Here is a 57671-nt window from a genome sequence, read left to right on the forward strand (position 1 = left end):
CCGCCCGGTGCTTACCAGGCCGCCACCGGGGCCGGGGGGGAGGCCGGCGGGGCGGCAAAGGCGGCCGCCACCGCGAAGGTCGCGCGCGACGCCGCCGCCGACGCCCAGCGCGCCGCGGACGCCGTCGACCACGCGGTCACCGCGGTGATCAATGCGGTGGACGCGGCCAAGTCCGCCGCCAGCGCGGGGGCGAACGCGGCCGCGGCCGCCGATGCCGCCGCCCAGGCCGGCGGGTACTCGCAGGCCGCCGGCGCCCAGGCCGAGCGTGCGAAGGCCGCTGCGGCCAAGGCACGTGCGGCGGCCGCCACCGCGACCAGCGCCGCCAACTCCGCCGAGGCCCTCGCCAGGCGCGCGGCCACTGCCGCGCAACAGGCCAAGGCAGCGGCCCAGGACGCCGCCCGCCACGCCAACAACGCCGCTCAAGCGGCCGAGGAGGCCGCGGCGCACGCCGGTCAGGCGGCCGGCGACGCCAATCAGGCCACCCTCCACGCCCAGGCCGCGGTGGCCGCGGCGAACACCGCGTCCGACGCCGCGGCCGCGGCCCGCCAGGTCGAGGAGACCGCGCGCGCCGCGGAGGCCGCTCAGCTGGCGGCGGAGAAGGACAAGAAGATCCAGCAGGCCCAGGAGGTGAAGAAGCAGTACGACGAGCGCGGGGCCCAGGACCGCGAGGACCGGGCCGAGGCGGCGCGCGTCGATGCCGAGACCAAGAAGCTGCTGACCGATGCCGTGGCCCCCGGCACCGACCCGGCCACCGCCGTGCGGATGGGCCGTCAGGCCGCCGTCAGCCTCTTCTCCGACGGTGGCCCCTGGACCAGCCAGGCCGCCAAGGACGCGCTCACCGGCTCCGACGGCGACGTGCTGGAGTGGCTCAAGCAGCGCCGGGCCCTCGCCGCCGAGCACGACGACCTGTCCCGTGTCGCCCACCTCGCCGAGTCCACCAACCCACGGCTGCGCACCGCGGCCCTCGCCGCGGTGAACGGGTCGCCGCAGGACATCCAGGCCTTCCTCAACGGAGGCCAGGACGCAGCAATGGCCGAGGACTACCGGGTCGAGATCCTGCGGATCATCAGCCAGGGCGGCCGGGCCGTCAAGGAGGCCGGCAGCAGGGCCGTCGACGCCAACACGCCCGCGGCGTTCCACCAGTTCCTCGACACCGACCAGTACCGCGCCCGGGAGGAGGACGACCGGGTGACGGCGCTCACGCTGACCGCGGGCGGCGGTCCCCAGCTGACGGCCTCCGCCCAGGTCGCTCTGGCCGGCGCGCCCACGCAGTTGCGCAACTTCGTCGCCGTGGCCCAGTACCGAGCCGCCGAGCAGGACCAGCAGAGCGCCGTCCACGCCGCCGACATCCAGCGGATCGTGGCCGACGCCTCGAACACCGCCGCCATCGCCCAGGAGACGGCGGCGACCGCGACCGCGGCGGCGCTGACGGCCCAGGGCGCTGCCGCCGAGGCCCAGAAGTACGCCGACCAGGCCCGCCGGTCCGCCGACGAGGCGAACGGCTACGCGGACCAGGCCCGGCAGTCCTCGGACCGGGCGGACAAGTCGGCCAAGCAGGCCGCGACATCCGCGCAGCAGGCGAAGAGCGCCGAGAAGTCGGCCCGCGCCGATGCCTCGGCCGCGACCAAGTCGGCGGCCTGGGCGTCCTACTCCGCCTCCAAGGCGGCCTCGTACGCGAGCTCCGCCTACGGGTCCGCGACGCAGGCCCGGAACTCGGCGCTGGCCGCGGGCCGTAGCGCCGAGGAGGCGGCGCAGGCCGGCACCGAGGCGATGCGCACCGCGGCCGACAAGATCGCCGCCGAGGAGCGTGCCCGCGCCGCCCAGCAGAGTCAGCCGCCGTCGACGCCGCCCCCGCCGGGCACGGTCTCCGTCGGTGACGCGGACGGTCACGACTACACCAGTGACGAGGACGACCCGAAGAAGCACCCGCCGTTCCACGAGCCGAGCGGCTGGGAGAAGTTCTGGCGCAACCTCGGCAGTCAGGGGCAGCCGGACCCGATGCTGACGATCGTCGGCGGCGCGGAGCTGTGGGCCTGCCACGCCGGGTCGATGTCCTGCGAGCTGTTCAGGTACTGGGAGAAGAAGTCGGGCAAGCCGTTCAACTTCTCGGCGGACCAGATGCGGGACCTCTACACCAACCCGACCATGCAGACCGATCTGAACGAGCGGGCCGCCAAGTACGCGCAGTCCGCGGCGGAGAAGTGCAGCGGCGGGGTCGGTACCACGTGCACGGTGAAGCTCGACTCCAACTGGCTCGGGTTCACCTACAAGTACCCCGGCTCCAAGGACCACATCTTCGCCCTGCACTCCATCCAGTACCGCGTCAGCGGGGACGTGACGGCGACGGTCGTCAGCCCGGGCAAGGTGCGGCTCTCCGGGGACTACCGGTTCGACGTGAAGAAGGAATACAACTTCGACATGGACAAGCCGCCGATCGACGTGTGGGGGATCCCGGTCGACGTGAAGATGCTGGCCCTGGCGCCGAGCCAGGGGTACGCCCGAGACTTCACCGTCCAGGGGAGCTCGACCGGGCACGTCGACACCACCACTGGTTGATCGGCGGATTCGGATCGGGTACCGTCCCGCGAGGCCTTCCTCGCGGGACGGTCCCCGCCCGGGAAAGGACAGTCATGCGAGTACGAAGCGCAGTCGGACCGCACGGTCCCGGACGGCTGGGGCGCGCGGCGGCGGTGGCCGTGAACGTGGTCGTCGCCGTCACCCTCGCGTCCGGCTGCACGGCTGCGGACCCGGATCCGAGGGCGTACCCGGGCACCCCGAAGGGGCAGACCCTCGAAGGGGTCGCGAAGGCGTTCGGGCTGGACCTGCCCGCGTGCGACCTGCAGGGGGTCGGGTTCTCGGGGAGCTCGAAGTACCCCGATCAGAACCTGAACCTGAGTTTCCGGGCGCCGAAGGACTGCGTGGGCCGCTTCCTCTCCGCCCACTCCGTCGACGTCGCCCGGCCCGTCCACTGGACCCCCGGGCAGGGGAACAAGACCGGGTTCGACTCCGAGACCGAGACCCGGAGCTTCGGCTGGTCCTTCGACAAGGCCGTGACCTACGACCTCTTCGTCGACTTCAGGACCTCCACCGGGAGCCGCTTCAGCGTGCTGGCGGACCAGGGGCAGACGGAGCAGACGGTGTACATGGAGTCCCGCTACCTCGGCGGCTCCTGACCGGGGGTCGACCAGCGACTCCTGACCGGGGCCCGTCACCGGGACGCCGCGCGTCCCGGTGACGGGCCCCTGAGCCGCTGAGCAGCTGGTCGCCGAGCCGTGCCCGGCGGTGCCCGGCGCCGGACGTCGGCGGGCCCGACTTCTTCCCGGCCGGGGAGGGGCGCCGGTGCGGCCGCCCGGTCAGAGGCCGCTCCGGCCGGATTCGCCGACGGACCGGGAAGTCCCGTCGGCCCCGGCATTCCCGGCATTCCCGGCATTCCCGGCGGCCTGGGCGGTCTCGATGGCCTCGGCGGCCTGGGCGGCGAGGCCCCTGGCGGCGCGCAGGAGAGTCGCGAAGGACGGCAGCCGTGGCTCGACGTGCGGGCCCACCGCCGCCAGCGCCGCCGCCGCGTGCCGGGCGGCCAGGGCCGGGTCGTCGGCCAGGACGGCCATTCCGCTGCGGATCCGGAGGGTGGCGACGGCGTGCCGTCCGATCAGCGCGGTCTCGGAGCGCGGGCCGAAGACCCGCTCCTGCAGGGGGAGCAGCAGTTCGGCGAGCTTGAGGGCCTGCCGGGTCCGGCCCGCCTCGGCGTAGGCGTTGATCAGGTTGGCGGCGGAGGCCAGCGTGTCCGGATGGTCCCGCCCGAGCACGCGGGCGCGGGCGGTCAGGACCGGTTCGCCGACCTCGATGGCCTCGTCGTTGCGGCCGGCCCGCCGGTAGGAGACCGCCAGGTTGGCCCGGCCGGTGAGGGTCACGGGGTGGTCGGCGCCGAGCACTCGTACCAGGTCGGGCACGGTCCGCTCCTCGATGGCGGTGCCCTCCTCGGCCCGGCCGACGTGCGCGTACGAGGCGGCGAGTTGCATGCGGGACCAGAGCGTGTCCGGGTGTTCGGTGCCCAGCACGCGTTCGCGGGCGGCCAGGACCTCCTGCTGGATGGGGATCGCCTCCGCCGCGCGGCCGGTCTCCCGGTAGGTGTCGGCGAGGTTGGCGCGGGCCGTGAGCGCGTCCGGATGATGGGGGTCGCCGCCGGCGCGGTCCGAGCCGTCGACGCGTTGGATCTCGGTGACGACCCGTTCCTCCAGCGCGAGGGACTCGTCCGTCCGCCCCACCGCGTTGTACGAGACGGCGAGGCCGGCCCGGGCGCTGACGGTGTCCGGATGGCGCGGTCCGAGGGCCCGTTCCCGGCCGGCCAGCACGCGCTCCTTGAGCGCGACGGCGTCATCGTGCAGACCCGCCTGGGCGTACGCGGTGGCGAGCCCGGCGAGGACGGTCAGGGTGTCGGGGTCCTCCGGCCCGCGCAGGACCTGCTGCGCGACCGCGACCTGCTTGAGGAGTCGGGCGGCGTCCACCGCCCGGCCGGCCTCGCGGTAGGCGGCGGCCAGGTTCGTCCGGGCGGTGAGGGCGCGCTGGTCGGCGGTGCCCCGCGTGCGGACGGCCACCCGGACCTCCTCCTCCCAGTGCGCGACGGCGGCCTCGCCCAGTCCGGCGTGGAGGAGGCTCAATCCGGCCTTCTCGCGCAGCAGGTGGCCGGGGAAGTGGTGCAGGTCGTCGCCGACGACACCGTGCAGCACGGCGGTGTTGGCGCGCAGGCTCGCGGCGAGCCGGTGGTCGGCGTGCTCCTGCTCCGGCCACAGCTCGTGGAGCGCCCAGATCACCGCGAGCTGTGGCCACTGCGGTTCGGCGGTGGTGTCGCGGGCGGCGCGGGCGGTCAGCGCGTGGATGGTGATCTCCCGGTGGGCGGGGCGGTGGGTCGGCCCGGACCCCGGGTGGGGGAGGGGGACGCCGGCCGGGAGGTTGGCGATCAGGTTGTAGTTGTGCAGGACGGCGAGCACGGTCAGCGCCTCGTCGGCGCCGACCGGGGCTGGGGCGGGCGGGTCCGGGGCGGTCCCGCCGCGCCGGAACCGGGCGGACCACCGTCCCGAGCGCCGCCCCTTGTGCGGCGGCGGTGCCTCGACGGGGGCCGGTGGGTTCGGCGCGTCCGGGCTCCCGGCCGCGGGCGCGGCCCGCCGCTCGGCCAGGTACTCGGTCGCGGCGCGCGTGGTCCACAGCTCCCGGGGGTGTCCGGCCGGGTCCAGCAGGGCCGCCAGCTGGATCGCCGGGACGGCGAGGCCCTCGGGCTCGGTCCGCTGAGCCGCCTCCAGGGAGATCAGCAGCGCGGTGGCGACCGGCCGCCCGTACAGCTCGGTGTCCGCGTCGGGCGGCAGCATCGCCTCCAGCGTCCGCGTGCGTTCGCGGAACAGGTCCAGGTAGGCGGCGCAGGTGCGGCCCTGGTTGACCATGAACGCGGCGGCGTGCGCGAGGGCGAGCGGCAGCCTTCCGAGGGCCTCGGCGAGCTCCTCGGCCCGGTCGTCGAGCAGGTACGGGAACCCGGCCGAGGCGAGGCGCTCGCCCAGGTAGGCGGCCGCCTCCTCGGGGCTGTAGACGTCCACCGGGACGAGCGCGCGGCCGCCGCCGGAGGCGTGGGCGCCGCGCTGCCGGGTGGTGGCCAGGACCCGGCCGTTGCCCCGGCGCGAGCTTCCCGGCCACAGCGGACCGGTCGCGGTGAAGTCGGTGACGTCGTCGAGCACGACCAGCCAGCTGCGGTCGGTGCTGCTCAGCCAGTTGAGGAAGCGGCGGGCGTTCTGTTCGGCCTCGGCCGGTGCGTCGGTGGCACCGGGTACCTGGACCGCGATCGCCGCGTCGGCGTACGTGGTGAGCACGCCGAGCGGGTCGGCGGCCGCTGCCCAGACGATCAGATCGACGCCTTCGCGCAGCGCCCGGTGGGCGTAGGAGGCGGCGAGCTGGCTCTTGCCCACCCCGCCGCCCCCGGCGAGGACCTGCGTCAGCACCACGGTCTCGTGCCCGGCCCGCGCCTCGTCGACCTTCGCGCGGACGGCGGCCCGCGGCTGGAAGGCACTCGCCAGGATCGGCAGGGCGCCGATCAGCACCGGCCACTGGGGTTCGGGCGGCGGGGCCTCCTGGTGGATGTACGTCCCGGCCTGGATGACGGAGCCGTTCACGGTCGAGTCGATGATCTTGTTGACGACGGCCGAGTGGACGGCGCCAAAACCGTCCGGTTCCGGGCCGGCACCGTCCGGTTCCGTACCGTCGCCCGGGTGTTCCGGCGGTGGCGCCGATTCGATCATGATCTGATCCTCCGTCAATCATTCGACGGGGTCATGATTCCGTGTGGGAGCGCCCTGCGGGAGGAGTTCGGCGGAAGCGGGGGGCGGACCCGCGGGGCGGCACGTACTGGCCGCATCACGGGCCGATCGGCAACGTGTTCCACGAGCCGACGCGGGCGCGTGTCGATGGTCGGCCCGGCCGGTGTGGCCGGCGCGCTGGGGGAAAGCCCGGCCGTTCGTGGCCGGCCCCGCTTCCGTCACGTCGCCCCCTCCACGTGCATCGGCATAACGGCCAAGCCGTGCAAGCCTGTTGGATATGGTGAAGGAACCACTGCGGGACACGGGGGCCTGTCATGTCGCATGGGGACGGAGTCGCACCGTCGGATTGGACGGTGACGGCCTTCTTGCTGATGGAGCGGTTCCGGCGGACCGGCGACCGGCGTGACCTGGACCGGGCGGTCGAGGGGTACCGGACGGCGCTGCGAGAGACGTCGGGCAAGCGGGACGACCGGATCGCAGCGGCGAATCTCCGGGCATGTTTGTGGACCAGATGGTCGTCCTTCGGTGACGACCGCGACCGGGACGATCTGATCGCCTTGTACGACGAGGCGCGGCCCGGTGCGGAAACGGAGCAGGACGCGCTCTTCCTCGGGGTCGCGTTGAGCGACCGCTTTGACAACGAGCATCGACGCGACGACCTGGACGGCGCGATCGGGGCTCTGCGGCGGGCGGTGGAGGCCCCGCTGGAGCCGAGCCGGAACCGGGCGTTCGCGCTGCTGATGCTCGGCACGGGGTTCCGCCGACGGTACGAGGAGGCCGGGGACCAGCAGGACTTGGCGGAGGCGGTGAGCGCGGGGCGCGGAGCGCTGAGCCATGCGGGGCCTGGCGATCCGCTACGACCACGGGTCATGACCGAACTCGCGCTCACCCGCGAGTGCTCCTTCCAACTGACGGGTGACCTCGATCCGTTGAACGAGGCGCTCGTGCTGTTGCGCGCGGCGTTGGTGGACTGCCCGCGCGGGGCGCGCCGTCGTGCGACCGTGCTGGACCACCTCGCACGGATACTGATCACGTGGATCGCGGCCGCACCCGGAGTGCCGGAGTTCGAAGAACTGCTCCGGGTCACCAGGACCGCGCTGGCGGAGGCCCCGGAGAGCGTGGACCATCCGGCTCGGTTGAGGGCGCTGGCCAGGCTGGGCGTGGCGCTGCGGCTGGCCGAAGAACACGGTGGCGGCACGGCGATGCTGCGGGAGGCCGTGGGCCTGTTGCGCGAGGCCGTTCGGCACACCCGGCCGTCGAGCCCGGACCGGGTGGAAAGGCTGAACAGTCTGGGCAATGTCCTGCACCGGCTCGGTCAGCGGACCGGCGACGCGGAACTGCTGGACGAGGCCGTCGAGGTACTGCGGGAGGCGGTGGCCGGGTGTCTGCCCGAGCGGCCCTGGTGCATGCCGAACCTCGCGGTCGCGCTGCGCGAGCGCTATCACCAGACCGGTGACCTGGCCTCGCTGCGTGAGGCCGCCGAGCTGGCTCGGAGATCGGTCGAACTCTTCGAGGCCGGGCGGGAGTCCACCGCCCACCTGGACAACCTGGGGGTGATCCTGCAGACCTGGTACGACCGCACCGGAGAGGAGTGGGCGGCGGCCGAGGCCGTCAAGGTCGCCCGACTGGTGCTGATCCGAACCCCGGAGACCAGCCCGGAATGGAGCGAGCGGGTGAACCACCTCGCCAACGCCCTGGGCAGTCGCCGCGAGGAGCCCGTCGGCCGGGCCGATCTCGACGAGGCGATCCGGCTGCTGACCCGGGCCGCCGAGGCCTTGCCGTACGGTGACCCGGGACTTCCCCGGGTGCTGCACAACCTCAGCACGATGCTCGCGGCCAAGGCGCAGGCCACCGAGGACCGGGCATTGCTGGAGCAGGCGGTCACCACGGCCGGCCGGGCGGTGTGGGCGCCCTCCGAGGGCGAAGCGGCGGACGCGGGTCACCTGTGGACCTACGCGCGCTCCCTGCGGAGCCTGTACGACGTCGCCGGTGATCCGGGCGTGCTGCGGGCGGCCGAGGACGTCTACCGGCAGGTCGCGGAGAACGAGACGGTTCCAGCCGTCCGGCGGATCCGGGCGGCCCGCGACTGGGGCGCCGCCGCCGCGGAGGGACGGCGTTGGTCGGAGGCGACGCGGGCGTTCCGGCTCGCGGTGGATCTGCTCCCGTTCGGCATCACCCAGCGACTGGGGCTCGGTGACCGGGAACACGGCCTCGCGCGGGTCCAGGGGCTGGCCGCCGACGCGGCGGCGTGCGCCGTCAACGCGGGCGACCCGGAGCTCGCCGTTCTGTTGCTGGAGCAGGGCCGGGGCGTACTGCTCTGGCAGGCGATCGCACCGCGCGAGGGGTGGCAGCGCTTGCTCGCCGTGCAGCCGCGACTCGCCGCGCGCTTCCTCCGGTTGCGGGACGAGGTCGAGGCTCTCGACGTTGAGGAGCGGTCGCACACGACCGATGACCGGCATCGGCTGGCTGTCGAGTGGGAACGGCTCGTCGCGCGGATCCGGGCCTTGCCCGGCTTCGCGGACTTCCTGGCAGCGCCGACCCTCTCCAGCCTCCTCTCGTGTGCCGATCGGGGACCGGTGGTGCTCGCGTACTGCAGTTCGTACCGCAGCGACGCGTTGATCCTGCGACCGGAGGGCGTGCTGGTGGTACCGCTGCCGGAAGCCGGTCCGGGAGTGGTCGAACACCAGGTGGCGCGGCTGGAAGGCGCCCTCGCGGCGGCGACCGATCCGGCCGGGGAGCGGAACGCCCAGCAGACCGTCCGGGCTGTGCTGGCCTGGGCGTGGGACCACGTCGCCGGGCCGGTCCTCGCCCGGCTCGGGCTGCTCGACGAGCCACCGGGGGATGACTGGCCCCGGCTGTGGTGGTCGCCGGGCGGTGCGCTCGCCGCGCTGCCGTTGCACGCGGCCGGCCACCACGACGGACGTCGCGCGGTCGTCGACCGGGTGATCTCCTCCTACACGCCGACCGTTCGGGCGCTGGCCTACGCCCGGGCGCGGGCGGCCGATCCGTCGCCGCCGGGCCGCCTGCTGGTGGTGACGCAGCCCGAGACACCCGGAGCCCGCCCGCTGCACGGTGCCCGGCGGGAGGTTGCGAAGCTCGTGAACCTCCTGCCGTTCGATCTGATCACCGGCGAGGACGCGACGACGCTCCGGATCCTGCGGGAGCTGCCCGAGTTCTCGTACGTTCACTTCGCCTGCCACGGAGTGAGTGATCCGGACGATCCGTCGCACGCCCAGCTGTTGGTCCACGACCACCAGCGGCATCCGCTGACGGCCCACCGGGTCTCCCGGCTGGACCTGCCCAGGGCGCGGCTCGCGGTGCTGTCCGCCTGTGTGACCGCGAGGGCTTCCAAACGCCTGGCGGACGAATTCGTGCACATCACCTCGGCGTTCCAGGTGGCCGGTTATCCGCATGTCATCGGAACGCTCTGGCAGGTGCACGACGCGGTGTCCGTGCGGGTGACCGGCAGCTTCTACCGCTTCCTGCGCCGCGGGCGGCCGTCGGAGTTGCCGGGCCTCGATGCGGAACGAAGCGCCGCCGCCCTGCACCACGCCGTCCGTGAGTGCCGCGAGGCCTTCCACGATGTGCCCAGCCTGTGGGCGGCCTACGTGCACTCCGGAGCCTGACGAGGAGCCCGCCTCCGACGGGAGAGAGGAACCGACCCGATATGGCCCGATGGTGGCGAGGCCGCCCGAGGACCTCCGACGAGCCGGCCGGACCGGTGCCCGAGCCGGGGCACGAAGCCGCCGCCGACGCCGAGGCCCATGCCGATGCCGACGCCGAGGCCGATGCCGGGCTTGCGCCGGCAGGCGAGTGGATCCTCACGGTGATCGGACCGGGCGGAACGGAGGAGGAGATCTCCCGGATTCCCGTGTCTCCCGCCCTCTACTACGGGCTGAAGCTCAACGCCGCGCTGCAGCAGCTGGGGCCCGATCACCTGGAGACGCAGGCGGCGCTCCGCGAGTACGCCGTGGTGCTCAGCCACATGGAGGGAGGCCGGGAGGAGGCCCGCGAGCGCCTGATGGACCTGGTGCGGTTGCAAACGCGGACGCTGGGCTACGAGCACGCGGAGACCCTCACCACTGCGGCCACCCTGGCCAGGGTGATCCGGGAGCTCGGAGAGCTGGGGATGGCGGAGGAGGTGTGGAGGAGCGTCTGGACCACCCGGGCCTCGCTCCTCGGCCGTGATCATCCGGACACGCTCGACAGCGCGGCCCACGTGGCCGGCGTCCTGGAGGACCTGCACCGCGTGCCGGAAGCCGCCGCGCTGCGCCGGGACGTGCTGGAGCGCCGCAGACACTCCCTCGGGCCGGACCATCCCGACACCCTGAAGGACGCGAACGAGTACACGGCGTCGCTGTCGAAGGCGGGCCGGTGGGAGGAGGGCGAGAGGGAACTGCGCGATCTGATCGATCGTCTTGAACGGCAGGCGGAGGGTGACCACGACGCCCTTCGCACCGCGCGTGCCAATCTTGGTGCGGTCCTGTGCCGGCTCGGCCGCCTCGACGAGGCGGAGCGGGTGCTGAGCGCGGTTCTGGCGTCGTACGAGGGCACCGGCGGGCTGGGCGACGACGAAACGCTCTCCATCCGCAACAACCTCGCAGCCGTGCTCCACGCGAGGCGCCGCTACGAGGAAGCCGCCGTCGTCCTGCGTGAGGTGGAGGTCAGTACCGTCCGCCGGCACGGCGAAGGTCACCTGAGCACCCTCCAGGCCCGCCACAACCTTGCCAACGTCCTGATCGACGTGGGCAGTCGCCAGGAAGCGGCGGGGCTCCTGAGGACGTGCCTCTCCGGCTACCGGCGGATCCTCGGCCAGGACCACCCACTCGTCCGATCCATCGTCGGACAGCTCGACTGGCTGATCGACGAACTCGCCTGATGCCGGCGACGCGAGTCCACGTCGAGTGGGCCCGCGCGCCGGGACGATGACGCCGGTGTCGCCGGCGTGGGGCTTCCCGCAGCCACCGGGCGACGCCGGCGGCCGGGGGCGGGGGCTGCCCGGCAGTCGGGTTCCGGCGGTCCTTCCGGGCAGGCCGAGCAGGCCGGTTCTACGGCAGGGGTTGCCGAGCAGTGGTGCGGGCGGATTCCATTGCGGTCGCACCACTGCTCGCGCAGGCGATCGAGAGGAACTCCCATGACGCAGGACCGACCGGTCGTCCCGGACGGGGCGGCGCGCATCACGCTGCCCGCACCGCGGACGCCCTCCCCCCGCGAGGCCCCGGCGCTGAACTGGGGCGTCATGGCCCCCGGCGGGATCGCGGCCGCTTTCGTTGAGGCGCTGCAGACGCACACCGGGCAGCGGGTCGCGGCCGTCGGCTCACGCGACGCCGGGCGTGCCCGTGCGTTCGCCGACCGGTTCGGCATCCCCAGGGCCTACGGGAGTTGTGCCGAACTCGTCCAGGACGACGAGGTGGACATCGTCTATGTCGCGTCACCGCACTCGGGTCACTTCGAGCAGGCGATGCGGGCGGTCGAGGCGGGCCGGCACGTCCTCGTGGAGAAGGCGTTCACGCGCAATGCCCGTGAGGCCGAGGAGTTGATCGAAGCGGCCCGCAAGCGCGGGGTGTTCCTCATGGAGGCGATGTGGACGCGCTTCCTGCCCCACATCGACGTGGTCCGCCAGGTGCTCGCTGCCGGCCTGCTCGGGGAGGTGCACACCGTCTTCGCCGACCACGGGCAGTCGATGGAGCCCGACCCGGCGCACCGCCTCTTCGCTCCGGAGCTCGCGGGCGGGGCGCTGCTGGATCTCGGTGTCTACCCGGTCTCCTTCGCCTCCATGGTGCTCGGGCCGTTCGCCTCGGTCACCGCGGTGGGCACGAAGGCCTTCACCGGGGTCGACGGCCAGGCATCGATCGTCGTCACCGGCGGCTCCGGAGCGCACGGTGTGCTGAACACGTCGCTCTTCGCCGTTACCCCGACCACGGCGTCGATCTCGGGGACGCGGGGTCGTCTGGAGATCGACGGGCCGTTCTACGGGTCCGCCCGGGTGCGTCTCATCGGCCGGGACAACACGCCGATCGACACGTTCGTCCCCGTGCAACGCCACGGGGGCCTGAGCTACCAGGCCGCCGAAGCGGCCCGGTGCATCGGCGCCGGCCGGCTGGAGTCCGACCTGATGCCGCTCTCCGAGACGCTGGACATCATGCGTGTCCTGGACGGTGTCCGCCGCGACCTGGGTGTTGTCTTCCCCGGGGAGTGACCCGGCCCGGCGGGGGCGTCCCGCTCATCTCGGACACGGGCTACCCGGCGCGTCCTCGCGCCGGCCGCCCGAATCCGGCACGGCAACCGGATCGGAGCACCGGTCACCCGCTCAGTGATCGCATTCGATCACTGAGCACATCAGACTCATCCAGCCGGGCCGAAGGAGTGGTGATCCGTCCAGGTGCCCCGCAGGTCAGGGCACCGGCATCGACATGTAGACCGCACGCCGCCCGTAGGACGCGGGGACGGCCACCTCCCGGTGCGCGCGGTAGCCGATGAGCCGCAGCAGGATGTCCGCCCCGCGTACCGCGACCATCGAGATCCGCTCGAAGCCCAGCTCCACCGCCCGGGCCTGGAAGTACCGCATGAACCCCAGGGCGACCTCCCGGCCGCGCAGGTCCTCGGCGATCACCAGGTCGTGCACGTGCAGGTTGCCCGAATCGAACACGGCGTCCTCCGCCCGGGCGAGGTCCGGGCAGCGCAGCGGCGGGTACGGCAGGCTCAGCAGGTAGCCGCGGACCGTGCCGCGCTGCTCCAGCACGAAGCAGGTCTCCGGCGAGCCGAGGGCGCGGGACTGCAGCGCCTCCCGGCCCTCCGACAGGCCGTCGGCGGCGTAGGCGTCGTGTTCCAGCGCGACCACGGCGTCCCAGTCGTCGTCGGTCAGCTGCCGTATCAGGATGTCCTCGCTCACCCGGCCGCCCCGTCCACGCCGGGGCGCAGCCCCTCCGCGCGGGCGGCGGCCGCCATCCCCGCCCAGGCGTCGATCAGCACCGCCCAGCGCTCGGCGTCCTCCTTGGCCTCGTCCAGGAGCTGCTGCCGCCGCCCGGCCACCACGTCCGCGAGCTCGGCGTACTTGCCGCCCAGCTTGCGGTAGGAGCGGTCCAGGACGTCCAGGCAGTGCTCGTTCCCGGCCCGGTCCCAGTCGACGCTGCCCCGCACCAGGTCGAGGATCGGCTCGACCTTCAGCCCGTGCCGCTCGTCCAGCAGCCCGCGGCCGAGGTCGATCATCCCGCCGTAGACCGGGTACAGGTACAGCATCGAGAGCAGGAACTTGACGAACCGCAGCTGGTAGGAGACGAAGCCGGCGCCGATGCGGCGCTCGGGCGTGTAGTAGTTGACGATGTGGCGGTTGTGGACGACGCCGGGCAGCCGGGCGTGGACCAGGGCGTGCAGCAGGGCGTAGTCGCTGCCGATGGTCTCGGTCGAGGGCAGCAGCGGCAGCACCTCGTAGGCCCGGTGGTCCAGGGCGACGTTGCACATGTAGACGTCCCAGATGTCGGGCACGCCGAGGACGGAGTCGTCGGTGCCGAACGTCTCGGAGCCGGCGCCCTTGAAGGAGACGTCCACCATCGCGTCCTTCTCCTCCTCCGACCACACCGGCGGGGCCCACAGGCGCACCACCTCGCGGTAGACGGCCGGGTCCAGCTCGTGGATCTCGCCGATGTCCACGTTGAGTTCGCCGATGAAGGAGCCGCTGACCAGCATCACCGGCTTGTCCGCGTCGGCCGGGTCGAGTTCGGAGCGGGACACGCCGGCCACCGCCTCGCCGGCCGGCCGGCCGATCGAGAGCAGCTCCTGGTGGATCGGGAACATCTTCCGACCGTCGACGACCTGGAAGTCGAAGTCGTCGTTGCGCAGGTGCGCCGAGGTGCAGCCCAGGGCGGCCGCGCCCAGGAAGAGCCGGTTGACGCAGGAACCGTACGCGACGGCCTGCGGGAGCATCAGGTCGAGCAGCAGCTCGGGGTCGGGAGCGCCGGAGCGCACGGCCACCCGGTGCAGGAACTCCCGCTGCTGCGTGTTGCCGAGGTGGTGGACGAACACGCCGGGAGTGGGGGCGAGCGAGGCCACGGCGTCCGCGTTCTTCGCGAAACCGGCGGCGTCGGTGGTGTCGAGGACGAGGAGGTGCACCTCGACCCCGAAGGTCGCGACGGCGTAGGCCGCCTCCTCGGCGAGGTCCACGATGGTGTCGGGGCAGGGACGCATGGTGGGCAGGGCGAGGCAGACTCGTTGCATGGGGTGGGATTCTCCGTCTGATCGTCAGATTCGTTACGGCAGTTGCCAGTTGAGTGAAGTGGAGGTGTCCTGGACGGCGACTCCGACCGGCCCGTCGCGCCACCATGGACCAGACCACTCGCGATGTCAAAGAGCTGCGGCGGGGCTGGGTGGAGGTGGAACGCACTTCCTCCGAAGGGAAGTTGATGCCGCCGTCCATCGACGCGACACCGCCGATCGTCCGGGCCGTCTCGACCGGAGGTCCCGGATCGGGATCGGGTGGGCGCATTCTTCGGCGCCGGCCCGGGCTTCGTCGAGTCGGCGGACGTTCTGCGCCCGGTCGCCGCCGGCGCCGCGCTCGACGCGTTCGGCGGTCGTCTCGACGCTTACGCGCTGAAGTCCGTGGAGGAGCTCCCCGCCGGCCTCGGCCTGGTCGGTGAAGGTGGTGTCGTCCGTGGGGTCCAGGATCAGGAGGCGGACCTCCACACCGAAGTTCCCCGCCGCGTGCGCGGCCTCCTTGTCAATGGCCGCGATCGTCGCGGGACGGACCCGGCCGGCCGGCAGAGCCCAACAGGTTCTGCGCATGCGGGCGTCTCCAATCGATCGTCAGATCCATCTGCCCGTCCGAGGGCCAAGGCGCGGCAATGTCGCAGGCTCACTCAAAGCTACGGTGAAGTAGGGAAGTTGAGGGAGTCGGTGAGTCCCGAGCGGCGTCGGTTCCGGGGCGCGGGGCTCCGCCGGACTCCTGCGGATGACCTTGCTTCACCACGGTGGACTAGACCAACTTCGGTGTCAACGGGATGCTTTCAGGGATCGGGCGGCGCACGCCGACATTGCCCGATCGGGCAGGCGTCGCTGCCCTCGCACGGACTTCGGCGGGGCTCGCGATGCAGTCCGCGCAGCGGGTGGTGACATGGTGGACATCGCCGCCGGCCACCAGACGATCACTCCGCTGATCTCGTTCACCGTCGGCCAGTCGATCCCGGGCACCGCCTGCCCGCTGACCGTGACCCGCCTGTCGGCCAGCCCCTACCCGGGCGATCCCAACAACGGCACGATGACCCTGCTCTGCACCGCCGACACCTCCGGCAAGGTCACCTGCACCTGACGGTCCGGAGCGGCAGGGGATCAGGTGTCCGCCGACCCCCGGCCCCTTCGGGGGTCGGCGGACACCCGGAAGCGGACCCGCCGTGTCGGGGTCCAGGAACGCGAACGGCGGACCGGGCCGCCGTTCGCGCGGGGGATCACCAGCTGCTGATCTGGACGGTGTCCCCGTAGTCGCCGCCCTGGCGGACGGAGACCTGGACGCGGGCGGACCGGTCGGTGAAGCTCTGGCCCGGGCGGTGGGCGGCCAGGTCGAGCGGGCTGCACCCCGGTGGCGGCGTGGCGCCCGGGTTGCCGTTGATCACCCGGACCGGGCCGTCGCCGGTCCGGACGGAGGTGTCGACGCGGTAGATCAGCACGCCGGTCGAGCAGGGGTTCGGGTCGGTGTAGGCGGCCCGGCGGGACTCGACGACGTACGCGGTGGTGGCACCGGTGCGGATCACCCCGATCTTGGTGCCGCCGATGTACTCCACCGCCGTGAGATCGATGTCGGTCCAGCCGGGGCCGGGGAGGCAGACGATTCGGCTGTCGTCGATCCAGCCCAGTTTCCACAGTTCCCAGCCCAGGTACTGCGGTGCTCGGCCGCCGACCTTGCCCATCAGGTCCCAGCCGCCGACGTAGGCGTGCTGGTCGGTGCCGGTGAAGGCGTAGAGGTCGGGCAGGCCGAAGGTGTGGCCGGTCTCGTGGTCGGCGATCTTCGGGCCCCAGTACCACATGTCCTGACCGAAGGTCACCGCCCACCTGATACGGGTGCCGCCCGCGGTCACACCCGCGGTCGTGGGGTCGTAGACGTAGGTGGGCGTGAAGCTGATCGCCGAGGCGGACTTCGGCGGGACGACGTACACCAGGTCGTACCGGGAGAAGTCGGTGTACGGCGCGGCGGCCTGCACGGCGTCGCGCACGTACGCCTCGTGCTGCTCGAAGCCGATGCCGCGCTGGAAGCCGTACGAGGTGGAGGGCTGCGGCATGCGCAGCCAGCGGTCCAGCGGGCTGATGGCCAGCCAGGTGCGGCCGTAGGAGGCCTGCCACATCCAGTCTGCGGCGGGGGTGAGCTGGGCGGTGTAGGGCTGGGTGGGGCCGTCGGCGGGGGCGTCGGGGAAGTCGACGAAGAGCGTGAGCACGCGTTTGGTGCCGAGTGGCTGCTGGAAGCGGACGCGGTCGGTGTCGTGGCCCTCGTCGGTCCAGCCGGTGGTGCCGGCGAGGGCGCAGGCGGAGGCCGGGGCCGGGAGGGTGGCGGCGACGGCCGGGCGGGCGGGGGCGACGAGCAGGACGAGCACGCCGACGAGGGCGAGCAGAGCGGCCGGCGGGCGGAGCGTTCTGGTGGAGGCTCGCAAGAGGGATCTCGAGGGGGGCTCGCACAGTGGTGTTCCTCCTGGGGACGAGGGGGAGGGGGAAGGCCCGGCCGGGGAGCGGAGAGCCCCCGGCCGGGCCGGGTCGCGCCGTGCGGACGCGGGTGGTGGGGCTCCCGAACGGCCGCCCGCACGGCGCGGGCTCAGGGTGTGCCCGAGGACCGGGCGGTCAGCCGGTCCGGGTGACCGTCACGGTGTCGGAGAGCGGGCCCTGGTCGCCGACCTCGATCCGTACGCCGGTGGCGGGGTCGGTGAAGGACTCGCCGGCGCGGTGGGCCGCCATGTCGAGCGGCCGGCAGCCCGGGGGCGGCGTGGCCTCCGGGTGGCTGTTGATCACCCGGACCGGGCCGTCGCCGGTCCGGACGGAGGTGTCGACGTGGTAGATCAGGACACCGGACGAGCACGCGGACGCGTCGCCGCCGACGGCGCGGCGGGACTCGGCGACGTACGCCGTGGTCTCGCCGGTGCGGACCACCGCGATCTTGGTGCCGCCGGGGCGTTCGACCGCCCGCAGGTGGACCGTGCGGCTGCCGGTGGTGGACAGGCAGGCGACCTGGCGGTCGTCGATCCACCCCAGCTTCCAGCGCTCCCAGCCGAGATGCTGCGGCGCTGGACCCGAGATGAGGCCCATCACGTCCCAGCCGCCGACATGGCGGTGGGCGTCGGTGCCGTCGAAGGCGTAGAGGTCGGGCAGGCCGAAGGTGTGCGAGGTCTCGTGGGCGGCGACCTTGGGGCCCCAGTGGTACATGTCCTGGCCGAAGGTGACCGCCCATTTGATCCGCGTGCCGCCCGCCACGATGCCGGGGGCGGTCGGGTCGTACAGGTAGGTGGGCGAGAAGGTGATGGCGGAGGCCGATCTGGTCGGGACGATGTAGAGCAGGTCGTACCGGGAGAAGTCGACGTCCGGGCCGGCGGCCTCGACGGCCTGGCGCACGTACGCCTCGTGCTGTTCGAAGCCGATGCCGCGCTGGAAGCCGTAGGAGCCGGAATCCTGCGGCAGGTGGAGCCAGCGGTTGAGCGGGGTGATGGCGAGGCGGGTGCGGCCGTAGGATTCCTGCCTCATCCAGTCGGCGGCCGGGGCGAGTTGGTGGTAGTAGTCGCCGAATTCGCCGGTGGCCGGGGCGTCGGGGAAGTCGACGAAGAGCATCAGCACGTGCTTGGTGCCGAGCGGCTGCTGGAACTGCGTGCGGTCGGTGTCGTGGCCCTCGTCGGTCCAGCCGGTTCGGCCGGGCAGGGCGCAGGCGGCGGCGGGAGCGGTGGGGGAGGACGCGCTGGGGGAGGGGGACGCGGCGGCGACCAGCGGGAGGGCCAGCGCCAGGGCACCGGCGAGCAGGCGGGGGTTCAACACGGTTCTCCCATCGGGGGTTTGCTCAGGCCCGGCCGGAGGCCAGGTCCATCAGACGCGCGAGGACCCGCCCATCGGAGGTGGTCACACCGTCGTGCTCCCACTCGTTGGTGACCCAGGTGCGCAGGCCGCCGACCGCGCGGGCGGTGCGCAGGGACAGGTCGGCGTCCACGTACATGTCGTCGTGGTAGACGGCGGCGGCCACCGGGACCGGGTTGGCGGCGAGCCGGGCCGGGTCGTACAGCTCGGGCCAGTCGGTGCGTGCGGCGAGCAGGTCGGCGGCCTCGGCGAACGGGCGCAGGCCGGCGACCTCCCGGAACATCCAGGGGTAGATCATCTCGCCGGTGAGCATGAGCGGGTCGGCGTCCTCGGCGAACGCGGGGTGGGCGGCCAGGGCGCGTTCGGCGGCCCAGCCGGTGGCGGTGGCGCCGCGGCCGTAGATGGACTCCTGGAGGACGGCGAAGAGCGGGTTGTCGGTGAAGGAGGTCAGCTGCATGACCTGGTGGAGGAAGGTGGCGGTGGGGGCGCCGTCGGCGCCGAGGGCTTCGTCGAGCAGCCAGTGCAGACGGGCGGAGCCGTCGCCCATGCCGAGCATGAGGCCGAGGGTGCGCAGGCGGCGTGCGGTGAGCCGGTCGCCGTCCGGGAGGTGGACCGGGTGGCGGTCGAGCAGGTCCGCGAGGTGTCGCAGCAGCGGGCGGTCGCCGGGGTGGCGGAGGTAGTGGGAGGTGAGCCGCTCGCGCACCCGGGGATAGGTGGCGGCGTACACGTCGTCGGCGGTGGCGTCGAGGCCGGGCAGGCCGCCCGTGATGTAGCAGGCGCGCAGGCCCGCCGGCGCGAAGGAGAGGTAGCTGAGGGTGACGAAGCCGCCGTAGCTCTGGCCGAGCGTCTCCCAGGGTCGGTCACCGCACAGTTGGCGTCTGATCAGTTCGGCGTCGGCGACGATCGAGTCGGCCCGGTGCAGCGCCAGGTGATCGGCGAGGCGGTGGGCCGGGCCGAGGTCGGCCGCCGCGCGGGCGGTGACGGGGGTGGAGCGGCCGGTGCCGCGCTGGTCGAGCAGCAGTACCCGGTGGGTCTTCAGGGCGTGGTCGAGCCAGCCGCCGGTGTTCACCGGGCGCGGTGACTTCCCTCCCGGCCCGCCCTGGAGGTAGAGCAGCCACGGCAGTCGGTGCCCGGCGCGAACCGGGTCGGCCAGCTCGCGGGCGAAGACCTCGATGGTTGCGCCGCCCGGGTCGGCGTGGTCGAGCGGGACGGTGAAGGCGTGGTCGGTCACCGCGAGCCCGGGCAGGCGGTGTCTGGTCAGGATCACTGTTGCGACTCCGGGTGGTGACAGGCGACTTCGTGGCCCGGCGCGATCTCCCGCAGGGCGGGTCGCTCGGCGGCGCAGCGGTCGTCGGCCTTCGGGCAGCGGGTGCGGAAGCGGCAGCCGCTGGGCGGGTTCAGTGGGCTGGGCAGGTCGCCGCGGAGCACGATGCGCTCGCGGCCGCGCTCGGCGTCCGGGTCGGGCAGCGGTACGGCGGACAGCAGGGCGCGGGTGTAGGGGTGGGCCGGCGTGGCGAACAGGGTGTCGCGGTCGGCGGTCTCGACGACGGACCCGAGGTACATGACGGCGATCCGGGTGCTGATCTGCCGGACGGCGCCGAGGTCGTGGGCGATGAACAGGTAGGCGAGACCGTACTCGTCCTGGAGGTCCTTGAGCAGGTTGAGGATCTGGGCCTGCACCGAGACGTCGAGGGCGGAGACCGGCTCGTCGCACACCACCAGCTTCGGCCGCAGGGCCAACGCGCGGGCGATGCCGATGCGTTGGGCCTGGCCGCCGGAGAATTCGTGCGGGTGGCGGTCGGCGTGTTCGGCCTTGAGCCCGACCCGTTCCAGCAGCCGCTCCACCGGCTCGTCGGGTTCCAGCCCCTGGTAGGCGAAGGGCGAGGCGAGGATCCGGCGGACGCTCTGGCGGGGGTTGAGCGAGGAGAGCGGGTCCTGGAAGACCATCTGGAGTTCGCGGCGGACCGGGCGCAGCCGGCCTTCGTCGAGGTCGGCGAGGTCCTGCCCGGCGAATCGGATGGTGCCGGAGGTCGGCCGCTCCAGCCGGGTGAGCAGGCGGGCCACGGTGGACTTGCCGCAGCCGGACTCGCCGACCAGGCCGAGGGTTTCGCCCGGGTCGACCCGCAGCGAGACGCCGTCGACGGCGGTGACGTGTCCGGCGAGGCGCCGGGTGAGGCCGTGCCGGACAGGGAAGCGCTTGACGAGGCCGCGGGTTTCGAGCAGGGGGGGTTCGAGCAGGGGGGGTTCGAGCAGGGGGGGTTCGAGCAAGGGGGTGTCGAGCGGGGGAGTTTCCAGCGGGTGGCTCATGAGCTCGCCTCCAGGGTGGGCAGCCGGTGCGGCAGCGGCCCGTCGACGCGCGGCACGCAGGCGAGCAGGCCCCGGGTGTAGGCCTCCTGCGGCCGGTGGAAGACGTCGTGGACGGTGCCGCGTTCGACCGCTCGGCCGTCGTGCATCACGACGACCTGGTCGGCGAGTCCGGCGACCACGCCCATGTCGTGGGTGATCAGCATGATCGCGGTACCGGCCTCCTGCCGCAGTTCGCGCAGCAGGTCGAGGATCTGGGCCTGGACGGTGACGTCGAGCGCGGTGGTCGGCTCGTCGGCGATCAGCAGGTCCGGCTCCAGGCACAGCGCCATCGCGATCATCACCCGCTGGCGCATCCCGCCGGAGAACTCGTGCGGGTAGGAGCGGGCGCGCCGCTCGGGCTCGGGGATGCCGACGCGCTCCAGCATCCGGACGGCGACCCGGTGGGCCGCCTTCCGCCCGGCCCGGTGGTGGGCCCGGTAGGCCTCGGCGATCTGGAAGGCCACCGGGTAGTACGGGTTGAGGCAGGACAGCGGGTCCTGGAAGACCATGGCGATCCGGTTGCCGCGCAGGCGGCGCAGGGACCGTTGGTCCATGCCCGTCAACTCGCGTCCGTCGAAACGGATTTCGGCGCTGACCCGGGCATCGCGGGGCAGCAGCCCGAGCACGGCGAGGCTGGTGACGGACTTGCCGCTGCCGGACTCCCCGACCACGCCGAGCACCTGCCCGGCCGCGAGGTCGAGGTCGAGTCCGTCGACGGCACGGACACCGGAGGCGAAGTCGACTGTCAGGTCTCGTACGGTGAGGAGGGTCATCCGACGGCCCTCACTCTCGGGTCGAGCACGGCGTAGACGAGGTCGACCATCAGGTTGGCGAGCACCACGAAGCCGGCGGCGAACAGCGTCACGCCGAGGATCACCGGCTGGTCGGCGCCCGCGATGGCGTCGGCGGCGAGCTTGCCGACGCCGGGCAGGCCGAACACCGACTCGGTGATGAGCGCGCCGCCGAGCAGGGCGCCGAGGTCCATGCCGAAGATCGTCACGATCGGCATCAGTGCGGGCCGCAGCGCGTGGCGCCGGACCACGGTGACCTCGGCCAGGCCCTTGGCACGCGCCGTGCGGACGTAGTTCTGGCCGAGGCTCTCCAGCATCTCGCTGCGGGTGACCCGGGCGTACACGCCGGCGTAGAGCATGGCCAGGGTGATCCAGGGCATCACCATCGACTGCGCCCAGCCGGCCGGGTCCTCGGTGAGTGGGACGGCCGTCGGGTAGGGCAGCACGTTCAGCTCGACCACCAGCAGGTACTGGAGCACCAGCGCGGTGAAGTAGACCGGCAGCGAGACCCCGCCGAGGGCGGCCGTCATCGCGGCGCGGTCCCAGAGGCTGCCGCGCCGCAGCGCGGACACCACGCCCGCCGCCACGCCGACGGCCAGCCACAGCAGGGCCGCGCCGACGGCGATGGAGACGCTGACGGGCAGCCGGCCGGTCAGCATCCGCCAGACCGGCTGGTTCGTCTGGAAGCTGAAGCCCAGACAGGGGAACGGACACTGGACGGCCTGCGCGCCGTTGCCGTAGCTGCGGCCGGTGACGATGCCGCCGAGGTAGTCCCCGAACTGGGCGAGCGGGGAGCGGTCCAGGCCGAGGGTGGCGCGGATCGCGGCGAGCCGCTCGGGGCTGCAGGCCTTGCCGCAGGCGCCCTGGGCCGGATCGGCGGGCATCAGGTAGAAGATCGCGAAGGTGATGGCGCAGATCACCAGCAGGACGAGTGCGGTGACGGCCAGTCTTCGCAGCAGGTAGAGGATCATCGTGGTGTGCTCCGGGGGTCGAGCATGTCGCGTACGGCGTCGCCCAGCACGTTGAACGCGAGCACGGTGACGAACAGAAGGACGCCGGGGATGAGGAAGTAGGCCGGGTCGGCGGCGTACCAGGGCACGGCGGTGGCGATCATCTGCCCCCAGGAGGGCGTCGGCGGTTGCACGCCCACGCCGAGGAAGGACAGTCCGGCCTCGGTGGCGACGCAGGCCGGGATCGACATCGTCGCCACCACCAGCACCGGTCCGGTCAGGTTGGGCAGCACCTCGCGCAGCAGCAGGGTCCGCCGGGACGCGCCGAGCACCCGGGCCGCCGCCACGAACTCGCCGCGGGCGAGCACCATCGCCTGCCCGCGCACGATCCGCCCCACGTACGGCCAGCCGAAGAACCCGAGCACCACGACCAGCAGCAGCCGGCGGTCGGCACCGGGCGCGGCCGAGATCAGCGCGATCATGAAGATCAGGCTGGGGAAGGACATCAGCAGGTCCATCAGCCGGCCGATGACGGTGTCGGTCCAACCGCCGAGGAAGCCGGCGAGCAGGCCGAGTGCGGTGCCGAGGACCAGGGACACGGTGGTGGCAAGGACGGCGATCAGCAGCGAGACCCGCGCGCCGTACACCACCCGGGCGAGCACGTCCCGGCCGTTGACGGGTTCCACCCCCAGCCAGTGCTCGGCGCTGATCCCGCCCGCGGCCCCGCGTGGCAGTCCGCCGAGCGCCGGGTCCACCGCCTCGCCGTGGAAGGCTGTCGGGGAGCTGCCGGCCAGCCAGGTGATCAGCGGGGCGGCGAGTGCGGTGAGCACCAGCAGGGCAATCGCGGTCAGCGCCAGCGCCGCCGAGCGCTGGGCCGGCAGCTTGCGCAGGACGGTCACTTCCGCAGCCCCAGCGAGACGAGGTCGAGCCGGCCGACGAAGGCGGTGTGCCCGTACGCGCCGGCCACGTTCGGTCCGACCAGGACGGCGGCCCGGTCCCAGAGGAAGGGGACGACGGGGGCGTCCCGCATGATCCGCCCGGCGAGCTCGCCGTACGCGCTCTGCGCGGCGGCCGGGTCGCCCACGGCCGCGATCTCGTCCAGCCGGGCGTCGACGTCGGGGGAGTCGTACCGGGCGCGGTTGTTGTTGCCCTCGGGGGTGATCAGTCGGCCGTCGAACAGGATCGGCAGGTAGGTGGAGGCGCCCGGCCAGTCCGGCGTCCAGCCGTCGATCACCAGGTCGTGCTGCCGGGCGGGGCTGCCGACCGTGCTGTAGAAGGCCGAGGAGCTGATCTCGTTGATCTTCACGGTGATGCCGGCCCGGGCCAGCGAGGCCTGCACCGCCTCGCCCTGAGCCTTGCCGCCGGCGGTGGCCGGGGTGTCGAGGGTGAGCTCCAGGCCGGAGGCGTGACCGGCCGCGGCGAGCAGGGCCTTGGCCTTGTCCGGGTCGCCCTTGCCGTCCTTGCTCGGGTAAGGGTCCCCGGGGGCCGCGCCGGGCAGGGTGGGGGGCAGCAGAGTGGTGGCGAGGTCTCCCGCGATCGGGCCGCCGCGGGTGGTGCGCAGGGCGTCCTTGTCGAGCGCGTACGCGATGGCCTGCCGCACCCGGACGTCGTCCAGCGGCCGGTGCCCGGTGTTGATGCTGAGGAAGCGGATGTTGATGGACTCGCCGGTGACCAGGCGCTTCTTCAGCTGCGGGTCGTTCATCACCCGTCCGACCGACGCCGGACCGATCGGCTCCAGCGCGACGGCGTCGGCGTCCTCGCCCTGACCGGCGATCAGCCGCTGGTCGACCACCGCCGGGTCGAGGTTGAGGTCGATGACGACCTTGTCCGGCAGACCCTTGCGGACGCTGTCGGTGGCCCGGTCCCACGCGGGGTTGCGGACCAGGGTGAGCCGCTTCTTGGGCTCGAAGGTGTCGATCCGGTACGGACCGGAGGAGAACGGGCGGTTGTCGTAGGCCACGCCGGTGTCCTTGTCCTGCGGCACCGGGGCGAACATCGGCAGCGATACGGCGGAACCGAAGTCGGCCACCGGACGGTTGAGCCGGAAGACGATGGTCCGCTCGTCCGGGGTCTCGATCGACGCGAGCCCGGCCGGGTCCTTGTAGGGCCCTTTGTACGTTTCGCCGCCCGCCAGCCAGAGCCGGGCGTACGGCGGGCCCTCGGGCAGTTCGGCGGCGAAGGTCCGCTCGACGCCGTACTTGACGTCCTTGCTGGTGACGGGCCGGCCGTCCTCGAACTTCACGCCCTCCTTGAGGGTGAAGGTCCAGGTCCGCGCGCCGTCGGCGGGGCGCCCGGTGTCGGTGGCCAGGTCCGGGACGATCTGCCCGCCGGCCTGCCCGGGGGCGGGGGCGAACGTGGTGAGCGTCCGGTAGACCAGCCGGCCCACGTCCTGGGTGGAGGTGACGTAGGCGCGGGACGGGTCCAGGTGCTCCAGGTCGATGCTGGAGAGGACGTGCAGGGTCCCGCCCGGCGCCGGGGTGGCGTCCGCGGCCGGACCGCTGCCGTCCGGCCCACCACAGGCGGCCGCCGACAGCAGTCCGAGGGCCGCGGTCAGGGCGCATGCGGCTCTTCGTGTCCTCATTTGTCCCTCCTCTGTGCGATATGACATTTCACATGTGGGACAAGATTGGGCTGCCCGGACCTCTTTCGGGAGCTCTCAGCTGCCCATAACATCCGCTTATGGAGCTTGAGATACGGCATCTACGGATGATCTGCGCCATCGCCGAGACCGGCAGCCTCACCCGGGCCGCCGCCTCGCTCCGGCTTACCCAGCCGGGCCTCAGCGCCCAACTGCGGCGGATCGAGAGCATGTTGGGCGGCCCGTTGTTCGACCGCCGGTCCACCGGCACCGTCCCGACCGCCTTCGGCGAGACCGTGCTCACCCGCGCCCGCGCCGTCCTCCCCACCGTCGACGAGCTGCTGAACGCCTCCACCCTGGCCGCCCGCACCGGCAGCCCGACGCCCCGCTTCCGGCTCGGGTCCGTCAACGCCCCGCTGCTCGGCGGGCTGATAACCGCGCTGCACACCCACCACCCCGAGGCGCGGATCGCCTCCCGCGCCCAGGGCTCGTCCGTTCCCCTGATCGACGACCTCGCGCACGGGCGCCTCGACGCCGCCGTGGTCGGCGACTGCCCCGGCTACGAGCTGCCCGCGCGGCCGGGCGTGGTCCTGCGGCCGGTGGTCACCGAGCCCGTGTTCGTCGCCCTGCCGGCCGGCCACCGCCTCGCCGCCCGGCCGGAGGTCCACCTGGGCGAACTGGAGGACGAGGACTGGGTCTCACCGCGCCCGGACGACGACCGGGTCCGCGAGTACTGGTCCACCACCTTCCACGCGACCGGCCACCGGATGCGCACCGCCCACGAGGCGGAGGGGCGGCTGCTGCTCGAACTGGTCCGCAGCGGGCACGCGGTGAGCCTGTGCCAGGCCACCTTCGAGGAGGTGCCGGGCATCGCCGTACGGCCCATCGCCGGCGACCCGCTCTGGTACCGGCACCTGGTCGCTTGGCACCGGGCGGGGCAGCTGGCCGCCCTGGGCACGGCACTCGTCGAGCACGCGCGCGCGGCCCACCGGGTCGCGGCCGAGCGCAGCTCGGCGTACCAGCGGTGGCTCCGCGTCGCCGGGGACCGATGCACGGCGGCGGCCACAGGCTGACCTCTTCCTTCCGGACCTCACCGCGTGCCCCGAACGGGTCGCCCGCCGTGCCAAGCTCTTCCGGTTCCGCTACCCCAACGCCCCCACGGCCGCACTCGCCACCCGCGAGTTCTTCGACGACCTGGCCTGCTTCGCGCTCGAGCACGACATGCTCGTCGCTTCGGACGCCGCGTACAGCGAGATCTACCACGACTGCCCGCCCCCGCCGTCCTTCCTCCAATCGCCGGGGGCGATGGACCGCGGTATCGAGTTCCACTCCCTGTCCAAGGCGTACAACATGCCCGGCTGGCGGGTCGGCTTCGCGGCCGGCAACACCGCGGCCGTCGACGCCCTGCGCACCGTCAAGACGCATACCGACTCCGGCACCTTCGCCGCGATCCAGCACGCGGCCGTCGCGGCACTGGGCGACACCACCGGCTATCCCGATCTCCTGCGTGTCACCTACCGCGACCGCATGCGGCTGCTCTGCGACGGCCTCCAGGGCGCCGGGCTCGACGTCCTGCGGCCCAACGCGACCTTCTACTGTCCGGTCCGCAACCCGGATGGCATGACCAGCGAGAGCTTCGCGAAACGCCTGCTCGAGGACGCCCGGGAGCTCGGCATCCCCGCAACCGGCTTCGGCCCCGGCGGCGAAGGGTACCTGCGGCTGACCGTCCGTTCCGACACCGCGCAAATCACCGAAGCAGTACGGCGCATCACCGCCGTCACCTGGTGAAGCCCGCGCCAGGTTCGGGTGGGAGCGGAGGTTCCCCCGACGTCTCCAGCGAGAGCCCTGCCACCGGGGCAGGTGGTGGGTGGCTAGCCGCGTACGCACCAGCGCCTCGGCAGCCCCGGCGGGCTCGTAAGGATCGAGAGAAGGAAGCCCGGATCGCGACGGCCGGCCTGGTTCGAACTGACCCCAGGTGGTTCGAACTGACGCCATGTGGCCGATTGCTGACTGTGAGTCATGACATGATCGATGTGTGGTCGGCATCGAGCCGGCTCTCCGAGGAGGTATCGCCATGCCCGAGATCGACGGCTACGCCGACGACGAGACAGAGCTGGTCATCAACACCGTCGACGGTCCGCAGGAGGGAGAGACCCTCGCCGACGATGGGCAGGACGTCGCCGGCCAGGGCCTCGCAGTAGAGGCCAAGACACGCGGAAGCGTGATGGGCGAGGGACAGATGTAGGAGTCGGCCGCCGCTCGCTCGCGCCACCTGGATCATCCCCAGGCCGTGAGCAAGTGGCAGGTGTACAGGGCTTCCGTCGCCACCCGGTGATCTGGAGAGGCAGTGGCGGTGTCGTCACGCTCCCCTGACCTCGATCATGTGTGCCAGAGCATCGCGTGGTTCACCCGAACGGGGGTTTCGCTCCGGGAGGTCGGCGAGTGGGGGCGGGGTAGGGAGGGGACATGGAATCTCTTGCCGACCCGTACGACGATCCGGGTGAGCCGCACCTCTCCTATCCGGCTCGCCGGAATCCGTATGCCGATACCGTCCGGACCGGGCACCGGAGTTGGGCCGACCGCCACGGCTTTGCCCCGGGGGTCGGGGTGGAGCAGGCTGCCTGGTGCCACCCCGACGCCCCACCGGACGAACTGGCCCTGATGGCCGCCTGGTACAGCTGGGCCGCGCAGCCCGTGGATACCCCCGAGGAGCTTCTGGACCGGGCGCGGGCCGATCTCCTGGCCCGAACCACGGAGGGCTGCACCGCCGACTGGTGCCGCCGCTTCGCCGAGCGCACAGACAGGCTGAGCGACCGTCGTCCGGACCCGGCGACCTTCCCCCCGGCGACCTGCTCGCCCACCTGGACGCCCGCCGCCCGTTCGCCGCGTGGGCCGCCGTTCTGGTCGAGCGCGCCACCGGGCGCCGGCCGTCCTTGCCGGCCGTGGCCGCCTTCGCCGACGCCGCCGTGCTGCTGGCCGACCTGCTCGACGGGCAGGCCCCGAACGCCGTCCGGGTGCTCGGTGAACTACTGCGCTGCGAGCGGCGCACCGCTGCCCGGTACGCCGACCGGCTCCGTACCGCCCGGCTGCACCAATTCGAACACAGCGGTGCCGACCAGGGACTGCGGGACTGGCTGGCCGGCCATCGCGAACTGCACCTGCGCCGCGTGGGCCGCCGTCCCGCGCCGGGCGGCCTGAACGGCCTGGGCAGCTCCGCCGCGCGGCTGGCCGGGCAGTACGCGCCGGTGCTGCCCGAACAGCCGTCCGCCACGGCCTCCCCGGGCTATCCCTTCGCCCTGCCGCCCTTCCGACTGCCCTGGCCCGCCCGGCTCAACCCGCATCTGGAACAGGCCCGTCTGGAGGCCAAGGACTGGGCCCGTGAGGTCGGCCTGCTGGCCCCGGTGACCGCGCCGCCCGGCCCGCCGATCTGGACCGAGCCAGGCTTCGACAGCGACGACTGGCCGCTGTTCGCCGCCCTCACCCATCCTGACGCCTGCACCCGGCAGCTCACTCTGGTCGCCCAATGGGATGTGTGCCTGTTGGCCCTCGACGACCATTTCGTCACCGCGTACAAGCTCCCGCGCGACCTGGCGGGGGCACGTGCCTTCACTGCCCGGGTCCCCCTCTTCATGCCCCTGGACGACGAGGCGGTCCCGCCCCCCGGCAACCAGGTCGAGCATGCGCTGGCCGAGCTCTGGGCCCGCACCGCACCGGACATGCCCCCGACCCTGCGACGCCGCTTCCCGGCCCACGTCGTCGACTTCGTCGCAGCCAACCTGGAGGAACTGGACGCCATCGCGCAGCAGCGCGTCCCCGACCCGGTGCACTACCTGGAATTTCGCCGGGCCAGCGCCGGAACGGACCTCTCGATCGGCCTTACCGGGAACCGGCCGTCCTCCACCGATGCGCTGCGCAGGCTGGAGGACGCCTTCGCCGACAGCGTCGGGCTGCGCAACGACATCTACTCCTACCGCAAGGAGATCGACGAGGAACGCGAGGTCAGCAACGCGGTCCTGGCCGTGCGCCGCCTTCTCGGCGGAAGCCTCCAGCAGGCCGTGGACGTCACGTACCGGCTCTTCGAGCAGCGCGTCGCCGAGTTCCAGCGGATCGCCGACCAGGAGCTGGGGAACGAGCACGCCTCCTACGTGGCCGCGCTCCAGGACTGGATGGCCGGTGACAACGAGTGGTACCGGCGCACAGGCCGCTACCGCGCGGGGAGCAGCCGGTCGCTGTTCCCGTTCCGGGTTCCCGCCGCACCGTGCGGCCTGACGCAAGGCCTGGCGGCAGGGCCGGAGCTGCTGGGTCACAGCGGCCGGTAGCCTGGCACGCAGAACGAAACGGCTCACGCCCCCAGGCCGGCCGCCGACACCCCGTCGGGCGGCCGGTCTGTCGTGTTCGGCGGCTTCCCTCGCTCCACCGCGGGCGACGCACTCCCGACCCGGACCTGTCGTCGGGGCGGGGTGAACGGGTCGCAGCCGGTGGCGGCTCCGGGATGCCGTCGTGCCGTAGCCGGAGCGCGACGCGGGTTTGTCCGAGCCCCGCCCGTACCCGAGAGCATCGCGGCGCTGCTACCCAGGGACGGGGAGGGCATGTACCGGCCCATGGTGACGGTCTCGCAGTCCGATCAGGATGACCCCGTCGCTGTGATCAGCTACGGCTGTCCGTGAGTCAGTCATCGCCGAATTCGAACTCGGCTGTGACGGGTGCGTGGTCGCTCCACCGCTCGGCGTGGGAGGCTGCGCGTTCGACGTAGGCCTTGACGCAGGTGTCTGCAAGCTTCTGACTGGCCATCAGATAGTCGATCCGCCAGCGGATAGGCGCCTTTTGTAAAAGGTCCACCCGTTCGAGTGCAGGTTGTTCGAGGGTGCCCGCTGGCCTGGGCGGTAGGGGGCCTCCTATGGGCAGCATGACAGCTTTGGCGCCGGTTCGGGCGGTGGTGGGTTCGCGTGTCTCGGACACGCACGGCAACGAGGGCAAGGTCTCGCACCTGGTCCAGGCGGAGTCGGGGACGAGGCACGCGCTGGCGAAGGAGTGGGAGGTCGTCGGGTCCTTCGAGGACCTGGACGTCTCCGCCCAGATCACGCCGTGGAAGCGCCCCGACCTGGGCCCGTGGCTCACCGAGCGCCAGGGCGAGTGGGACGCGATGGTGTGGGCCAAGGTCGACCGGGCGTTCCGCTCGGCCAAGGACTGTGCGGATGTGGCGCACTGGGCGGAGGAGAACCACAAGGTCCTGGTCTTCACGGACGACGGCATCACCCTGGACTACCGCAAGGGTCAGGAACGGTCGTTCGGGAACGAGCTGGCCAAGACCTTCCTGATGCTGGCGTCGATCTTCGCCGAGATGGAGCTCAAGCGGATCAAGGCCAGGGTCACTGCCGCGCACAAGCACCTGCGGAAGACAGACCGCTGGGCGGGCGGACAGCCGCCCTACGGGTACCGGATCATCGACCGCCTCGGCGGCGGCCGCACCCTGGAGCCGGACCCGGTGACCTCCGAGGCCGTTCGCTACATGGGCAAGCTCCTCCTGGAGGGGCAGAGCCAGTGGATGATCGCCACGGCCCTGGAGGCCGCCGGCTTCGACACGCCGTCGATGCACGCGTACAAGAACCAGGGCGACAGCTACTCGAGCAAGCGCAAGACGCCGCCGTCGAACCACTGGAACCCGACCAGCGTGGGGAAGATCCTGCGCTCGCCGGCGACGATGGGCCTGAAGTTGACCGGCCGCTCGGTGAAGGCGCGCAAGGTCGCCCGGGATGCGAAGGGCCTGCCGATCCGGATGGCCACGCCGCTGTTCACGGAGGAGGAGTGGGCCGCGATCCAGGCGGCGATGGACGAGCGGTCGGTCACCAAGGAGCGCTCCAACGGCGCCTCGCCCTGGCTCGGCGTGCCGTACTGCGACCGGTTCTACCGGCAGGTGAACCTCGCGAAGAACGGCAAGATCTACGAGTACTACCGGTGCGCGAAGACGGCCGGCAAGCCCGCCTGCAAGGGCCAGTCCGTCAAGGGCGAGCGCGTCACCGCAGCGGTCACGGCGCTGGTTGAGCGCCTGGCCGGGCTGGCGATGACGGTACGCAGATTCATCCCCGGCGAGGACCACACCGAGCAGCTCAACCACGTCACCCAGGCCATGAAGGATCTCCGGGAGGAGAAGCGCCGGAACCTGTTCGACTACCCCGGCGGCGACGACGAATACTCCGAAGCCCTCGAAGTCCTCGTCGACGAACGCCGCCGCCTCGCCGCGCTCCCGCAACGCCCGTCCGCCTGGGTCGAGGTCGAAACCGGGCAGACCTTCGCCGACGCCTGGACCCAAGCCGACCAGGAAAGGCGCCGCCAACTGCTTCTCGGCCTCAAGGCCCGCCTCTACATGACACCCACCATCGAAGGCTGGTACCTGCCCGCCGAACTCGAAGCACGAGTACGACAGACGAAGTGTGCTGAAAGCTTGGCGTCGGGCGCGTGGTGCGCGGGACCGTCGGGACCCCCGACGAACTTGCGGGCGATGCCGGCGGCCTCGTCGCCGACGATGAACCGGCGGACCGCGCAGGCTCAGCTCCCAGCGCCGGCACGGGTCGCGGTCTTCGGCGTGCAATGCCGCCAGCTCCTCGGCGTACCGGACCTCGGCGGGCGGTCGCTGGAGCTCCTCCTCGGCGGTGGTCGTGGTCACGGGCGGCCTTTCCCCGGGGGGTCGGTGAGGTCGCGAGGGGTCACAGCGTGGTCAGCTCGGTGAGGTCGGCGATCACCTCGGAGGCGATCACCGGGTCGAGCTCGGCGAAGGTCGGGAAGGTGCGGTTGTGGGTCCAGTAGTCTCCCGGGCGCCTGTCGAGCCACACAGTTTCCACCCGCTGCTCGGGGTACGAGTCGAACATGCCGACGGCGATGCCCTCCTCCGGGGCGATCACCACGTAGAGATCGGGCCCGACCCGGCGGGACAGCCACCGCTCGACGCCGTTGTCCTCGGGCTCGCCGCGCCGCCAGCCGCGCCGTTCCATGCCGACCAGCCGGACGGTGGGCAGCACCGGACCGTTCTCGAAGCGGGTGAGGCGGTGTCCGGCCCGCTCCTCGTCGCTCAGCGCGTGCACCGGGCGGCCGAGCTGTCGGAACGGCTGCAGGATCTCGTAGTCGGCGAACAGCTCCGACCAGTCGGCGAGGCCGTCGCCGAGCAGGAGCGGGTGCGCCAGCCGGACGCAGGCCGTGGCCGGCAGAGCGAACGCCTCGTCCCGGACGTCCGCCAGGGTGCGGTCCTCGGCGATGCGGAACGCCGTTACCCTGCCGTCCGTCTCGGACAGCCACACCAGGCGGCGCACCAGGTGCCACAGCAGCGGATGCCCGACGAGGAGCTGGTTGAACTCCTGTGCTGTCCAGGAGCGTTGGGTGACCATCGCCTCTTCCAGGCGGCGGATCTGATCCGCCGCCGTCGTGCGGACGTCCTTCTTCAGCGCGGCGAAGCGCTTGCGCTCGGCGGGCGCCAGCTCGACGTCGTCCCCCGCCCCCGGAGCGGGCAGGTCCTTGCGGCGGGCGCCAGCCGCGTCCAGCACGTACGGCTTGAGCTGCTCGTCGAAGCCGACCGTGAACGTCCGGGTGCCGTAGTCGATGACGGTGGTCCCATCGGCGTCCAGCCCGAAGTCCGGGACCAGGCGGTCGGACAACTGCTCCCCGGTCAGGCCGAGACCGGCTGCCACTTCGGCGATCTTCTCCTGGGCCCGGGTCTTGAGCGCCTTGAACTTCACCCGCTGAGCGATGCCGTGCAGGTGCAGCAGGGCCACGTCGGTGCCGATGGCGGCCAGCACCTCCAGGCCGTCCACCGCACGATGGTGGGCCCCTTCGCCCGGCCAGGCGCGGAGCACCGGCGTCAGCCGGCGGACCGTCTCGTCGTCACCGAACCGGCCGAGCACGTGCAGCGCCCAGCCGTCCTGGGCGGGCATGCCGGCCAGCCGCCACTGATCGAACACCGCCCAGCAGAATTCCGTCAACGACCGCGGCTCGCACAGCCGGACTACCTGGTCGAGGCCCGGGTAGAACGCCCCGGGCGCGGACAGCGCGAGCATGGTGAGCACGTGCCGTACCGCCTCGGCGGGCAGGGCGCCCTCGCCGCCGCGCAGCAGCAGCTGCGGCAGCATCACCGGCTCCGTCCAGTCGCAGGGCGGGGGCAGCTTCGCCGGGAGCGCGGTCACCAGCGGGTCGGCCGACAGCAGTGCGCCCACGGCCTCCTCCGCCTTCGGCCCGTATTCGCCGGCCGCCTCGCGCACCGCCGCCGCGCCGTGCGCCTCGGCGATCACCCGCAGGGCCTGCTCGGCGCCGTGCCGGGCCGGCCCGGTCTTCCCGAGCGCGACGGGCACCAGTAGCCGCGCCGCGTCCACGCCGTGCCGGGTGAACCAGGAACGCGCTGTGCTCCCGGCCGATTTGAGGCGCACCAGCCAGTCCACCATGGTCTCGGCCACCTGGGCGTCCAGGTACGGAAGCAGCAGGGGCGCGTGCGTGGCCGGGTTCCCCGCCGCTGCGGCCCGGATCGGTTCGACGGCGTCCGTACCGAAGCGGGCGGCGACTCGGCGCAGGGAGTCCCCGGAGTGCCAGATACGCTCACCGGCGCGCCACTGCGCGAGCAGGGGCCGGGCCAACTCCTCGTCGCCGTAAGCGAACAGCGCGAGCTCGGCGTGCTGCCCGCCGCGCAGCCGCGCGTCCTCGGGTTGCCCGATCCTGGCCCGGATCGTGGCCGCGACCCGCTGCCAGTCGTCGTCCGACCAGCTCGTGTACCAGGACTCGGAGGTCGCCGCCCACGCCTCGCGCTCACCCGGCAGCCACCGCATCTGCGGTTCCTGCGGGGCGGTGAGGCCGATCAGCACGCGGGGCTTGCCGGTGACGCGCGGCCGCGTCCACGGCGGGCTGGTGAACAGCTCCGGCAGCGAGTCGGGGCCGACCTCCGGCACCCGCTCGCCGAGGTCGGTGAGGGGCTCGACCAGGGCCGCCTGCTCCGGCGTCAGTTTCGGCAGCAGTTCGAGCGCGGTCGCGCGGTGGACCGCGACGTGGCCGGTGAGGAGCTGCCGGGCGAGCTGCTGCGCGGCCGGGTCGGTGGAGGCCACCGCGGCCTCGGCGAGCAGGCGCAGGGCACGCCGGGGGAAGCGGCGGAGACCGGCCAGGAGGGCAGCGCGGGTGGACTTGATGCCGTCCTGCTGGGCCAGCAACCCCCGAAAACCCTCGTCGGAGGGGAGCTCGGCGAGCGCGTCCAGGATCCGCTTCTTACCGTCCTTGTGGTGGTAGCTGGTGGTCAGGTCGTGCAGCATCACCGGTGCTACGTCGCCGCCGAGGCCCTCAGCCACGGTCGCAATGATCTCGGTGGACCACCCGTCATAGCCCAGGCTCGGCAGCGGGGGGAGCTTCTCCAGCGGTTCCGCCGAGGAGAGCGAGCACAGCAGCATCGACCACTCGACGGCGACCAGCCGGGAGCCCGACGCGACGCACTCCTCGACCCAGGCGGTCTCGGACGGCACCAGGTACGCAGCCACCACCAGGCGGGTCAGATTGTTCCGGCAGCCCGCCAGGGCCTCGACCGCCGCGCGGTGGGTCTCCTCGTCGCAATCCGCCAGCAGCGACCGGACCCGGTCCGCGGCGGGACGGTACCCGCCGTGCCTCTGGTTGGCCCCGCGCCGGACGCGGGGGTGGACGGATCTCTGGTGGATCCAGTCGGTTTCGACAGCCGTCGTGAACAGCTCGACGGTGGCCCTGGCCGCGAACGGCAGGCCGAACTCCGCCACCCAGGCGTCCACGGCCACGCGGACCCCGTTGCTGGGATACGAGAACACGGCGGCGAGCACCGCCGCACCGAGCGGGTCCCGGCTGCCGGACTGGTGGGCGCGGGCGGCCGCGACCAGCTCCGGGTCACTGCGCTCCGCGGCGAGCGTCTGCTCCAGCCAGTCTCCCATCTGCCGCAGCCCATCGTGGTACGAGGTCACCGGGCCCTTCCCCGGCGCGGACGGCTTCCGGGGAATGCCGCCCCGGCGCGGGATCAGGGCCCGACGCCAGGCGTCCGGCATGACGAAGACGTCCTCGTCCTCGGGACCGGCGGCCTCGGCCGTGAGCGCGGACACGCCGGGCTGCGCCACGGGCACCGAATCCGCCGCCGCATCGGGCTCCGTACCTGCCCCCGCAAAGATCTCGCGGTAGCCCTTGCGCTCCTTCTCGGCGACCACCTTGGCGAATTGCGCCTGCGCCTCCTCCACGGTCGGGAACGACTTGACCTGCTCCCGCCCGCCCGTACCGGACCGCCCGTACCGCACAGTCACCGCGACACCGTCGACCGCGGCCTCCCAGAACTTGTCCGAGCCGCCCTCGACGAACTCCCAGCGCCGCACAGCCCCGCCCCTCTCCTCGCACTGATGATCAGGAGACGAACGTTAGCGAGCCCCACCGACAAGTCCCCGGCCGACCGCCCCCGCACTCACCTCCCCGCCGAAGTCACCGTGCGCCGGCGCCTCGTGCCTCAGCGAGTGGCGTACACGTCCTGGACGTGTCGGCTGGCGTCGATCAGTGACTGGAGCCACGTCTCGGCGTCGTCCTCCCGCGCGTCGGGGGTGTGGCTCAGGTAGAGGGCGCGGAACGCGGCCCGTACGCCGGGGCCATGCGAGCGTCGTCGCCGCAGACGTAGACCTGGGCCCCGGCTTCGAGCAGGACCAGCCTCCTCGCCCTCCGCCGCGATGCGGTCCTGGACGAAGCGTGCGCCCGTCACCGGCGGGTCGAAGTAGGGAGGCAGGGGCTCGCAGGGAGCTCCTGAGGCCCTTGATCACTCCCGTGATGAGAGCGCACTTGGCCTTCGGGGGGCACGGCTCTGCGAAGGCCTGTGCGTACGCTTGCCGCCCGATCGTGACTTTTACAAACCGACGCGTTCCCGGAAAAGAGACTGACTTCCACTCAGGGAATGGCGATCACCGCGTAGCCCCATTCGCGAGGACATAGCTGCTGCGGTCATCGCGCCCGGCAGGTCGCGCGACGACCGCAGCAGCCGAAGCCAGTTGCCCGAACTTCGCAAAGACTTAATGGAGTTGGTCGAGGTCGAAGACGGCTGTCACCGGTGCGTGGTCTGACCACCGCTCGGCGTGCGTCTCGGCGCGCTCGACGTAGGCTTCGACGGCCTTGTCGGCCAGCCCGGGGGTGGCGACCTGGAGGTCGATCCTCCAGCCCGAGTCGTTGTCGAAGGCCCGGCCGCGGTAGGACCACCAGGTGTAGGGGCCGGTGCGGTCGGGGTGGAGGCGGCGGACGACGTCGACGTAGCCGGCCTCCTCGTAGACGCGGGTGAGCCAGGCGCGCTCCTCGGGGAGGAAGCCGGCCGACTTCTGGTTGGCCTTCCAGTTCTTGAGGTCCTCCGGGCGGTGGGCGATGTTCCAGTCGCCGCAGACGACGACCTCCCGGCCCTCGGCGGCGGCTCGGGTGCGCAGTTTTCCGAGGTGCACCAGGAACTCCGCCATGAAGCGCTCCTTCTCCTCCTGGCGTTCGGTGCCGACCTCACCGGAGGGGAGATAAAGGCTGGCCACGGTCAGCCCCGGAAGGTCGATTTCGACATACCTGCCCGAATTGTCGAATTCTGCCGACTCGAATCCGACCACCGTGCGCTCCGGCTCCCGCCGCGACAGCACGGCGACGCCCGCGCGGCCCTTGGCGGAGGACGGCGCCCAGACCGCGTGCCAGCCGTCCAGGTCACGCAGCTCCGCGGGCAGCTGCTCGGGCTCCGAGCGCACCTCCTGCAGGCAGATCACGTCCGCCTCGGTGGCCGCCAGCCACTCGACGAAGCCCTTCTTGGCCGCTGCCCGGATTCCGTTCACGTTCACACTCGTCACCACGATCACCCGGGCAGCCTACCGAGCCGGGCGCCCGGCCCGAAGGTCGACGCGGTCGGGCGCCGTCCGGATGTCGGTCTGTCGTGAACGCGGCATGAATCCGTGCGACATCCGCACCAACCGCCGTCATTGGTCTTGACCATCTCCCGACACAGCCCCTAGGGTCACTTACTGCAAAGACCTTTAATAAAGAAGGACGGATAAAGCCCGCTCTCCCACCTGCCGCAACAGCGGACAGCGGGCCGGGTCCGCCCTCCTTTCGGCAGGGCGGACAAAGCAGGGTGGAGGCCACGGTGGGAACGACAGGGCAGCTCACGGCGGTACCGGAACCGAAGTACTGGCACCTGCGCACGGTGCTGCTCCGCGCGATCGACACGGAGTTCTCCACCGGGCAGGTCCTCCCCAACGAGCGCGAGCTCTCCGCCCGCTTCGGGGTGGCCCGGGCCACCCTGCGCCAGGCGCTCGACCAGCTGGAGCTGGAGGGCCGGCTGGTCCGCCGCCGGGGCATCGGCACCCTGATCGCCGCCCCCCGGGTCGGCGTGCCGGTCAACCGCCACGAGGAGGGCTGGCCCGGTACCGCCCGCAGCCAGGCGTGGCGCACCGTCGACTGCACCACCGCCCCGGCCACCGCGCAGCTCGCCAAGGGCCTCGGCATCGCCGAGGGCGCCACCGTGCACACCGTCCGCCGGGTCCGCATGGTCCCGGGCCAGAACGTGGCGACCGAGTCGCTGCACGTGCCGGCCTCCGCACTGCCGCACCTGCCCGGCTTCCGCGCCGAGAGCGACCGCGCCCGTTCGGTGCTGCGCCAGCTGGAGCGCCTGGAGGTCGACGGCGAGTCCCGTTCGGTCGAGCTGGGCGTCGCCGAGGCCGAGCAGGCCGCCCTGCTGGAGCGCCCGCCCGGCTCGCCGGTCCTGGTGATGACCACCCAGTACGCGGCCGCCGGCCGCCTGGTCGCGCTGGCCGTCTCCACCTACCGCGCCGACACCTGCAAGCTCACCTTCGGCGAGACCGGCCTGGTCGAGGTCACCCCCGTCGGTGCCACCGCCGAGGTGCGCACCGCCTCCTGAACCATCTCCCGTACACCCTCAGGCCCAGGCCCGGACGCCCCCACAGGCATCCGGGCCTGAGTCGTTCCACACCTGTGCGGGGCGGACCGGGTCCGCCCGGGGCCCACCCCGGGCGGACCCGCCGTCACCCCCGGGCGGCGCCGCCGGTCGGCGGGTCGACGGCGAAGAGCTGCTCCTCCACCTGGTCGAGCGCCACCCGCAGGGCGCCCATCGCGACGACCTCCGAGCCGAGCGCGGCCAGGGCCACCTCGGGCGCGCGCAGGGTGAACTGGGCGAGGCGTTCGCGCAGCGGTTCCAGCACGCCGTCGAGGCCGGCGGCCCAGCCGCCGACGACCACCAACTGGGGGTCGATCGCCAGCACCAGGGCGGCGACGCTCTGCACCAGACGGGTCAGGAAGCGGTCCGTCGCGATCTTCGCCACCTCGTCACCCTCGCGGGCGAGCTTCAACACCCGGGCGACGGCCGCCTCGTCCAGCGGGTTGAGCGGCTTGCCGGTGGTGGAGAGCAGACGCTCGGGGGTGACCTCCTGGCCGAGCAGGTGCAGCGCGCCGATCTCGCCGGCCGCGCCGCCGAAGCCGCGGTGCAGGCGGCCGTTGATGAGCGAGCCGGCGCCCGGGCTGAGGCCGGCCATGACGAACACGACGTCGTCGGCGCCGACCGCCGCCCCCTGCCAGTGCTCGGCGATGGCGGCCAGGTTGGCGTCGTTCTCGATCATGACCGGGCAGCGGAACGAGCGGCGCAACCGGGCGCCCAGGTCCAGGCCGGTCCAGCCGGGCATGGCGGTGCCGAGCTGGATGGTGCCGTCGCGGTCGACGATGCCGGGGGTGCCGACCCCGACCGCCCACAGGTTGTCCCGGGAGACGCCGGCCTTGCGCAGCACCTCGGCGACCGCCGTGCGGACGGCGCTGAGGCGCTCCTCCGCGTCCAGGGTCTCCTCGATCGGGCGGAAGTGACTGCCCACCACCTGGCCGGTGAGGTCGGCCAGGACGACCCGCAGGTCGTGCACGCCGATCTCGATGCCGAGGATGTGTCCGGCCTCGGCGCGGAAGCGGAACCAGCGGGCCGGTCTGCCGCGCCGGCCGCCGCCCGGCTGACCACCGTTCTGGGGCTGGTCCACCTCGGCGACCAGACCGGTCTCGACCAGCCCCTCGATCACGCCCTCCACCGTGGGCCGGGACAGTCCGGTGTCCCCGACCAGCTGAGTGAGGGTCACCGAGTGGCCGGCCCGCAGCGCCCGAAGCGTGACCGCCGCGTTGATACGCCGCAGCAGCGAGGAGTCTCCTCCGGTGAGCCGATCCGCCAAGACGCTGCCCTTCGCCGTTCGCGCGACAGCCCTGGCGCGCGGTGCCGAGTGCGCGGTGACCACCGAATGTCCCGCGAGAGTCCGCCGCCCGGAACGCGGCACGACAGCGCTGGGCCGCCTGCACCAGACCCGGAGGGCTCGTGCCGGATGCTACCCGGGCCCGGGCCCGGCGGGCGAGCATCTCCGCAGCTCATCCAGGCTTCGGTATCGAAATGGTACGCACCGGGTGGCCGTGCGTGATCCGGGGTTCCATCGCGTCACGGGATGCTCCTGCGACCTCGCCGGCACCGGTGGCCGGTGCCCCCGCCGCTGCGGTCGGGCGCGCGGCCGGCCACCGGAGAACCTCTATGCTGCGGTCATGTTGAACGAGACGCGCGATGGTCGTCCGGGTGCCACGGCGCTGTCCGACCGGGACTTCGTGCGGAGCGAGACCAGCCCCGCGCCGGTGCCCTTCGTTCCGGAGATCAGCCTGCACATGGCGGACGACGCCATCGAGCTCTGGGAGACGACCGAGTCGGCGCGGGGAGAGGTGGGGCTGGCGCCGCCGTTCTGGGCCTTCGCCTGGGCGGGCGGGGTCGGCGTGGCGCGCTACGTGCTCGACCACCCCGAGGCGGTGGCCGGGCGGACGGTGCTCGACCTGGCGGCCGGGTCCGGACTGGTGGCGATCGCGGCGGCGATGCGGGGGGCGCGTTCGGTGCGCGCCGCCGAGATCGACGCCTACGCGGTGGCGGCCATCGGCATCAACGCGGAGGCCAACGGTGTCCGGGTGGTGGCGGCGGTCGAGGACCTGCTGGACGGGGACGGCGCTCCGGCCGAGGTGGTGCTGGCCGGGGACGTCTTCTACGAGCGGGCGATGGCCGCGCGGTTCCTGCCCTTCCTGGAGCGGGCCCGGGCGCGCGGCGCGGTGGTGATCGTCGGCGACCCGGGGCGGGCGTACCTGCCGCGCGGGCGCTTCACGGAGCTGGCCGCGTACCGGGTGCCGGTCGTGGCGGACCTGGAGGACGCCGCGTTCAAGACCACCACCGTCTGGGAGCTCGCCGCACCGGCCGCGTGAGACCGACCGGGACCGGAGCGGGATCGACCGGGACCGGCTGAGACCGACCGGGACCGGCTGAGGCCGGCTGATGCCGCGTGAGACCGGTTGAGGCGGGCCGGGGCCGACGGCGGTCCGTACCGCGAAATTCCCGGCGCTCGGGTCGGGCGCCCTGGTAGACACACCGGCATGACCGCCGACATCGCGCTGCGCACCGCCACCCCCGACGAGATCCCCGCTCTGCTCGCCCTCTGGGCGCGCGCGGCCAAGGGGACCAGCATCACGGACGACGCCGACGGGGTGGCGGCCCTGCTCGGGCGCGACCCGGAGTGCCTGATCGTCGCCACCCCCGCCGACGACCCGGCGACCGTCGTCGGCACGGTGATCGCCGGCTGGGACGGCTGGCGCTGCCACCTCTACCGACTCGCCGTCGACCCGGCGCATCGCCGCCGGGGGATCGGCGCGGCTCTGCTGGCCGCCGCCGAGGCCCGCTTCACCGCTCTCGGCGGTCGCCGCGCCGACGCGATGGTGCTCGACGACAACGCCCAGGGACAGCGCACCTGGCAGACGGCCGGCTACGGGCCGCAGCCGCAGTGGACCCGCTGGGCCAAGCCGCTGGACGCCTGACGCCCGGGGCCCGACGTCCGGGCCCCGACATCCGAGGCCCGACACCGGGTGCCGGTGTCGGGCCTCGTCACGCCGGCACCCCCGTTAGCTCCGATCGGCGGCGTACCGGTTCGCGGGGCGGGCGAGGCCGAGGTGGCCGCGCAGGGTGTCCGCCGTGTAGCCGGTGCGGAAGGCGGACCGCCGCTGGAGTTCGGGGACGAGCCCGCGGGTGACGGCCACGAGGTCGTACGGCAGCTCGCCGGGGCGCAGCCGGAAACCGTCCAGCCCGACCTCCTGCCGCTCCAGCAGCAGATCGGCGAGTTCGGAGGGCGTGCCGGTGAAGATCTCGGCGTCCGAGCGCAGCGGCGAGCCGTTCAGCTCGTCCAGGCGCTCCTTGCGCTCGGCGGCGGCGCGGGGCCGGTCGTCCAGGAACACCAGCAGGTCGGCGAAGACCCTGAGCGGGAAGTCGGCCGGCCGGCCGACCGTCGCCCTCGCCGCCTGGAGGTCGCCCAGGGCCGTGACCGATCCCTCGCGCGAATGCGGGGTGACGAACGCGAGGTCGGCGCCCCGCGCGGCGAGCTCGTAGGGGACACCGGCGTGCGCGAGGACGGCGACCAGTGGCTGGCCCTGCGGCGGGCGCGGCGTGATGGACGGACCGCGGACGCTGAAGTGCTCACCGCTGAAGTCGACGGGGTGCAGCCGGTCGCGGTCGATGAACCGGCCGGTGGCCCTGTCGCGGATCTCCGCGTCGTCCTCCCAGCTGTCCCAGAGCCGCCGCACCACCTCGACCGCGTCGGCGGCCTCGTCGAACAGCGGCCGCAGCCGGCGGGCGATCCCGCCGGGCACGCCGACGTCGGCGGCGGTGATCTGCGGGGTGGTGCGGCGCCCGAAGAGGGCCGCGTCGTCGGCGCGGGAGGAGAGCTGGGGTCGCCAGCCGGCCCGGCCCCGGCTGGCGAAGTCCAGCGTGGCGATGGCGCTGGAGAGGTGGAACGGCTCGGTGTGGGTGACGTTGGTGGTCGGGACGAGCCCGATCCGGGAGGTCAGCGGCGCCACCCGGCTCGCCACCAGGACGGCGTCCAGCCGGCCGCGGACCTGGTCGGTGCGCCGGTCCGGCCCGGTGAGGTCGGCGGACTGGACGGAGAGGGAGTCCTCGAAGGTCACCAGGTCGAGAAGCCCGCGCTCGGCCTCCGCGACCAGCTCGGCCCAGTAGCCGGCGGTGAACAGCCCGCCGGGCCGGGCGCCGTCGGCGCGCCAGGCGGCGGGGTGCCAGCCGGCGCCGTCCAGGGCGACGGCGAGGTGGAGCGGGGGCCGGTGCTGCCGGGTCACGAGGTGGTCTCCTGGGTCTGTCGCCGGGGGGCCCGCAGCCCGAGGTGGTCGCGGAGCGTGCTGCCGGTGTAGTCGGTGCGGTACACGCCCTTCTCCTGGAGGAGCGGCACCACCCGGTCGACCAGCTCGTCCAGCCCGCCGGGCGTGAGGTGCGGGGTGATCACGAAGCCGTCCGAGCCGTCGCTCTGGACGAACTCGTCCATCGCGTCGGCGACTTCTCGCGGGGTGCCGATGAAGGTCTGCCGCCCGGTGACCTCGGCGACCAGCTCCCGGATGCTCAGTCCGCGCTCCTTCGCGCGCTCGCGCCACTTCCGGGCGATCGCGGCCCGGTCGCCGCGGTACATCGCGTGCCCCTTGAGCAGCAGGTTCTCCGGGTCGGGCTCGATGTCCGGCAGTGGGCCGTCCGGATCGTGGTCGGAGAGGTCGCGGCCCCAGATCGCCTCCAGATGGGTGATCGCCGTTCCCGGGCCGACCTGTGCCCGGCGGATCTCGGCGGCGCGCTCGTGCGCCTCCTCGGTGGTGTCGCCGAGGACGTACGTCACCGCGGGCAGGATCTTCAGCTCCTCCGGGGCGCGGCCGTGGGCGGCGAGCCGGCCCTTCACGTCCCGGTAGAAGTCCTGCGCCTCGCCGAGCCGGCTGTATCGGCTGAAGATCACGTCCGCGTCGGAGGCGGCGAACTCCCGGCCCTGCGGGGACTCGCCGGCCTGGATGACCACCGGGTGCCCCTGCGGCGGCCGGGGCGTGTTGAACCGTCCGGCGATGTCGAAGTGCTCTCCCCGGTGGGCGAACTCACCCGCCCCGGCCCGGACGAACCGCCCGCCGGGCTGGTCCGGCGGCAGCTCGTCGGCCGCCCAGCTGTCCCACAACTCCCGCGCTGTACTGAGGAATTCGGTGGCCCTGGAGTACCGGTCCGATTCGGCGAGGAACCCGCCCCGGCGGAAGTTCTCCCCGGTGAACTCGTCCCAGCTGGTCACCACGTTCCAGGCCGCCCGGCCCTCGCTCAGGTGGTCCAGGGTCGCGAGCCGCCGCGCGACCTCGTACGGTTCGTTGAAGGTGGAGTTGACGGTCGCCGCCAGGCCGATCCGCTCGGTCACGGCCGCCAGCGCGCTGAGCACCGTCAGCGCCTCCGGTCGGCCGACCACGTCGAGATCGTGGATCTCGCCCTTGTGCTCGCGCAGTCGCAGCCCCTCGGCGAGGAAGAAGAAGTCGAACTTGCCGCGCTCGGCGGTCTGCGCGAGGTGGCGGAACGAGTCGAAGTCGATCTGGCTCCCCGCCCGGGGGTCGGACCAGACGGTGCCGCTCCCGATCCCGGGAAAGAACACGGCGAGGTGTATCTGCTTACCGGGCACGACGGTTGATCGCCTCCTGTCAGCCCCACGGTCGAGGGTCGACCCATCCTGCGCACGGCCGGCGGTGCGGGGCAACAAGATCCACGATTTGTTCACGGACGGAAACGAACAGCCGTTCCGGTCCGCCGCGGGTGCCCCGGGTGCCGCGGGCGGGGTGGCCGCGATGGGCCGTGACGGGCCCGTGATGGCGATGGGTGGCGAACCGGTGGCTTTCTGTTGCGTGCGGGGCGGGATGCGACTTGAATGGTCCAGACCAAATGGGAGGGAATGACCTATGGCGATTCCACAACGCACCATCGCCCTCGGCACCTTGGGCTTCGGCACGATCGTCGACGAGCAGACCTCGTTCGCGATCCTGGACCACTTCGTGGCGTCGGGCGGCACCGTGCTCGACACCGCGAACAACTACGCGTTCTGGCTCGACGGCGCGACCGGCGACGAGAGCGAGGAGGTGATCGGGCGGTGGCTGGCCAGCCGGGGCGCCCGCGACCGCGTGGTCATCAGCACCAAGGTCGGCGCCCGGCCGACCGTCCCGGGGACCGGCCTGGAGACCGCCGAGGGGCTCTCCGACAAGGCCGTCCGGACAGCGCTGGAGGGCAGCCTCCGGCGACTGGGCACCGACCGGGTCGAGGTGTACTGGACGCACATCGAGGACCGGTCCGTGCCGCTCGCCGAGACGGTGGACACCCTGGCCGACCTGGTGGCGGCCGGGAAGGCCGGTGAGGTCGGGGTCAGCAACCACGCCGTCTGGCGGGTCGAGCGGGCCCGGGCGCTGGCGGGGGACCGGGCGCGGTACACCCACCTGCAGTACCGCTACTCCTACCTCCAGCCCCGTTTCGACATCCCGTTGCCGTCCTCGGCCCACGTCCACGTGACCGGTGAACTGCTGGACTACGTACGCTCCGAGGGGGACCTCCGGCTCTGGGTCTACAGCCCGATCCTCTCCGGCGGCTACACCCGCGAGGACGTGGAGATCCCGGCCGCCTACGACCACCCGGGCACGCCCAGGCGGCTGGCGGCGCTCGGCGCGGTGGCCGAGGAGCTGGGGGTGACGAAGAACCAGGTCGCGCTCAGCTGGCTGCTGGACCACGATCCGCAGATCCTGCCGCTGGTCGGGGTCAGCAGGATCTCTCAACTGGACGAGGCGCTGGGCGCCCTGGAGGTCACGCTCACCGCCGAGCAGCGCCGCCGCCTCGACGAGGCCGCGCTCTGACCTCGGGAAGCACCGGGTGGCCGTGTCGTCCGGCGCGGCCACCCGCACCTCCCGGGGCGCCGCGACCGGGCGCCCCGGCGGGCCACCGGGACGGGGTGACGCCGACTCAACATCCTTGATCGCCACGCAGATCAGGGGGAGCGGCCGTCGCGGCCGGCGGGAGTGCGGGTACCCTGGGGCGGACTTCTTCGAGTGCGGATCGACGAACACCGGGCAACGGGGGGACCATGGCAGGCCAGGCCGCAGGAACGGCAGTGGGGCGGCGGCGCGGCACGGCCGGCCTCGCCACCGGGGTGCTTGCGCTGCTGTTCGCGGTTGCGGGGTGTTCGAGTACCGGGACGGCCGCGGCACCGTCGGTGCGGCCCACGGAGCCGGCCCCGTCCGCTGCTTCGCCCACCGTCCCGGCTTCGCCGACCGTCCCCTCGTCGCCCACCGCCCCGGCGCCGCCCGCACCGCAGCCGACGTCACCGGGCGTCGTGCCGTCCGCCCCGGCCCCCGGGACGCCGTCGGAACCGGCCGGGGCACTCGCCGCGATCTACGGCTGCGAGGGGCGGCCGCTCACCGCGCCCAAGTCCCTCGACCTGGGGTGCGGCAAGGGCTCGGCCCAGCTGGACGGGCTGGTCTGGACGGACTGGGGCGGGCTGAGCCCCACCGCCAAGGGCCGGCTGTGGGAGCAGAACGCGGCCGGCGGCGTCTCCGCGTCGCCCGCCACGGTGACGCTCGGCGGCCTGAGCGGTGGCGACTACACGACGCTGCGCGTCAACGCCCCCAAGGCCGAGCGGGCCAACCTCGAATTCACCCTCGGTCGGTCCGGTCCCGCGCCGAAGGGCTGACGGCAGGAACCGCGGCCCACCGCGCCGAGACGCGGGTCGGGCCGCTCCGGTCCTCACGGCCGCCGCAGGGCGACCCGCAGCTCCTGCCCCCGGTGGTCCGACATCCCCCGCTGGTCCGCGAAGGCGTACCGCTCCACCGCGAGCCGGCGGTCGGTGAACGCCCAGTCCAGCCGCCACAGGTCGCTGCCCAGGACGCCGCCCCAGCTGCCCGGGTAGAGGTCCCCGGAGGCCGACCACGCGTCGTGGAAGCGGGAGCGCAGGCCGCGCAGGTCACCCATCGCCGGGGTGGTGTTGAAGTCCCCCGCGATCAGCAGCGGGTGGGCGTTGTCGGCGGCGTCGGCTTCGAGTGCCGCGTACTGCTCCCGGCGCGCGGCGTCGGCCGTGCGGACCGTGCGGTAGAAGTCGCCGCCCAGCAGTGACTGCCGGGTGTCCACCTGGACGGGGATGTGCACGTTGTAGAGGGACGCCGCCCGGCCGTGGACGTCCACATCGGTGCGGAGCACCTTCTTCGCGGCGAAGGTCACCTCCCACGGAGTACCGGCCGGCAGCGCCGCGCCGACCGGCGGGACGGCCAGCACGGGGAACCGCGAGAGCGTGACCAACTCGCCCAGCACCGCCACCTGGTAGCCGGGGAACTCCCGCCGGATCCGGTCCAGCCGGTCGATCGGCGTCGGGACCTCCGCCACCCAGGCCAGGTACTCCTGGAGCAGGTAGACGTCGGCGTCCTTGCCCCGGAGGTAGCGGTAGAAGGCGTCCGGGTCGTCGGTGGTGTCCCAGTACTCGGTGTTCCAGGAGAACACCGTGAACGCCGGGCCCGGCGCGCGGTCCTGACCGGGGAGCAGTGCCGAGGCGTTGAGGCCCGTGCGGGGCAGCCCGACGAGCAGCAGGACGACCACCACCGGGACCAGCCACCGCCGCAGCCGCCGGGTGACCGCCGCCAGGGCCAGCAGCAGCACCGGCACGGCCAGGAAGAGCAGCGGCGGCGCGAGGTCCGGTATCAGCCAGAACCACCAGCGGCCGCTCAGTAGGAGGTCGAGGAGGAGGAAGACGCCCCAGCCCGCCGTGACGGCGACCAGCAGCCGGGGGCCCAACGAACGCGGGCGGGCGGATTCCATGCCGCGGAGAGTAGCAGGGCAGCGGCGCCGGGGATTTCGCCCGGCCGCGTTCCAATACCGGGACGATACGCGGCCGATATGCCGCCCGCCTGAAATGGCGTCATGACGTTTTCCGTATCGGTCGTCATACCGGCCCACAACTCCGCTCGTACCCTGGGTGCCTGTCTGGACTCGGTGTACGCCCAGACCGTCCCCGTCCACGAGGTGATCGTGGTGGACGACGGCTCCACCGACCGGACCGCCGAGGTCGCCGGGGGCCGTCCGTGCACACTGATCCGGCGCACCCCCAATCGCGGGGTGTCCGCCGCGCGCAATGCCGGAATCGCCGCGGCGACCGGTGACATTCTCTTCTTCCTCGATTCCGACGAGGCGCTGGCGCCCGATTCGGTGGCCAATGCGCTGGAAATCCTGGCGGCCGACCCGGCGTGCGGCTGCGTGCACGGAGTGATCGCGCCGGAACCGCTGTTCGACGACGGCCCGGTCGAGCGTTACCGGGTGCTGCACGCGCACTGGTGGCGGGTGCGCGGCGCGGGTGTCGTGGAGACCGCGTTCTTCGCCCAGGCGGCCGTGCGGCGCGAGGTCTTCGAGCGGCTCGGCGGGTTCGACGAGCGGCTGCGGGACTCGGAGGACCTGGAGTTCAGCGACCGGCTGGCGCCGCACTACCGGATCGTCCTCACCGACCGGGTGGCGGCCCTGCACGACGAGGAGCACCGGCTGTGGCCGCTGCTCGCCGAGACCTTCCGGCGGGCCCTGGTGCTGGTGCCCGCGCTGGCCTCGGCGCGCAGGGGCGGGCGGCGCAACCTGACCGCCAACAGCCCGGCCTCGGTCGCGACCGCAGCCCTCACGCTGGCCACCCTGCCGCTGGCGCCCTGGTACCCGGTGCTGCCGGCCGTCGGGTTGCTCGGCTTCTGCGCCGCCAACGGCCGGTTGCTGGGGTTCGTGGCGCGCCACCGCGGCCCGGCCTTCCTGCCGTTCTTCACCGGCGTCCACTTCCTGGTGATCACCGCCCTGCTGAGCGGCGCCGCGGTCGGCGCGGTGCGGATGCTGCTCCCCGGCGGGGGAGCGGCGACGGGCGCCGCAGACGGGACGGCCGCCGGGCCCGGCACCGGGGCGGCCCGGTGATGCTGGACCGGCTGCGCAAGGTGCTGACCCCGCTGATCGTGCTCGCCGCGCTGGTGGGCCTCGGGCTGATGCTCCGCCACGAGGGCCCGGTCGCCGCCCGGGCGTTCGCCCGGGCGGACGCCCTGCCGCTGCTGGCCGCCTCGCTCGCCGCCAACGTCGCCGGGCTGGTGCTCGCGGTGCACGCCTGGCGGGTGCTGATCCCCGGGGAGCACCCGATCCGGGGGGTGGCCGCGGCGCGGATCTACTTCCTCGGGCAGCTCGGCAAGTACCTGCCGGGGCGGGTCTGGGGTGTGCTCACCCATGTCACCCACGGCCGGGCGGCCGGGGTGCCGGCCGCCCAGATGACGTCCGCGTACCTGCTCAGCCTGGCGCTGACCGTCCTCACCGGGGCGGGCGTCGGCCTGCTGGCGGCTCCGGCCGCGCTGCCGGGGCAGTGGTTCTGGCTCTGGCTGCCGGCCGCGGGCTTCCTCCTCTGCGCCGTCCGGCCGGCCCTGGCCACCCGGCCGGTCGCGGCCGCGGCCCGGCTGCTGCGGCGCCCGGTCGAGGCACCGCCGGACGCCGCCGTCCGCCGGGCGGTCCTGCTGGCGGTCGCCTCCTGGCTGGTCTCCGGCCTGCACCTCTGGTTCCTGGCCCTGGCGTTGGGCGCGTCGGCCGGCGCCTCCCTCGGCCCGGCGGTCGGGGCCTTCGCGCTCGCCACCGTGGTCAGCAGTCTGGCCGTGATCGTGCCGGACGGCTGGGGGGTGCGCGAGCTGACCATCACGGCCGCGCTCGCCACCGTCCTGCCCGGCGGTGCGGCGGCCACCGCGGCGATCGCCAGCCGGGTCGTCTGCGTGGTGGCCGAGCTCGGCAGCTCGGCCGTCGTTCTGGCCTGGGCCCGGCTCAGGTCCACCCCGATGCGAGAGGAAGCCCGTGTACACCCTTGACGACGCCGAACGGTTCGAGGTCCGTGAGGTGCACGACCTGTACCGGCGGTACGTGAACAAGAGCCAGGTCTCGCTGATGACCTCCTTCGGCTTCGGCCGGGAGCTGGTCGCCGAGGCGCGGGGCGCCCATCTGACCCTCACCGACGGCCGCCGGATCCTGGACGTGACCGGCGGCGTCGGCGTGCTCAACCACGGTCACAACCACCCGCGGATCCTGGCCGCCCGCGAGCGGTTCGCCCGCGAGGGGCGGATGGAGGTCCACAAGACGTACTTCTCGCCGTACCTGGCCGCGCTCAGCCACAACCTGGCCGAGGTGCTGCCCGGCGACCTCAGCATGTCCTTCCTGCCCAACTCCGGGGCGGAGGCGGTGGAAGGGGCGGTGAAGCTGGCCTACAAGTACCACGACGGCAGGCGCGGGACGGTGCTGCGCGCGGACTGCGCCTTCCACGGCAAGCTGCTCGGTTCCGGCGGGCTCACCGGCCAGAGCCAGTTCGCCTTCCCCACCATCCCGGGGATCGACACCTTCACCTACAACGACCTCGACTCCGTCCGCCGCGCCGTGGACGCCCACCCCGACGACGTCTACGCGATCCTGATCGAGCCGTTCAGCGCCTCCACCATCCAGGCCTGTTCCGAGGAGTTCCTGCGCGGGCTGCGGGAGTTGTGCACCCGGAAGAAGATCGTGCTGATCTTCGACGAGATCTACACCGGCTGGGGCAAGACCGGCACCCTGTTCCACTTCATGCGCTACCCGGGCCTGATCCCGGACGTCCTGACCACCTCCAAGTCTTTCGGCGGCGGCAAGTCCTCGATCTCGGCGTTCGTCGCCCGCGAGCCGGTCTTCCGCAAGGCGTACGACAACCTCGGCGACGCGCTGCTGCAGTCCACCTCGACGACGTACTACGGCTTCGGCGAGGAGTGCGCCACCGCGCTGGAGGCCGTGAACATCGCGATCGAGGACGACTACCCGGCGCGGGCCCGGGCGATCGGCGCGGTGCTGGCGCCCGGACTGGCCAGGCTGGCCAAGGAGCACCCGGAGACGATCGGCCGGGTGGAGGGTGCCGGCGCGCTCTGGGGCGTGTTCATCGAGGGCGGCCCGAGGATCCTCGACCTGGTCGCCAAGCTGGCGCCGGGCGGGATGGCCCGCGACCCGAGGTTCAAGACCAAGCTGGTCACCTGCGCGGTGATCAACGCCCTCTACCAGGACCACGGCATCTTCGCCTACTACACCCTCAACGGGCGCAACCCGCTGATCATCGGCCCCTCGCTGGTCACCGAACCCGCCGAGGTGGAGCGGACGGTCGAGGCGCTCGGCGAGGTGCTCGGCAAGGGGCTCGGCCACCTGGTGACGCGATTCCTCAAGCAGAAGGTGAGTTCCCAGTGGTGATCACGATCACCGGCGCCGCGGGCATGCTCGGCTCCCGGCTCGCCGAGCGCCTCCTCGCGGACGGCCACCACGTCCGCGGGGTCGACCTGCGGCCCGGCCCCGGCGTGGCGGTGGTCGGCGACATCCGCGACCCGGCGGTGATGGCCGGGGCGCTGGCCGGCGCCGACGTGCTGGTCCACGCGGCGGCCGCCCTGCCCAGCTACCCCGACGAGCAGATCCGTTCGATCATCGTCGGCGGCACCGAGAGCGTGTTCGCCGCCGCGCGCGCCGCCGGCACGCCCCGGGTCGTGCACATCTCCTCGACCGCCGTGTACGGCCTGCCCACGGTGGTCCCGACCCCCGAGACGCACCCCCGCGAGCCGGTCGACACCTACAGCCGGGCCAAGGCCGCCGCCGAGGAGATCGCCGAGCGCCACCGCGCCACCGGGATGTGCGTGCCGATCCTGCGGCCCAAGACCTTCGTCGGCCCGGGCCGGATGGGCCTGTTCTCGATGCTGTTCGAGTGGGCGGAGGAGGGCCGGAACTTCCCCGTGCTCGGCCGTGGCGACGTGCGGATCCAGATGTTCGGCATCGACGACCTGGTCGACGCCGTGGTCACCGTGCTCACCGCGCCCGAGGAGGTCGCCAACGACACCTACAACCTGGCGGCCGCCGAGTTCGGAACCCTGCGCCAGGACTTCCAGGCCGTCCTGGACGCGGCGGGCCACGGCAAGCGGGTCGTCGCGCTGCCCGCCCGGCCCGCCCTGACCGTGCTGAGCACCCTGCAGAAGGCCAGGCTCTCGCCGGTCTACGGGAGGCTGCTGCACAAGCTGATGGAGGACTCCTACGTCAGCATCGACAAGGCCGGTGAGCGGCTCGGCTTCGCCCCCAAGCTGTCCAACCGGGACGCGATCCTGCGCACCTACGACTGGTGGCGCACCGCCCGCCACGACCGTCCGGCGGGCAGCCCGACCGGTCGGACCAGCCGGGACCCGTGGAGCCAGGGCCTGTTGTCCGCCGTGAAGATCTTCTTCTGAGGGAGCGCGCGATGACCTTCCTGAGCGAACAGACGGAGTCCCGCCGGCGCGGCGCCACCTCCCGGCTGCCGGCACCGCTGGAGCTGCTCCGGCCGGGCCAGTGGCCGAAGAACCTCCTGGTGGTGCCGCTCTCCCTGCTCGGCGCCGACCTGGAGTGGGGGATGGCGGCCCGGGTGGCCGTCACCACGGCCGCGTTCGTGCTCGCCTCCTCGCTGGTGTACGTGGTCAACGACATCGCCGACGTCGAACGGGACCGGCGCCACCCGGTCAAGCGCCACCGTCCGCTGGCCTCCGACCGGGTGGGACTGCGGACGGCCGTGGCGCTGATCGTGCTGCTGGCCGGGCTGCTCGTCCCCGTCCTGCTGCTCTCCCGGCCCGCCGCGGTCTGGCCGGTGCTGCTCTACCTGGTGGTGAACGGCGCCTACAGCTGGAAGCTGAAGCACCTGCCGCTGCTGGACGTGTTCATCGTCGCCACCGGGTTCGTGCTGAGGCTGCTCGGCGGCTACGGCGCGGGCGGCCGGCCGGTCGCCGCCTGGCTGGTGTTCACGGTGCTGACGCTGTGCCTGGTCCTGATCGTGGGCAAGCGGCGGCACGAACTCGGCGTGGCCGGCAGCGGCCACCGGCCCGCCCTGGTCGGCTACTCGGCGCATTTCCTGGACCTCGTCCTGGTGCTCTGCTCCGGGCTGACCGTGGTCGGCTACCTGCTCTTCCTGCGCACCGAGTCGGGCTTCGCGGCCGGGGCGCTGCTCACCGCGCCCTGCGCGCTGCTCGCGCTCTTCCGCTACCTGCAGATCGTGGTGGTGCAGAGCGAGGGCGGCAATCCCGTGCGGACCCTGCTCCGGGACCGCGTGATGCTCACCAACTCCTCGCTCTGGGCCGGTCTGCTGCTGGCCTTCCAGCTGCTGTGACCCGACGCCCCGCCGGGCGCCTTCGTCCCCCCGTGCCTCGACGTCCCCTCGTGTCCCGAACTCCGAACTCCGAACGAGGTTCCATGTCCACACCCACACCTCTCGTGTCGGTGGTCGTCCCGATGTACAACGACAGCCGCACCGTCGACCTCTGTCTGCGCTCGGTCCTGGAGCAGAGCTACCCGGCCGTCGAAGTGATCGTCGTGGACGACGCCAGCACCGACGACTCCGCCGAGCTGGCCGCCGCACACGCCGTCACCCTGGTCCGGGCCGAGCGCAACGGCGGCCCGGGCGGCTCGCGCAACCTCGGGGTCCGGCACGCCGCCGGCGAGATCCTCTTCTTCCTGGACGCCGACCTGACCATGCATCCGGACGCCGTCGCCCGGGCCGTGGAGATCTTCACGGAACACCCCGAGTACGGCGCGGTGTTCGGCGTCCCCGACAAGGAGCCGCTGTTCCCCGAGGGCGCCGTCGGGCAGTACCGGATCCTGCAGTACCACTACTGGCGCAAGAGCGCCGAGGGCCTGGTCAGCGGCGGCTTCTACGCGCTCGGGGCGGTGCGCAGGTCGGCCTTCCTGGAGGCCGGCTGGTTCAACGGGGCGCTCCGGCAGACGGAGGAGATCGACCACGCCGAACGCCTCGCCGCGCTCCACCCGATGCTGCTCACCTCGCGGATCCGGGGCCGGCTCTCCGACGAGAGCCGGATGCGGCCGCTGCTGCGGAAGGCCTTCGTGCGCAGCCGGCTGCGGGTTCCGTTCTACCTGGGCCGGGGCCGGGCGATGCAGGGGATGGAGACGCCCGGCCGTGCGGTGGCCTCGGCGCTGGCCGGGCTGGCGGTGGCGAGCCTGCCGCTGATCGTCTGGCAGCCGCTGACGGCGCTGATCACGGTCCTGGCGGTGGCCGGCTTCGTGCTGACCGACCTCGGCCAGTACGGGTTCGTCCGGCGGGAGCGCGGGCTCGGCTTCCTGGCCTTCTTCACCCTGGCGCACCTGCTGGTCAACGCGGTCGTGCTGGCGGGCCTGGTGGCCGGGCTCGCCCAGTTCGCGGTCAGCGGCCGGTTCCGCCGGATGTACACCCTGGACGCCGCCCTGACCCGCGACGGCGACGGCGCCGCCGACGGTGGCCCGGGCGGCGTGGGCGGCGGCGGAGGCGGGGGCGAGACGGTGCCGGGCGCGGCCGCCGAGCCGCCGACCCGGGCCCGTCGGATCGCCCGGCGGCTGCGCACCTGGTACGGGTGGTCCCTGATCGCCCTGGCCGCGCTCTGGCTGTTCTACGCGGTGCTGCGCCGGTCGGTCAGCGGCCGCTGGCACTGGGCCATCCTGCTCGACGCCACCCCGCCGGTGTTCCTGGTGGCGATCCCCCTGCTGCTGCTGGTCGCCAGTGCCGCCGCCTGCGGCCGCCGCCGCCGCTGGGCCGCCGCGCTCGCCCTGCCCCCGCTGTTGCTCGCCCTGGTCACCGGCTCCGGGCTGAACTGGCCCGCGCTCTGGCACGGCGAGCGCACGGTACCGGCCGGCGCGCTGCACGTCGTCTCGTTCAACACCCAGTACTGGGCCGCCTCCACCGACGTGGACCGGCTGTACGACCTGGTGCACCGGCAGAACGCCGACGTCTACCTGTTCCAGGAGCACGTGGTCTGGCAGGCCGGCCGCGGCGAGGACGGTTACCTGCGGCTGGACGACGACGCGCGGCTGGCCGCCGAGTTCCCCGGCTACCACATCGCCCGGCGGGGCGAACTACTCACCGTCTCCCGCTTCCCGATCGTGGCCCAGCCGGCCGTCGGGACGGGCGCCGAGCTGGAGCCGGACGCCCCGTTCGGCCGGGTCTTCGCCCGGGACAAGGTGCTGCGCACCGACCTCCAGGTCGGGTCGAAGGTGTTCAGCGTCTACAACGTGCACGTCACCGTGCCGCTCGCCCCCGACCTCGACCCGTTCTCGGACTTCGACTTCGACTCCTACTTCCGCCGCAAGTTCGACTGGCGCCGGGCGGAGATCCGCGGCCTGGAACAGGATCTGGCCGGCAACCCCCACCAGGTGCTCATCTCGGGCGACTTCAACGCCAGTGCGTCGATGCGCGACCTGGACGGCCTGCGCGACCGGGCGGACGACGCGATCCGGGCCAACAACGACTTCCTGCCGCTCAGTTGGAAGTTCTCCGCGCCGGCCGGCTTCGACTGGGACAGTGCGGTCAACCGCTCCTTCCCGTTCTGGCGACTGGACTGGAGCTTCACCGTCGGCCCGGTGCGGGTGCACCGCTACGACTTCCGGCCGACCGACGGCATCTCCGAACACCGGCTGCAGGACCTGTGGCTCTCCCTCTGAAAGGAACAACGATGGTGCTCAAGGATCTGCGGACGGCCGTCCGGACCGCCTCCGGTGTCGAACTGCTGGAGCGGCTGCCCGTGTTGCGCCGGCCGGTCGACTGGCTGGCGGAGCGGCCGGTCCTGCACGGTCTGACCCTGTGGGCGTTCGGGCTGCGCAAGCCGCTCTTCTGGGACCACGTCGTCACCCCCGAACCCCGGGCCGAACTCGCCGAGGTGCGTGCGCTGTTGGAGCAGAACCGGGAGCGCTACGCGAAGCGGCTGACCGGCTTCCTGGAGCTGACCGAGCTGCTCCGGGGGATCCCGCTGAGCGGCACCGCGGCGGGCTCCACGCCGTACTGGAACAACGGCTGGTTGCCCCCGCTGGACGCGCTCTCGCTCTACGGCTTCCTGGCCGAGGAACGCCCGGCCCGGTACCTGGAGATCGGCTCCGGCAACTCCACCAAGTTCGCCCGCCGGGCGATCGAGGACCTCGGGCTGGGGACCAGGATCACCTCGATCGACCCGGCCCCCCGCGCCACCGTGGACCGGCTCTGCGACGAGGTGATCCGCACCCCGCTGCAACACGCGGACCTCGGGGTCTTCGCCGAACTGGAGCCCGGCGACCTCGTGTTCTTCGACGGGTCGCACCGGCTGCACATGGGCTCGGACGTGGCGGTGTTCTTCTTCGAGGTGCTGCCCAGGCTCAAGCCCGGCGTGATCGTGCACGTCCACGACATCATGCTGCCGGCCGACTACCCGCACTCCTGGCGCTGGCGGCACTACTCGGAGCAGTACCTCCTGGCGGCCCTGCTGACGGCCGCCCCGGAGCGCTTCGACCTGGAGCTGCCCGACGCCTTCGTCCACGCCGACCCGGAGCTGCGGCAGATCGCCGAACCGCTCTGGCGCGCCCTCGGCGTCCGGGACCACTACGAGCCGGGATCGTTCTGGTGGCGCCACGCGGGCTGAACACCCCCCTACCGACGGTGAGTTGGCTGGCGGAGGCGGTGCCACCGCGGTCAGGCCTGCACCGGGCACCGGGACGGGTGGACGGCATCACCCGCCCGGGCCCGCTGCCCGGTCGTCGCGGGCTCCCCGGGGAGCTCCACCGCGGTCAGGCCCAGCAGGATCCCCCGTTCCAGAGCACGCAGTTCGGGCCCGGGCTCGATGCCCAACTCCTCGACCAGGACGGTACGGAGCCGGCGGTACACCGCCAGCGCCTCGGCGGTGCGGCCCGACCGGTGCAGGGCGAACATCAGCTGCGCGTGCAGGTGTTCGCGGAACGGATGCGCGCAGACCAGCTGCTCCAGCTCGCCGACCAGGTCCTGGTGCCGGCCCAGGCCGAGCTCCAGCCGGATCCGCTCCTCGACGGCGCGCAGCCGGTTCTCCTCCAGCCGGCGGGCCCAGGCCTCCACCGGCGGGCAGGCCAGGCCCGCCATCGCCGGCCCGGTCCACCGGGACAGGGCCCGGCGCAGGCCCGCGATGGCCTCCTCCGGTTCGCCCTGGGCGGCCAGCAGACGGGCCCGGGACACCTCCTCGTTGAACACGGAGGCGTCCAACTCGCCTGCTCCGAACCGGAGTCGGTACCCGTTCGGATGGGTCTCGATCACGGTCGGAGCGCCCGCCTCGGCGAAGGCGCGGCGCAGTTGGGAGACGCAGATCCGGATCTGTGTCCGGGCGCTCGCGGGCGGTGCGGGGCCCCAGACGGTGTCCACCAGGCGGTCGAGCGGTACGACCCAGTTCGGGGTCAGGGCGAGGGTCGCCAGGACGATCTTCGACCGCCTGCCCCCGAGCGGCACGGTGGTTCCGTCGACATCGACACGAAGTGGTCCCAGGACATGCACGAGCACAACAATCTCCCCCGTATGAAGCTGTCACCTGTGCCGAAGTCCCGCTGCGGAAGCGGAGTTCGCCCCGCCGCCGGGGCGCCGCTCGCAGCATGGTATAGACCTATAAACGTGTCAAGGGCATCTCAAGTCCGCCCGGGCGGCTGGAGCCGCCGGCTGCCGCGGGGCTCGGGGGGACGTGCCGTACGGGGGTGGCGGTGACGTTCCTGGCCATGGGTTCCCGGGGTGCGGGGTGGGGATTCGCCGTGCGTGGACCCGCGCAGCCCCGCCCGGCCGGGGCACCGGCGGCCGGCTCGACGGGGTGTCACATCGAGGGCTCGCATCGGGGGCGCCAGGTCCGGGGTGTCACAGCGGGGGCGCCACGTCCGGGCTGTCACAACGAGGGGGCCGGCTCGGAGCGGGCACGCCGGGGCGCATCGGGGGCGTCATGTCGCGGGCGGGCGGCCCCGGTCGATTCCGGGGGCGCCCGCCCGCGCGCTCAAGGGGCTAGGACAGCGCCTGGCCGGCGACCGGTTCGTGGGTCCGGGCGAAGGCCCGGGCGTCCCAGGTGCCGCCCAGCTCCGGCGCCAGCGAGGCGGCGGCCAGAGCGGCGAAGTCCGCAGCGGTGCCCGCGCGTTCCGGCAGGGCGCCGAGCAGGGGGGCGCCCGCCGACCGCGGCAGGTCGGCGAGGTTGCAGCGCTCGGCGAGCCCGGGCAGCTGCGGCCAGGAGCCGACGACCACCCCGGTCAGCGGCAGCTCGCGGGCCCGGAGCGCCTCCGCCGTGAGCGAGACGATGTTGAGCGTCCCCAGCCCCGCCGAGGCCACCAGCAGCACCTCCGCCGCCAGGCCGGCCCCGATCACCGCCCGGGCCTGGTCCGCCAGCGTCCGGCCCTCGTCGTCGAAGTGCACCAGCAGCCCGCCGGCGCCCTCGACCAGGACCAGGTCGTGCGTCGCGGCCAGCTCGGTGACCGCGGTCGCCACCTCGGCGGGCGACACCGGGGGCAGCCCGGCCCGCCGCGCCGCCGTGTTCGGCGCCAGCGGCTCCGGGTAGCGGGCCAGTTCGCGCGTGGTGAGCGCGCCCGCCAGCCGCCGGACGTCGTCGACGTCGCCCGGCTCGCCGGCGGCCAGGCCGGTCTGCCCCGGCTTCAGCACCGCGACCCGTGCGCCGCCGCGCAGTGCCGCCGAGGCGACCGCCGCCGTGGCGACGGTCTTGCCGACCTCGGTGTTGGTGCCCGTGACGAAGAGGATCCGCGCGCTCATCCGGCCACCGCCGCCGCCGTCACGGCCGCGGCGATCCGCGCCACGTCGTCGTCCTGCGTCACGTACGGCGGCATCGTGTAGAGGAGGTCCCGGAAGGGCCGCAGCCAGACGCCCTCCCGCGCGGCCGCCTCGGTGGCCGCCGCGACGTCCACCGGGTGGTCGAGCTGCACCACGCCGATGGCGCCCCGCACCCGCACGTCCCGGACCCCGGGCAGCTCGGCGGCGCCCGCCAGGCCGTCCCGCAGGCCGCCCTCGATCCGCTTCACCTCGAC

Annotated in this window: 42 protein-coding genes and 3 pseudogenes (1 of these 45 running past the window's edge); 23 read left to right on the top strand and 22 right to left on the bottom strand. The window is 73.0% G+C overall.

Annotation, left to right across the window (positions count from 1 at the left end):
- Positions 1–2556, top strand: a pseudogene (locus ACFVYI_RS12945) (hypothetical protein); the annotation flags it as partial.
- Positions 2557–2630: 74 nt separating this feature from the next.
- On the top strand, positions 2631–3173 hold the full coding sequence (locus ACFVYI_RS12950; protein ID WP_387884256.1) for a hypothetical protein: 543 nt from the start codon (positions 2631–2633) through the stop codon (positions 3171–3173).
- Between the two features lie 180 nt (positions 3174–3353).
- Here the strand turns inward: ACFVYI_RS12950 and ACFVYI_RS12955 are convergent, their stop codons facing one another.
- Positions 3354–6278 (bottom strand): tetratricopeptide repeat protein, encoded by a 2925-nt coding sequence (locus tag ACFVYI_RS12955; protein ID WP_387884259.1) that lies wholly within the window; start codon positions 6276–6278, stop codon positions 3354–3356.
- 371 nt (positions 6279–6649) lie between these two features.
- On the opposite strand from ACFVYI_RS12955, the gene ACFVYI_RS12960 reads away from it, so the two are divergent.
- The 3 genes from ACFVYI_RS12960 (at position 6650) to ACFVYI_RS12970 (ending at position 12495) form a co-directional block, all read left to right on the top strand.
- A complete protein-coding gene (locus tag ACFVYI_RS12960) occupies positions 6650–9922 on the top strand; it encodes a CHAT domain-containing protein (RefSeq protein ID WP_387884262.1) in 3273 nt (1090 codons plus the stop codon).
- Positions 9923–9963: 41 nt separating this feature from the next.
- Complete coding sequence (locus ACFVYI_RS12965) at positions 9964–11175, top strand: tetratricopeptide repeat protein (RefSeq protein ID WP_387884263.1); 1212 nt, start codon at positions 9964–9966, stop codon at positions 11173–11175.
- A gap of 255 nt (positions 11176–11430) precedes the next feature.
- On the top strand, positions 11431–12495 hold the full coding sequence (locus tag ACFVYI_RS12970; protein WP_387884266.1) for a Gfo/Idh/MocA family protein: 1065 nt from the start codon (positions 11431–11433) through the stop codon (positions 12493–12495).
- Positions 12496–12690: 195 nt separating this feature from the next.
- Here ACFVYI_RS12970 and ACFVYI_RS12975 read toward each other — a convergent pair whose 3' ends face one another.
- The 3 genes from ACFVYI_RS12975 to ACFVYI_RS12985 all read right to left on the bottom strand — a co-directional run bounded on the left by ACFVYI_RS12975 (position 12691) and on the right by ACFVYI_RS12985 (position 15074).
- On the bottom strand, positions 12691–13188 hold the full coding sequence (locus ACFVYI_RS12975) for a GNAT family N-acetyltransferase (RefSeq protein WP_387884268.1): 498 nt from the start codon (positions 13186–13188) through the stop codon (positions 12691–12693).
- Positions 13185–14510 carry a DUF6271 family protein gene (locus ACFVYI_RS12980; protein WP_387884270.1) on the bottom strand — a complete coding sequence of 442 codons (1326 nt, stop codon included), beginning with the start codon at positions 14508–14510 and terminating at the stop codon, positions 13185–13187. The genes ACFVYI_RS12975 and ACFVYI_RS12980 overlap by 4 nt, the downstream gene beginning before the upstream one ends.
- Before the next feature lie 126 nt (positions 14511–14636).
- Positions 14637–15074 (bottom strand): DUF6271 family protein, encoded by a 438-nt coding sequence (locus tag ACFVYI_RS12985; protein ID WP_387884273.1) that lies wholly within the window; start codon positions 15072–15074, stop codon positions 14637–14639.
- A gap of 328 nt (positions 15075–15402) precedes the next feature.
- Here ACFVYI_RS12985 and ACFVYI_RS12990 point away from each other — a divergent pair, with 328 nt between their 5' ends.
- Positions 15403–15597, top strand: a complete 195-nt coding sequence (locus tag ACFVYI_RS12990; protein ID WP_387884276.1) for a hypothetical protein — start codon at positions 15403–15405, stop codon at positions 15595–15597.
- 136 nt (positions 15598–15733) lie between these two features.
- On the opposite strand, the gene ACFVYI_RS12995 is transcribed toward ACFVYI_RS12990, so the two are convergent.
- The 8 genes from ACFVYI_RS12995 to ACFVYI_RS13030 all read right to left on the bottom strand — a co-directional run bounded on the left by ACFVYI_RS12995 (position 15734) and on the right by ACFVYI_RS13030 (position 24994).
- Positions 15734–16927 carry a M6 family metalloprotease domain-containing protein gene (locus ACFVYI_RS12995; RefSeq protein WP_387884278.1) on the bottom strand — a complete coding sequence of 398 codons (1194 nt, stop codon included), beginning with the start codon at positions 16925–16927 and terminating at the stop codon, positions 15734–15736.
- Between the two features lie 184 nt (positions 16928–17111).
- Positions 17112–18290 (bottom strand): M6 family metalloprotease domain-containing protein, encoded by a 1179-nt coding sequence (locus ACFVYI_RS13000; RefSeq protein WP_387884279.1) that lies wholly within the window; start codon positions 18288–18290, stop codon positions 17112–17114.
- Positions 18291–18312: 22 nt separating this feature from the next.
- The gene (locus tag ACFVYI_RS13005; protein WP_387884512.1) at positions 18313–19587 is read right to left on the bottom strand and encodes an alpha/beta fold hydrolase; all 1275 of its coding nucleotides are present in this window, start codon (positions 19585–19587) and stop codon (positions 18313–18315) included.
- A gap of 2 nt (positions 19588–19589) precedes the next feature.
- On the bottom strand, positions 19590–20633 hold the full coding sequence (locus ACFVYI_RS13010) for an ABC transporter ATP-binding protein (protein ID WP_387884282.1): 1044 nt from the start codon (positions 20631–20633) through the stop codon (positions 19590–19592).
- A complete protein-coding gene (locus tag ACFVYI_RS13015; RefSeq protein ID WP_387884285.1) occupies positions 20630–21445 on the bottom strand; it encodes an ABC transporter ATP-binding protein in 816 nt (271 codons plus the stop codon). Before ACFVYI_RS13015 ends, ACFVYI_RS13010 begins: the two co-directional genes overlap by 4 nt.
- Positions 21442–22434 (bottom strand): ABC transporter permease, encoded by a 993-nt coding sequence (locus ACFVYI_RS13020; protein WP_387884287.1) that lies wholly within the window; start codon positions 22432–22434, stop codon positions 21442–21444. Before ACFVYI_RS13020 ends, ACFVYI_RS13015 begins: the two co-directional genes overlap by 4 nt.
- A complete protein-coding gene (locus ACFVYI_RS13025; protein WP_387884290.1) occupies positions 22431–23312 on the bottom strand; it encodes an ABC transporter permease in 882 nt (293 codons plus the stop codon). The genes ACFVYI_RS13020 and ACFVYI_RS13025 overlap by 4 nt, the downstream gene beginning before the upstream one ends.
- Complete coding sequence (locus ACFVYI_RS13030; RefSeq protein ID WP_387884293.1) at positions 23309–24994, bottom strand: ABC transporter substrate-binding protein; 1686 nt, start codon at positions 24992–24994, stop codon at positions 23309–23311. Before ACFVYI_RS13030 ends, ACFVYI_RS13025 begins: the two co-directional genes overlap by 4 nt.
- 98 nt (positions 24995–25092) lie before the next feature.
- On the opposite strand from ACFVYI_RS13030, the gene ACFVYI_RS13035 reads away from it, so the two are divergent.
- The 4 genes and pseudogenes from ACFVYI_RS13035 to ACFVYI_RS13050 all read left to right on the top strand — a co-directional run bounded on the left by ACFVYI_RS13035 (position 25093) and on the right by ACFVYI_RS13050 (position 29310).
- Positions 25093–26064 (top strand): LysR substrate-binding domain-containing protein, encoded by a 972-nt coding sequence (locus ACFVYI_RS13035; protein ID WP_387884295.1) that lies wholly within the window; start codon positions 25093–25095, stop codon positions 26062–26064.
- Positions 26065–26083: 19 nt separating this feature from the next.
- A pseudogene (locus tag ACFVYI_RS13040) lies at positions 26084–26779 on the top strand (aminotransferase class I/II-fold pyridoxal phosphate-dependent enzyme); the annotation flags it as partial.
- A 286-nt stretch (positions 26780–27065) separates the two neighbouring features.
- Entirely contained in the window at positions 27066–27236 is a 171-nt protein-coding gene (locus tag ACFVYI_RS13045) for a hypothetical protein (RefSeq protein WP_387884298.1), read from the top strand.
- 529 nt (positions 27237–27765) lie between these two features.
- Positions 27766–29310, top strand: a complete 1545-nt coding sequence (locus ACFVYI_RS13050) for a hypothetical protein (protein ID WP_387884300.1) — start codon at positions 27766–27768, stop codon at positions 29308–29310.
- Between the two features lie 349 nt (positions 29311–29659).
- On the opposite strand, the pseudogene ACFVYI_RS13055 reads toward ACFVYI_RS13050, so the two are convergent.
- A pseudogene (locus tag ACFVYI_RS13055) lies at positions 29660–29800 on the bottom strand (exodeoxyribonuclease III); the annotation flags it as partial.
- Between the two features lie 97 nt (positions 29801–29897).
- On the opposite strand from ACFVYI_RS13055, the gene ACFVYI_RS13060 reads away from it, so the two are divergent.
- On the top strand, positions 29898–31718 hold the full coding sequence (locus ACFVYI_RS13060; RefSeq protein ID WP_387884302.1) for a recombinase family protein: 1821 nt from the start codon (positions 29898–29900) through the stop codon (positions 31716–31718).
- Here ACFVYI_RS13060 and ACFVYI_RS13065 read toward each other — a convergent pair.
- On the bottom strand, positions 31696–35337 hold the full coding sequence (locus ACFVYI_RS13065) for a WGR and DUF4132 domain-containing protein (RefSeq protein ID WP_387884304.1): 3642 nt from the start codon (positions 35335–35337) through the stop codon (positions 31696–31698). The two genes, ACFVYI_RS13060 and ACFVYI_RS13065, sit on opposite strands and share 23 nt — an antisense overlap.
- A gap of 678 nt (positions 35338–36015) precedes the next feature.
- On the bottom strand, positions 36016–36816 hold the full coding sequence (locus tag ACFVYI_RS13070; RefSeq protein ID WP_387884515.1) for an exodeoxyribonuclease III: 801 nt from the start codon (positions 36814–36816) through the stop codon (positions 36016–36018).
- A 293-nt stretch (positions 36817–37109) separates the two neighbouring features.
- Here ACFVYI_RS13070 and ACFVYI_RS13075 point away from each other — a divergent pair, with 293 nt between their 5' ends.
- Positions 37110–37883, top strand: coding sequence for a GntR family transcriptional regulator (locus tag ACFVYI_RS13075; RefSeq protein ID WP_387884306.1), 774 nt, complete (start codon positions 37110–37112; stop codon positions 37881–37883).
- A gap of 124 nt (positions 37884–38007) precedes the next feature.
- On the opposite strand, the gene ACFVYI_RS13080 is transcribed toward ACFVYI_RS13075, so the two are convergent.
- A complete protein-coding gene (locus tag ACFVYI_RS13080; protein WP_387884308.1) occupies positions 38008–39186 on the bottom strand; it encodes an ROK family protein in 1179 nt (392 codons plus the stop codon).
- A gap of 358 nt (positions 39187–39544) precedes the next feature.
- Here ACFVYI_RS13080 and ACFVYI_RS13085 point away from each other — a divergent pair, with 358 nt between their 5' ends.
- Positions 39545–40240, top strand: coding sequence for a class I SAM-dependent methyltransferase (locus ACFVYI_RS13085; RefSeq protein WP_387884310.1), 696 nt, complete (start codon positions 39545–39547; stop codon positions 40238–40240).
- Positions 40241–40408: 168 nt separating this feature from the next.
- Complete coding sequence (locus ACFVYI_RS13090; protein WP_387884312.1) at positions 40409–40846, top strand: GNAT family N-acetyltransferase; 438 nt, start codon at positions 40409–40411, stop codon at positions 40844–40846.
- A gap of 84 nt (positions 40847–40930) precedes the next feature.
- Here the strand turns inward: ACFVYI_RS13090 and ACFVYI_RS13095 are convergent, their stop codons facing one another.
- Both ACFVYI_RS13095 and ACFVYI_RS13100 read right to left on the bottom strand, forming a co-directional pair.
- Positions 40931–42151 (bottom strand): LLM class flavin-dependent oxidoreductase, encoded by a 1221-nt coding sequence (locus ACFVYI_RS13095; protein ID WP_387884315.1) that lies wholly within the window; start codon positions 42149–42151, stop codon positions 40931–40933.
- The gene (locus ACFVYI_RS13100; RefSeq protein ID WP_387884318.1) at positions 42148–43500 is read right to left on the bottom strand and encodes an NtaA/DmoA family FMN-dependent monooxygenase; all 1353 of its coding nucleotides are present in this window, start codon (positions 43498–43500) and stop codon (positions 42148–42150) included. The genes ACFVYI_RS13095 and ACFVYI_RS13100 overlap by 4 nt, the downstream gene beginning before the upstream one ends.
- Positions 43501–43774: 274 nt before the next feature.
- Between ACFVYI_RS13100 and ACFVYI_RS13105 the strand changes: the two genes are divergently transcribed.
- Both ACFVYI_RS13105 and ACFVYI_RS13110 read left to right on the top strand, forming a co-directional pair.
- Entirely contained in the window at positions 43775–44713 is a 939-nt protein-coding gene (locus tag ACFVYI_RS13105; protein ID WP_387884320.1) for an aldo/keto reductase, read from the top strand.
- Positions 44714–45189: 476 nt separating this feature from the next.
- The gene (locus tag ACFVYI_RS13110) at positions 45190–45546 is read left to right on the top strand and encodes a hypothetical protein (RefSeq protein WP_387884322.1); all 357 of its coding nucleotides are present in this window, start codon (positions 45190–45192) and stop codon (positions 45544–45546) included.
- Positions 45547–45599: 53 nt separating this feature from the next.
- Here ACFVYI_RS13110 and ACFVYI_RS13115 read toward each other — a convergent pair whose 3' ends face one another.
- Positions 45600–46661 carry an endonuclease/exonuclease/phosphatase family protein gene (locus ACFVYI_RS13115; protein ID WP_387884324.1) on the bottom strand — a complete coding sequence of 354 codons (1062 nt, stop codon included), beginning with the start codon at positions 46659–46661 and terminating at the stop codon, positions 45600–45602.
- Between the two features lie 102 nt (positions 46662–46763).
- Between ACFVYI_RS13115 and ACFVYI_RS13120 the strand changes: the two genes are divergently transcribed.
- From ACFVYI_RS13120 to ACFVYI_RS13150, 7 genes are all read left to right on the top strand, one after another.
- The gene (locus tag ACFVYI_RS13120; protein WP_387884326.1) at positions 46764–47783 is read left to right on the top strand and encodes a glycosyltransferase family 2 protein; all 1020 of its coding nucleotides are present in this window, start codon (positions 46764–46766) and stop codon (positions 47781–47783) included.
- Complete coding sequence (locus ACFVYI_RS13125) at positions 47783–48706, top strand: lysylphosphatidylglycerol synthase domain-containing protein (RefSeq protein WP_387884329.1); 924 nt, start codon at positions 47783–47785, stop codon at positions 48704–48706. Before ACFVYI_RS13120 ends, ACFVYI_RS13125 begins: the two co-directional genes overlap by 1 nt.
- Positions 48693–50093: an aspartate aminotransferase family protein gene (locus tag ACFVYI_RS13130; RefSeq protein WP_387884332.1), complete on the top strand. Its 1401-nt coding sequence runs from the start codon at positions 48693–48695 to the stop codon at positions 50091–50093. The genes ACFVYI_RS13125 and ACFVYI_RS13130 overlap by 14 nt, the downstream gene beginning before the upstream one ends.
- Positions 50087–51109 carry an NAD-dependent epimerase/dehydratase family protein gene (locus tag ACFVYI_RS13135; protein ID WP_387884335.1) on the top strand — a complete coding sequence of 341 codons (1023 nt, stop codon included), beginning with the start codon at positions 50087–50089 and terminating at the stop codon, positions 51107–51109. Before ACFVYI_RS13130 ends, ACFVYI_RS13135 begins: the two co-directional genes overlap by 7 nt.
- Before the next feature lie 11 nt (positions 51110–51120).
- The gene (locus ACFVYI_RS13140; RefSeq protein ID WP_387884337.1) at positions 51121–52017 is read left to right on the top strand and encodes a UbiA prenyltransferase family protein; all 897 of its coding nucleotides are present in this window, start codon (positions 51121–51123) and stop codon (positions 52015–52017) included.
- Positions 52018–52100: 83 nt separating this feature from the next.
- Positions 52101–54335, top strand: a complete 2235-nt coding sequence (locus tag ACFVYI_RS13145; protein WP_387884339.1) for a glycosyltransferase — start codon at positions 52101–52103, stop codon at positions 54333–54335.
- Positions 54336–54346: 11 nt separating this feature from the next.
- Entirely contained in the window at positions 54347–55282 is a 936-nt protein-coding gene (locus ACFVYI_RS13150; RefSeq protein ID WP_387884342.1) for a class I SAM-dependent methyltransferase, read from the top strand.
- 50 nt (positions 55283–55332) lie between these two features.
- Here ACFVYI_RS13150 and ACFVYI_RS13155 read toward each other — a convergent pair whose 3' ends face one another.
- From ACFVYI_RS13155 to ACFVYI_RS13165, 3 genes are all read right to left on the bottom strand, one after another.
- A complete protein-coding gene (locus ACFVYI_RS13155; protein WP_387884345.1) occupies positions 55333–56163 on the bottom strand; it encodes a BTAD domain-containing putative transcriptional regulator in 831 nt (276 codons plus the stop codon).
- 483 nt (positions 56164–56646) lie between these two features.
- Positions 56647–57399 (bottom strand): dethiobiotin synthase, encoded by a 753-nt coding sequence (bioD, locus tag ACFVYI_RS13160; protein ID WP_387884347.1) that lies wholly within the window; start codon positions 57397–57399, stop codon positions 56647–56649.
- Positions 57396–57671, bottom strand: partial view of an adenosylmethionine--8-amino-7-oxononanoate transaminase gene (locus tag ACFVYI_RS13165; protein WP_387884349.1) — the 3' portion only. The gene runs 1026 nt beyond the window's last position; 276 of the gene's 1302 nt are visible here — the last part of the coding sequence; its start codon lies beyond the right edge, outside the window; it ends in the stop codon at positions 57396–57398. The genes bioD and ACFVYI_RS13165 overlap by 4 nt, the downstream gene beginning before the upstream one ends.

The sequence above is a fragment of the Kitasatospora sp. NPDC058218 genome (assembly GCF_042882445.1).
Taxonomy (GTDB): domain Bacteria; phylum Actinomycetota; class Actinomycetes; order Streptomycetales; family Streptomycetaceae; genus Kitasatospora.

Excerpts from the sequence above, each read along its gene's own strand:
- ACFVYI_RS13045 (WP_387884298.1), top strand. The coding sequence starts at position 27,066 with ATGCCCGAGATCGACGGCTACGCCGACGACGAGACAGAGCTGGTCATC.
- ACFVYI_RS13120 (WP_387884326.1), top strand. The coding sequence starts at position 46,764 with ATGACGTTTTCCGTATCGGTCGTCATACCGGCCCACAACTCCGCTCGT.
- ACFVYI_RS13115 (WP_387884324.1), bottom strand. The coding sequence starts at position 46,661 with ATGGAATCCGCCCGCCCGCGTTCGTTGGGCCCCCGGCTGCTGGTCGCC.
- ACFVYI_RS13090 (WP_387884312.1), top strand. The coding sequence starts at position 40,409 with ATGACCGCCGACATCGCGCTGCGCACCGCCACCCCCGACGAGATCCCC.
- ACFVYI_RS13035 (WP_387884295.1), top strand. The coding sequence starts at position 25,093 with ATGGAGCTTGAGATACGGCATCTACGGATGATCTGCGCCATCGCCGAG.
- ACFVYI_RS13015 (WP_387884285.1), bottom strand. The coding sequence starts at position 21,445 with ATGACCCTCCTCACCGTACGAGACCTGACAGTCGACTTCGCCTCCGGT.
- ACFVYI_RS12955 (WP_387884259.1), bottom strand. The coding sequence starts at position 6,278 with ATGATCGAATCGGCGCCACCGCCGGAACACCCGGGCGACGGTACGGAA.
- ACFVYI_RS13085 (WP_387884310.1), top strand. The coding sequence starts at position 39,545 with ATGTTGAACGAGACGCGCGATGGTCGTCCGGGTGCCACGGCGCTGTCC.
- ACFVYI_RS12985 (WP_387884273.1), bottom strand. The coding sequence starts at position 15,074 with ATGCGCAGAACCTGTTGGGCTCTGCCGGCCGGCCGGGTCCGTCCCGCG.
- ACFVYI_RS13140 (WP_387884337.1), top strand. The coding sequence starts at position 51,121 with ATGACCTTCCTGAGCGAACAGACGGAGTCCCGCCGGCGCGGCGCCACC.
- ACFVYI_RS13010 (WP_387884282.1), bottom strand. The coding sequence starts at position 20,633 with ATGAGCCACCCGCTGGAAACTCCCCCGCTCGACACCCCCTTGCTCGAA.
- ACFVYI_RS12950 (WP_387884256.1), top strand. The coding sequence starts at position 2,631 with ATGCGAGTACGAAGCGCAGTCGGACCGCACGGTCCCGGACGGCTGGGG.
- ACFVYI_RS13125 (WP_387884329.1), top strand. The coding sequence starts at position 47,783 with ATGCTGGACCGGCTGCGCAAGGTGCTGACCCCGCTGATCGTGCTCGCC.
- bioD (WP_387884347.1), bottom strand. The coding sequence starts at position 57,399 with ATGAGCGCGCGGATCCTCTTCGTCACGGGCACCAACACCGAGGTCGGC.
- ACFVYI_RS13060 (WP_387884302.1), top strand. The coding sequence starts at position 29,898 with ATGACAGCTTTGGCGCCGGTTCGGGCGGTGGTGGGTTCGCGTGTCTCG.
- ACFVYI_RS12990 (WP_387884276.1), top strand. The coding sequence starts at position 15,403 with ATGGTGGACATCGCCGCCGGCCACCAGACGATCACTCCGCTGATCTCG.
- ACFVYI_RS13020 (WP_387884287.1), bottom strand. The coding sequence starts at position 22,434 with ATGATCCTCTACCTGCTGCGAAGACTGGCCGTCACCGCACTCGTCCTG.
- ACFVYI_RS12965 (WP_387884263.1), top strand. The coding sequence starts at position 9,964 with ATGGCCCGATGGTGGCGAGGCCGCCCGAGGACCTCCGACGAGCCGGCC.
- ACFVYI_RS13150 (WP_387884342.1), top strand. The coding sequence starts at position 54,347 with ATGGTGCTCAAGGATCTGCGGACGGCCGTCCGGACCGCCTCCGGTGTC.
- ACFVYI_RS12980 (WP_387884270.1), bottom strand. The coding sequence starts at position 14,510 with ATGCAACGAGTCTGCCTCGCCCTGCCCACCATGCGTCCCTGCCCCGAC.
- ACFVYI_RS13105 (WP_387884320.1), top strand. The coding sequence starts at position 43,775 with ATGGCGATTCCACAACGCACCATCGCCCTCGGCACCTTGGGCTTCGGC.
- ACFVYI_RS13030 (WP_387884293.1), bottom strand. The coding sequence starts at position 24,994 with ATGAGGACACGAAGAGCCGCATGCGCCCTGACCGCGGCCCTCGGACTG.
- ACFVYI_RS13145 (WP_387884339.1), top strand. The coding sequence starts at position 52,101 with ATGTCCACACCCACACCTCTCGTGTCGGTGGTCGTCCCGATGTACAAC.
- ACFVYI_RS12970 (WP_387884266.1), top strand. The coding sequence starts at position 11,431 with ATGACGCAGGACCGACCGGTCGTCCCGGACGGGGCGGCGCGCATCACG.